The following is a 45,213-nucleotide window of genomic DNA, read 5'->3' on the forward strand; positions in this document are numbered from 1 at the left end:
GCGAGCGCCGACCCCTTGACTCGGTCACCCGTAGCGGCAGCTGGAGCGGGCGCAGGAGCCGGCGCGGGCGCAGGGATCGCGGGCTGGCCGGCGCCGGTCTCGCCGCCATCCTTGGCCGGCGGCGCGGGCGCGGGCGCCGGGGCCGGCGCGGAAGCCGCCTTGGACGCATCCTCGCCCTCTTCCGCGATGAGCGCGATGACCGTGCCGACCTTCACCTCGTCGGTGCCTTCCGGGACCAGGATCTTGGCGACGACGCCCTCGTCGACCGCCTCGAACTCCATCGTCGCCTTATCGGTCTCGATCTCCGCGATCACGTCGCCCGACGCGACACTGTCGCCCTCCTTGACCAGCCACTTGGCCAGCGTCCCTTCCTCCATGGTCGGCGACAGAGCGGGCATCTTGAGTTCGATCGGCATCGGGAGACGCGCCTTTCCTCGGGTGTAAAGTCGGACAGGTCCAAACAGCAGCCGCTCCCTAGGGTCAAGGGGGCCGGTCGGGTTGGCAGACCGGCGAGGGTTGCGGCCCCGGCGCTTCTGGCGCACCTTCGCGGCCGCAACAGGCGGGGCGAGCATGCGCGTACTCACGCGCCTCCCGCACCGTGGGAGACGCTTGGTGAGAACCTATCTGGTGGTGATGGACGAGACGGAGGAATCCGCCAAGGCGCTCCGCTACGCCGCCCAGCGCGCCGCCCGAACCGGCGGCACCGTCGAGATCCTCGCAATCGTCGAGCGCCAGGAGTTCGTCCAGTGGGGCGGAGTCCAGGCGGCGATGGAAGAGGAGGCGCGGCTTCGCACCGAGGCGCGAGTCCTTGCCGCATCCGGAGCGATCATGGAGGATGCCGGGCTCGTACCCTCGATCACCGTGCGCCAGGGACCGGCGGTGCGCGCCGTCGCCGACTATCTCAAGGAGCGGGACGACATCTCGGCATTGGTCCTCGCAGCGGCGGCGGACGGCGGGCCGGGCCCGCTCATCACCCATTTCAGCGGCGCGGCGCTGGCGAGCCTGCCCTGCCCGCTGATCATCGTGCCGGGCCATCTGCCCGACGAGATTCTGGCGAAGCTCAGCTAGCCCCGTTCGCCCGGCGGGTGACGCGGCACCGGCGCCGGGCGCCGCGGCGCGGGCGCGCAATTGCATGGCCGGGCGCGGCGCGGACGGGCGCGGTGGGTGCGCGTCTCGACGACCTCCTCGATGACCTCCTCGGTCACCACCGTGCTGACCATCGGCGTGACGGTGGTCTCGGTGATGATCGTGGTGCCCGGAATCCAGGTGTAGCCGTAGCCGCCATAGCCGTAGCCATAACCGCCATAGCCATAGGCCCCGCCGCAGGGTGACGCGCAGGGAACGGGCATCGGCGCCGGCGCGTGACCGTAGCCGCCCCGGCCGTAGGCGCTGTAATCCCAGCCGCCGCCACGATATTCGCGCCGCTCATAATGGCCGTCGCGGCCGTAGCGGTCCCGCGCATAGCGATCGTCATGGCCGTAAGTGTCGTAGCGGCCGTCGCGGCGCTCGCGCCGGTCGTAGCGGTCGTCGTCGTACCGGTCACGCTCCGCATAGCGCTCGTCATGGCGGCCGTAGCGGTCGTAATCATAGCGTTCGCGCGCGACATAAGCATGGTCGCGCTCGTCGGGATAATAGTCGCCGTCGCCGACATAATAAGGAATGCCGTCGCGGTCCTCGTACCGGCGCTCGCCATGGCGGTCCCGGTCGGCATCGTGGCGCGGGTCGTAGACCCGGCCGCGGCCGTCGATCCGATAGCCGTCGTCATAACGGACTTGGGCAGAAGCAGCGGCGGGGATCATGGCGGCGCCAGCGGCCAATGCGGCGAGGACGAGCTTCTTCATCGAACCACTCCCATCCGGCATGGCGGGGCGGCGCGAGGCGCGCGTCCCGTCGAACAGTCATGGTTAACGCCGCAAGCCTGCGGTTTCTACCGTGAGGCGAGGCGCGCGGTTACTTTCTGTATCAATAAGGTACAACCGGCGGCGTCCTCGCCGTCGAAGCGGGCGGGACGCGGGCTGTCGAGGTCGAGCACGCCGATCAGCTCGCCGTCATGGACGATCGGCACGACCAACTCCGATCGGCTGGCCGCATCGCAGGCGATGTGGCCGGGATAGGCATGGACATCCTCGACCAGCTGGACCTCGCGGCTCGCAGCGGCGCCGCCGCATACGCCCTTGCCGAACGGAATGCGGATGCAGGCGGCCTTGCCCTGGAACGGCCCGAGCACGAGTTCGCCGCCGACATTGCGGTAGAAGCCGGCCCAGTTGAGGTCGGGCAGCGCCTCGAAGATGAGGGCCGAGAGATTGGCCATGTTGGCGATCGCGTCCGGCTCGCCCTCGGTCACGCTGTCGGCAGCGTCGATCAGTTGGCGGTAGAGCTCGCTTTTGTCGCCGGCCTCGATCCGAAATTCGTACATTCACCTCTCCCGTCAGGCCCGGAAGCTGGGTGCCCGAGCGCGTTTTGGCAATGCTCTGGCGTCACCGCGCGGTTCCGCTAGGCTGGCGCCGATCGCAAAGAGGAGCCCGCGGGTGGACCAGCAAAGCGTTTTCGTCATGTTCGTGCTGGTCGCGGTGCCGGCCTTCTATTTCCTTGCCGAGCACCGCACGGGGTGGCGGATGTGGTCTTTCCTGCCGCCCTTGCTGTGGATCTACGCCTCGCCGCTGCTGTTGCGGGTTGGCGGCATCCTGCCGGAGCAATCGCCGGTCTATGGCGGCCTCCGCACCTATTTGCTGCCGGTCTTCATCACCCTGCTGGTGATGACGATCGACCTGCGCAGCGTCGTCGGGACCCTGGGACGCGGCCTGCCCGTGGTGTTGGTGTCGACCTTGTGCGTCATCGTCGGCGCGCCGATCGGCTATCTGATCGTGAGCCCCTGGCTGCCGGCGGAGGCCTGGACCGGTTACGGCGCGCTCGCCGGAAGCTGGATCGGCGGCACCGCCAATATGGCGGCGATGGAGCGCGCTCTCGGCACCCCGCCGGACCAGATGGGCCTCGCCATTCTCGCCGACCAGCTCGTCTTCCTGCTGTGGCTGCCGCTGCTGATCGTATCGGCGCGCTACGCCGGCCCGTTCAACCGTTGGGCCAAGGCGAAGCCTCTGCCGTTCGCCGCCGCCGAAGTGCCGGCCGAACCGGCTGTCGGCGAGGACTCGGACCAGGACGCGGAGGCGAAGGAAGAGACGACTCCGCCGCCGGCCAAGGACTATCTCAAGGTCTCGCCGATGCTGGACCTCCTGCTGATGGTCGCGGTCACCCTCGCCAACGTGGCGCTCTGCGCCTGGATCGCGGCCCGTCTGCCCGATCTGCCTCCGTTCATCACCGGCTCGACTTGGCTGGTGCTTCTGGTGACGACGGGCGCGGTCCTGCTGTCCTTCACGCCGATCCGCCGCTCGCATCAGGCGGAGGTGGCGGGCATCGCGATCCTCTACATCTTCGTCGCCAACATGGGCGCCTCCGCGTCGGTAGCGGGCTTCGCCCAGGCGCCGGCCTTCGTCGCCGGCGCGTTCGTCTGGCTGGCGACTTCGGCGAGCTTGATGGTGATCGCGGCCCGCCTCATGCGGACCGATCTTTCGCTGATGGCGGTGGCGGCGATCGCCAACATCGGCGGCGCCGCCTCAGCCCCTGTCGTCGCCGCCGCGCACCACCGCGCTCTGGTGCCCGTCGCGATCCTGATGGCGATGCTGTGCTACGTGCTCGGCAATTACGGCGCGATCTTGGCCGGGCATCTTGTCCGGATCGTGGCGGGGGCATGAGCGGGCTCAGTCCAGGCTCACCCGGCCCCTATTCGCCTTGACCGCGCTTCTGCTCTTCTTGGCATCGACCCGCTTGGCCTTGGCGGCTCGGCTCGGCTTGGTCGGCTTGCGCTTGGCCTGGCGGACATAGGCGCGCTCGATCAGCTCGGTCAGGCGCTGGCGCGCCTCGACTCGGTTGGCCTCCTGGGTGCGGTGGCTGCGCGCGGTGATGACGATCTCGCCCTCGTTGGTGAGCTTCGACCCCGCGAGCGCCTTCAGCCGCTGGTAGACGTCGAGCGGCAGCCCCAAGGCGAAGACGTCGCAGCGCAACTGGCAGGCGGTGGCGACCTTGTTGACGTTCTGGCCGCCGGGCCCGCTCGCCGCGAGGAAGGTCTCGGACAAGGCCTCCTCGGGGAGTTCAAAGGGCATGAGGGTCGGAGCCTGAGCAGCTGACCTCGGTCGCGATCACGATCTGCAGGCTTTCTGACAGAAGAAAAACGTAGAGGGGAAGGACCGCAGCCAAGGCAGCGAGGAGCAGCAAACGCTGCCCCACCGTCCCTTGCATGAGAGTGTAGCCGCCTGCGACCACGAACAAGGCAAAGGGTAGGAGGCCCAAGCGCCAATGGACCTGGTGCGGCGTGCTGCATTCGGACGCCGGAGCAAGCCCCCACAAAAACATGGCAGTCGCTAACGCCAAGGCGGCTCCGAGCGCAGCAAGCCATCCAATCCCCGTCCTCAACAGGAATTCTCCCGCTGCGGGATATCGGCGAAGCCCGCATTGGCGAAGCTCGCCGGCAGCGGCGCGGTCGCTTCGACAGGCGGCTTGGCGCCACGATCGAGGCGAAGCGACACCGCATGGAGCAACATCGTGAAACCGGCGCTCTCGCCGTAGATCGGGTCACCCAGAATCGGCACTCCGAGACCGGAAGCGGCGTGGACTCGGAGTTGGTGCGTTCGCCCGGTTTCCGGCTCGAAGCGCACGAGCGCCCGACCCCGCGCCTCGGCGATCACCGACCAGTTGGTGACGGCGCGCTGGCCCTGGGGATCGGGCACCATCCGCCATCCCGCCTCGCGGCTGCTGATCTTCTTGAGGGGCAAGTCGATCCGCCCTTCTTTCTCGGCGAGAAGCCCGTCGATCACGGCGAGATAGGCTTTCGCCACCCGCCCCGCCTCGAACGCGGCGGCGAAGCGCTTGTGCGCCTTGGGGTTGCGGGCGAGGAGCAGGCAGCCCGAGGTGTCGCGGTCGAGCCGGTGGACCGGCGTCGGGGCGCGGTGGAAGCCGAAGCGCAGCTGGGGCAGCTGGTCCTCGAGGCTGCGCGGCGTCGCCGGGCCGGGATGGACGGCAAGGCCCGCCGGCTTGTCGAGGATGATCGCCTCGCCGTCGATGAACAGGATGCGGTCGTCGAGCATGCAAAAGGCCGTGCCACCGCTGAGTCTTTCGTGCAACAGCCGGCAACTATTCGCGCAGACCCCGTAGAATCTCCGTATTTTCGAGCACTTAACTCGAAATTAACCTTTTGCCTTCACTTGTTCGATGGTTAATTTTCCTCGCCGCGGCCCCGGCCTTCATGGGTCGTGTCGCGCAACGGAGGGGCGAGAGAGATGCGGGTTCTGCTGATTGAAGACGAGCCGACCACGGCGAAAGCCATCGAGCTCATGCTCACGACGGAAGGCTTCAACGTCTATACGACGGACCTTGGCGAGGAGGGCTTGGACCTCGGCAAGCTGTACGACTATGACATCATCTGCCTCGACCTCAATCTGCCGGACATGCACGGCTATGACGTGCTGAAGAAGCTGCGCACCGCCAAGGTCGCCACTCCTGTGCTGATCCTGTCGGGCAACAGCGAGCTGGACTCCAAGGTCCGCGCGCTCGGCTTCGGCGCCGACGATTATGTCACCAAGCCATTCCACCGCGACGAGCTCGTGGCCCGCATCCACGCCATCGTCCGCCGCTCCAAGGGCCACAGCCAGTCGGTCATCAAGACCGGCAAGCTTAGCGTGAACCTCGACGCCAAGACGGTCGAGGTCGACGGTGCCCGAGTGCACCTCACCGGCAAGGAATATGCGATGCTGGAGCTGCTTTCGCTCCGCAAGGGCACCACTCTGACCAAGGAGATGTTCCTCAACCATCTCTATGGCGGCATGGACGAGCCCGAGCTCAAGATCATCGACGTCTTCATCTGCAAGCTGCGCAAGAAGCTCAGCCTCGCTTGCGCCGGCGAGAATTACATCGAGACCGTGTGGGGCCGCGGCTACGTGCTTCGCGATCCCGAGGAAGGCCAGGCCGCCCAGGTCGCCTGACCTCGCCATTCCAAATAGGGGGCAAGCCGGCATCCGTTCTCACGAACGGGCGCCGGCTTTATTTTAACCGAGCTCTGCTAAGGCCCGAGCCATGCTTCGGGTGCTGACTCTCTCGACCCTCTATCCGAACGCGCACCAGCCGACGCTGGGGCTGTTCGTCGAGCGCCAGACGCGCGGCCTTGCCGCACGCGAAGGGGTGGAGGTGCAGGTGGTCGCTCCGGTCGGGCTGCCGGTCTGGCCGCTTTCGCTTCATCCGCATTATGCGCCGCTTGCCAGGTTGCCGCAGCGAGAGAATGACGGCGACCTCGTCATTCATCGCCCGCGCTTCCGGGTGTGGCCCGTCCTGAACGTTCCGGCGGCCGGCGCCTCGCTGGCGCGTTCCCTCCTCCCCTTCCTGAGCGATGTCAGGAAGCGCTTCCGGTTCGACGTGATCGACGCCGAGTTCTTCTGGCCGGACGGGGTGGCGGCGGCACAGATCGCGAAAGCGCTCGGCGTACCCTTCTCGGTGAAGGCGCGCGGCAGCGACATCTACCATTGGGGCGACCAGCCGCGCATCGGCCATCAGGTCCGGCAAGCGGCGCTGGCCGCCGACGGGCTGCTGGCGGTGAGCGATTCGCTGAAGGCCGAGATGGTCGCGCGCGGCATGCCCGCCGACAAGATCAGGGTCCATCATACCGGCGTCGACCTCGACCTGTACCGGCCGGTCGACCGCGCCGCGGCCAAGGACGCGCTCGGCGCCGACGGCCCGCTGCTCGCCACGGTCGGCGCGCTGATCGAGCGCAAGGGGCAGAGTTTTGCACTGGACACGTTGGCGCGGCTCCCCGGCGCGACCCTGCTGCTGATCGGCGACGGGCCTGACCGGGCCGCGCTGAAGGCGCAGGCGGAGACGCTGGGCATCGCGAAGCGAGTCCGCTTCCTGGGGGCGCTGCCGCCCGAGGAGGTGGCGCAACTCGTCGCCGCCGCCGAGGTGATGCTTCTCCCCACCCGGGCCGAGGGGATCGCCAATGTGTGGGTCGAGGCGCTGGCCTGCGGCACGCCGGTCGTGACCTGCGACGCCGGCGGCGCGCGCGAGGTGATCGATCGACCGCAGGCCGGGCGGGTGGTGGCGCGGCATGCCGATGCGCTTGCCGAGGCGGTCAGGGAACTGCTGATCCACGCGCCGGAGCCCGAGGAGGTGCGACGTTCGGCCGAACGGTTCAGCTGGGAGCGGAATGCCGAGGAACTGGAAGCGCACCTGAAAAGCCTGGTGCAATCCGCCCAAATCCCCCGCTCGTCCTGAGCCCTTCGACGCCGCCTGCGGCGTTGCTCAGGATAAACTGCGTAGAAGGGCGTCGGAGCCGAACTCTGTGCAAGCGCCCTTCGACTTCGCTCAGGACGAGCGAGAAAATTTCGCGCTCTATCAATCCTGCTAGAGCGGCATCAGGGCGGCGGCGATCCAGCGTTCTTCGGCGCGGAGGACGGCCCAGGTGCGGGCGGCGGCTCGGCTGTCCATCGCCTCGAGGCCGATGCCGTGCTCCTGAAGCGCTCGCACCAGTCCGCGCGGCGGATGAGTCAGCGCCGGACCGGTGCCGAGCAGGATGAATTCGGGGGCGGGCTGCAGCGCCAGGACGGCCTCGAGATGCTCGATGGCGAGTTCGCCGATCCCCGGCGGCTCCCAGGCGACTGCCCGTTCCGGAGTCAGCAGCACGCTCGCATGGCGTGCGCCGTCGACCACGAACTGCCCATCCGAGAAGCCGCGGACCAGCGGCCCGCCGCGCGCCTCGCTGGGATCAAACCTGGGCACCGTCTCCGTCCTTGCCGGGCCGCGGGCCCACGCGCTCGGCCCCGGCCGGACCGGTCTTGGGCACGAAGCTGTCGCCGGACACGCCGAGCGGCACGAGCATGAAGCGCGCGACGTAGATCGACGAATAGGTGCCGATGATCACGCCGACGAAAATGCCGATGGTGAGATCGTAGATCACGTCCGGGCCGAAGATCAGCAGCGACAGGATCGCCAGCATCACCGCGGTGTTGGTGCCGATGGTGCGCGACAGCGTCTCGTTGACGGAGAGGTTGAGCAAGGGCTCGATCTCCATCTTGCGGTACTTCCTGAGATTCTCGCGGATCCGGTCATAGACGACGACGGTGTCGTTCAATGAGAAGCCGATCAGGGTGAGCAGGGCCGCGACCGCATTGAGGCTGAACTCGACCTGCGTCGCCGCATAGAAGCCGAGCACGATGGTGAGATCGTGCACCAGGCTGACCAGCGCGCCGACGCCGAACTGCCATTCGAAGCGGATCCAGATGTAGGCGGCGATTCCGAGCATCGCGATCAGTAGCGCGAGGCCGCCCGCCGTGAACAATTCCTCCGACACCTTGCCGGACACGGTCTCGACGGCGTCGATCCGCACCCCCGGGTAGGCTGCGGTGAGGGCGTTGCGGACCTGGGTCGCCACGGCATCGGCCTGCGCCTCGGTCTCCCCCTCGGCGAGCGGGAGGCGGATGGCGATCTCGCGCGGCGAGCCGAATTCCTGGATGGCCGGGTCGCCAACGTTGAGCGCGCTGACCCGCTCGCGCAGCTCGTCGAGCGCCGGCGGCTCCTGGAAGGTGGTGCGGATCATCTGGCCGCCGACGAAGTCGACGCCGAGATTGAGGCCGCGCGTCACCAGGAAGAAGACGGATGCGGCGATCAGGACGAGCGACACGACGATGGCGAAGTTGCGCCAACGCAGGAAGTCGATGTTGGTGTTGTCGGGAACGAGCTTCAGCAGGGGCATGGGGAGTTCCTTAGAGCACCAGCTGCTTCGGCCGGGCACGGCGCACCCACAGCGCCACCATCATCCGCGCCACGGTGATCGCGGTGAAGGCCGAGGTCACGATGCCGATCACCAGCACGACCGCGAAGCCGCGGATCGGGCCGGAGCCGAAATAGAACATGAGGGCGCCGGCGATGGCGTTGGTGATGTTGGCGTCGAGAATCGCGGTCGAGGCCTCCTTCCAGCCCGTGTCGATCGCGTCGAGCACAGTCCTTCCTCGCCGCAATTCCTCGCGGATTCGTTCGTTGATGATGATGTTGGCGTCGACCGCCGCACCGATGGTCAGCACGAAGCCGGCGATTCCGGGGAGGGTCAAAGTGGCGTTGAACAAGGCCATCCAGCCCAGGATCAGAAGCACGTTGAGGATCAGCGCCGCGTTCGCGAACAGGCCGAACTTGCCGTAGGTCGCGAAGATGAAAAGCATGACCAAGGCGGCACCGATCGCTGTGGCGATCATGCCCTGGCGGATCGAATCGGCGCCGAGATCGGGGCCGACGGTGCGCTCCTCGACCACGCTCAGCTCGACCGGAAGGCGGCCGGAGCGCAGCGAGATGGCGAGCTGATTGGCGCTCTCGACCGTGAAGCTGCCGCGGACCTGGGCGGTGCCGCCGAGGATCGGCTCCTGGATGACCGGCGCCGAGAGCACGACATTGTCGAGGATGATCGCGAACGGGCGGCCGACATTCTGCTGAGTGGCGCGGGCGAAGCGCTGGCCGCCGGCGCTGTCGAAGCGGATCGTGACGACCGGCTGGCCGTCCTGCTGGTCGAACGCCTGCTGCGCATCGGCAACCTGATCGCCGGTGACGATCGCGCGCCGCTCGACGGCGATATTGCCGCCGCCTTCCATCGGCAGGATCTGGCTTCCGACCGGAGGCCGCCCGGCGTCGAGCTGTTCCTGGGTGACGCCCTGAGTCACCATCTTGAACTCGAGCCGCGCGGTGCGCCCGATCAGCGACTTGAGCTGCTCGGGGTCCTGAAGGCCGGGAACCTGGACGACGATTCGGGTGCGGCCCTGACGGATAATCGTCGGCTCCAAGGTGCCGAGCGCGTTGATTCGCCGGTCGATGACCTCGCGCGCGACCTCCATCGCATTGTCGACGGCGGCGGCCTGGCCGGCCTCGGTCGGGCGCACGATGACTCGGTTGCCCTCGGTGGAGACCGTCCAGTCGGTGGTGCCGCCCATCAGGGTCGGCTGCGCCTGGCGGCGAATGAGGTCGGCAGCCTGGTTGGTCTGCGCCGGGTTGCGGACGAGGAAGGCGAGCTGATTGTTCGCGGTCGACAGCTCGGCGATCTCGATCTCGTTCCTGCGCATGTCGCCGCGCACGCTGTCCTCCAGCGCCTCGAGCCGCTGCTGGGTCAGCGAGGAGGTGTCGGCCTCAAGCAGCAAATGGCTGCCGCCGGCGAGGTCGAGGCCGAGATTGACCTTCGGCGCCCACGGGACCTGGCTGGCGAGGTTGGACGGCAGCAGGCTCGGGACCGCCAGCAGCACGCCGATCAGGCAGATCAGCGTGATGCCAAAGATTTGCCAGCGCGCGAAGTTCAGCATCGGATCAGTCGTTCGCGGGCTTGGCGCCGTGCGGGCGCACTTCGCTCAGCATGCCCTTGACCACGCGGACGCGGACGTTGGGCGCGAGCTCGACCTCGACCTCGGCATCGTCGACCTTGGTGACCTTGCCGATCAGGCCGCCGGTGGTGACGATCGTATCGCGCACCTTCACCGCCGCGATCATCGCCTGGTGCTGCTTCATCCGCCGCTGCTGCGGACGGATCAGCAGGAAATAGAAGATCACGAAGATCAGCAGAAGCGGGAGAATGTTCAGGAAGAAGCCGGCGCCACTATCGGGTGCGGCGGCGCTGCCTGCTTGCGCGAAAGCTGGAGATTCGAACATCTGGTCCTAACCTGGAATAGGAGCAGGGAAGCGCAAGACGCGCTCGCTCCCGAAGGCCGTGGCGGTTATCATGGGGTTGGCGACTTGCCAAGGCAAGGCGCGCGCAGGGGCATTCGAGGGCAAATGCAAATGATGATCGTGGCGGGAACGGCCCGTTTCGCGGCGGGAGAGATCGATCGCCTGCAATCGCAGCTGGCGGCCTGGGTGGCCGAGGTGCGCAGGCGGGACGGGTGCATTGCCTACAATTATGCGCGCGACATCGACGATCCAGATCTTCTCCACATCGTCGAGCAATGGCGCGACGATGCGGCGATCGACGCGCATATGAGCGACATGGGGGTGCTGATGAACGCCCTTGCCGGCGCCAAGATGGAGGCGCTGAACGTCAGGGCCTATGAGGCCGACTACAAGCGGACGCTGATGGGAGAGTAAGCGCGGTCAGCGCTTGCCGAGGATGATCAAAGTCGAGGTGCCGTGGGCGAGGAGCTTGCCGTCCGCGGACTTGAGATAGGCCTCGGCGGTGGCGATCTGGCGGCCGCGGCTCAGCACCCTGCCCTCGCAGCGCACGATGCCCTCGCCCGGCACCGGCCGCACCATGTTCGCCTTGGTCTCGACCGTGGTGTAGCCGACGCCCGCGTCGAGCTCGCTATGGACGGCGCAGCCGGTGGCGCTGTCGATCAGGGTGAGGGCGAAGCCGCCATGGATGCTGCCGAGCGGATTGTAGAGATGCGGCCCCGGACGGCCTTCGAACACGGCGCGGCCGGGCTCGACCTCGACCAGTAGCATGCCGAGCGTTTGGCTGATCGGCGGCGCGGGAAGCTCGCCGCGGATCATCGCGCGAAGCAGCTCGATTCCGCTCATCCCCTCGAACTGCTCCCGCGAAGCGAGGCCGTAGCTGCGCTCGACGTCGGCCATGCTGCATCTCCCGCTTCAGTTGCTGTTTGCAACTAAGCGGAGGCGTTTCGCCGAGTCAATGAACGGGGGAGAAGATGGTCGGAGCGACAGGATTCGAACCTGCGACCCCCACACCCCCAGTGTGATGCGCTACCAGGCTGCGCTACGCTCCGACCGAAGCGGCGCATTTAGGCAAGGCCGGGCGGGAAGGCAATGCCGCCCGCACGCTTCTCAACCTGCCCGTTCCGCCCTTAGCAAAGTGCCGTAGAAGCGGCCGAGCACGATCAGCGCTGCGCCGAGGCCGAAGAAGGAGAGGATTCGAAGCACGCCCTCGAGCGCGGCGGCGTCCAACAGGAACAGCTTGAGCACGGTCAGAGTCAGCAGCACCAGGCCGGCGACTCGGGTGGTGCGCTCCTTCAAGGCCATGCCGGCGGAAATGAAGGCGATCGACAGCACCAGCCAGGCGATCGACAGCGCCTCCCAAGCGACCAGGTCGGCCGCGGCGAAGGCGAGCAAGGCCGCGGCGGTGGTCGCCGGGATCAGCGCGGGCAGATCGACCTGGTGATGCGGGCGACCGTCGCGGCTGCGCGACCAGATCAGCAAGGCGGGGCCGGCGGCGAGCAAGGCGAGGAGCAGGCCCCATCCGGAGACGCTCAGCCGCTCGGGCTCGACGGCGCGCATGATCGTGACCGGACCGGCAAAGCCGGCGCAGGCGAGCGCGGCCCAGGAGCGGCTGTTGCGCTCGATCGCAAGCGCGAGCCCGCCGCCGCCGAACAGCAAGGTGAGACCAGCGGCGGCCGCCGCCAGCCAGAGATCGTCGTCCATAAGCGACTTGACCGGGATGAGCAGCAGGCCGAGCGCCATCACCCCGAACGGCAGAAGCGGCGGATGGCCGTGCAGCCGGGCGAACAGGATCGCCGCCGCGGCGACGGCGCCGAACAGCAGCCAGCCCATGCCGCCGACATCGTCGCGGGCGGTGAGGACCGCGAGCAGCACGGCGGCGATCGCGAGCGGCTGCAGCCAGGGCAATGACGCACCCGCGGCGCGGACCCAGCCGGCGATCAGCGCCAACAGCAGGATGAACCAGCCGGCCGCGACGGCGTCTCTCGCCTCGCCGAACAGCATCCATGCCGCCCAGCCGAAGCTCGCCAGCACCGCGACGCCCGCAAGCCAGCCCCAGCCGCGCCGCCAGGCGATGGCGAACACCGCCGCGTCGAGCAAAGCCAGATAGGCGAGCAGGAGCAGCTTGTCGGTGTCGGGGTCGCCGACCAGCCAAGGGGTGAGGAAGCCGCCGATCAGCCCGAGCGCGGCGGTTCCGGCGCCGTGGCGAAGCGACAGGCCGAGCGCGGCGACGGTGATCGCCAGCATCAGCACCGACGCGGTCTCGAGGCCGATGAAGCCGTAGAGGAAGTAGCTTCCGTAGACGGTGGCGTAGAGCACCGCGAGGCCGGCGCCGACCAGCGCCTGGGAGATGCGCGGGTCGTCGATCCAGCGGTTGGTGAGGCGGGCGCCCTCGCCCAGCGCAAGCAGCGCGACGCCGAACGCCGCCGCCGCGACCATGCGCAGCTCCGGGGTGATCAGCCCGACCTCGATCGCGAAGCGGATCAGGAAGATCGCAGCGGTGACGAGCGCGACGGCACCGACCCAGATCAGCAAACGTCCGCCGATCAGGCCCTCGAACAGATTGGCGAAGGAGAGAGGAAGCGGGCTGGCCGTTGCGGGCCGGAACGGTTCGGTTGGTTCCTGCGCCGGCTGGGCCGGAACGGGAATGGATTCGGAGCCGGCGCCGCGCTCGCCGATGCGCCGCTCCAGCTCCTCGACACGCGCCGCAAGCGCCTGGTTCCAGATGAAAAGTCCGACCAGGCCGAGCAGGTTGATGACGGACAGGCCGGCGAGGAGCTCGAACACCGGCGCTGCTTAGCCGCAGCGCGAGCCATTGGAAAGCGCGCGTGCCTTCACCTACCTAGGGCGGGAGCGAGGAGTAGGAATCACATGGAAAGCTGGCACGGGACGACGATTCTGGCCGTCCGCAAGAATGGCAAGGTGGTGATCGCAGGCGACGGCCAGGTGTCGCTGCAGTCGACGATCATCAAGCCCAACGCGAAGAAGGTCCGCCGATTGGGCGACGGCAAGGTCATCGGCGGATTCGCGGGAGCGACCGCCGACGCCTTCACCCTGTTCGAGCGGCTGGAGCGCAAGCTGGAGCAGCATCGCGGCCAATTGCTTCGCGCCGCGGTCGAGCTCGCCAAGGACTGGCGGACGGACAAGTATCTGCGCAACCTCGAGGCGATGATGATCGTCGCCGACCCGAGCGTCACCCTCATCCTCACCGGCAATGGCGACGTGCTGGAGCCGGCCGCGGGAGTCGCGGCGATCGGGTCGGGCGGCAATTTCGCCCTGTCCGCGGCGACCGCGCTGTTCGACTATGAGGACGACGCGGAAACCATCGCCCGCAAGGCGATGAAGATCGCCGCCGACATCTGCGTCTACACCAACGACAATCTCACCGTGGAGATGATGGACGAGTCCTAGAACGGTCCGCCCAGGAAAGCCTTCCAGCCGAACACGACGGCCCAGTGTGTCAGCACGTAGGGCCAGATCGAACGCGTCGCCGTGTAGATTCGAGCGAGGGCGGCGCCGAGCACGGCTACGCAAGCGAGGAACCATGGGTCGAGGAAAGCCGGCGCCCAAGGCGGGCCGATGGTGATCGCCTGCAGCGGATGCCAAGCGACGAACAGGAGGACGGAGAGCGCCACCCAGACGGTGCTCGGCCGCTCCCTCGGGATGAGCGTCGCGCGAAAGAGCAGCTCCTCCCCAAGGGCAGGCGCGACGAGCAGCGTCAAGGCAAGGAGCGCAAACTCTTCTGCTGGCGGCGGAGTGGCTGGCGCGATCAGCCCGGCGCACCAAGCGATCAACAGGAGCAGCGGCAGCGACCACAGTAGTTCCATCGCCGCGCGCCACCAGCCGGCGCGGTCAGGCCAGGTGCGCAGCGCCGCCAGTATGTCCTGAGTACGTTTCCGCACCGTCTCCCCCGTCATCCCCGCGGAAGCGGGGATCCAGCTGCCATTTTGTCGCAATTCACCCAAAGAAGAAGCTGGATTCCCGCTTTCGCGGGAATGACAATGGGTGAGTCATGGCAACCGCCCGCTTCGTGCCGCCGCATCCGCCGCGCGACATCGCGCCCGGGCCGATGTGGCGTGGCTTCTTCGGCGAGCGGGCGCGCAACTCGGTGTTCGGCTGGTCGCAGCGGGCGTTCAGCGAGCGGCACATCAAGCGGCACATCCTCGGCTATACCGTCCATTTCGTGCTCGATCCGGACTCGGTTCAGCACGTCCTTCAGGGCAATGCCGCCAATTATGTGAAGCCGGATATCGTCAAGCGGTTCGGCGCGGCGCTGCTCGGGCGGGGACTGCTGACGTCCGACGGCGCTTTGTGGCGCGAGCAAAGGCGGATCGTCGCGGCCAATTTCGCCCCGGCGGCGGTCGATGCCCTCGTCCCCCATTTCGCCGCGGCGGCCGACGCGGCTGCGAGCGAGTGGCGGAGCGGCGGCACGCACGACCTTGCCGAGGCGGCGACCGACACGACGATGCGGATCATCGCCGATACATTGTTCGGCGGCGACCCGCGCCTCAAGACCCGCAAGGCGATGGACCATATCGCCGCGGCGCTCCGCGCGGGCGGCGAGAGCCGGCTTCCGGCGATCCTCGGCCTGCCGTCGCTGCCCTACAACAAGGTGCTGTGGCGGGGGCAGCGCGGCCGCGACTTCCTTCGCCGCACGCTCGCCGACTTGGTGCGCGACAGGCTGCCGGACGGCGGCGCCGACGATTTCCTGGGCCGGCTGATCCGAGCGCTGAGGGCGCAGTTCGAGCCGGCAGAGGCGCTGGCCCTCGCGGTCGACAACGCCGCGACCTTCTATCTCGCCGGGCATGAGACGACGGCCAACGCGATCAGCTGGACGCTCTACCTGCTGTCGGAGCAGCCGGAGTGGCAGGAGCGGGTCGCGGCAGAGGCGCAGGCGGCGCTTTCGGAAGGCGCGGACGATGCCGGCCTGCCCGAGCGGCTGCCGACCTTGCGGCGGGTGTTCGAGGAGGCGATGCGCCTCTATCCGCCGGTGCCGCGCTTCGACCGGCAGGCGGTTGCGGCGGACGGGCTCTGCGGGTGGGATGTCGCGCCGGGCGACATCATCTCGATCTGGCCGTGGCTCCTCCATCGCCACCAGGCTTTGTGGGACGATCCCGACGCGTTCGATCCCGACCGCTTCCTGCCCGAGCGGCGGGCGGCGCAGCACAGGTTCCAATATTTCCCGTTCGGCGGCGGCCCGCGGGTCTGCGTCGGAATGCGCTTCGCTTATGCGGAGGGGCTGACGGTGCTGGCGCACTGGCTGGCGGCGTGGCGGGTGACGCCGGTGAGCGGACGCGAGGTGCGGCCGGTCGGCTATGTCACTCTGAAGCCCGAGGGCGGGCTGCCGCTGCGCGTGGAGCGGCGGTAAGAATTCCTCCCTGTCGCCGAAGGCGATGGGGAGGGGGACCATGCGAAGCATGGTGGAGGGGTAATCTAGCGAGCGTCTACCCCTCCACCATGAGCTTCGCTCATGGTTCCCCTCCCCGAGCAAGCTCGGGGAGGAAAGCCCGTTTACTCCGCCGCTGCCACCACCGCCCGGCGCTGGGCGCGGCGGCGCCATAAGCGGGCGCGCCACCACATCAGGATCCCGGTGATCGACAAGGCCGCCGGGATGAGGCCGCCGAGGAAGATGACCAGCTGCCACACGAAGCCCATTCCGGTGCCGTCGTGCCAGCGGCGCATCGTGCGGGCGGTGGTCTCCGGCTGAGCCGGCCGGGCGGGGATGACCTGGCCGTTGGTATCGTCGACCTTGACCTCGGCCGTGCCGCCGTCCCGTTCGAACGCCACGGCCCAGTCGTTGCTTCGCTCGGTCGGCCAGGTGATGGCGACCAACGGTCCGGTCGCGCTTCCTTGTGCAGCGGCAACCGCCCGGTCGGGCGTCAGCCAGGTCTCGACCAAGGGCTGGGCGGGACGCTGCGGCGCCGACGGCGCCTTGGGAGCGCTCGCCTCGAAGCGCCCGAAGACCTGGGGGAAGGAGATCCACACGCCGGTGAAGGACAGCATCGCCAGCGGGATCAGCACCCAGAAGCCCATCTGATGATGGAGGTTGGCGTTGAAGCTCGGCTGGCGCTTCCAGCGCAAGCCGCGGCGGACGCTGCCGGTCACCGGCCACCACAGCCAGATCCCGGTCAGGCAGGAAATGAACATGAACACGCCGACCCAGCCGACGATCTGGCGGCCGGTACCGGGAACCATCAGGCTGCCGTGGAGGACGTGAAGCACCCGCACCGCGCCGTCGTTGCTTCCGGCGACGTCGAGCACCGCGCCGGTCTCGGGATGAAGCCAGATGTTGGTGCGCACCGGCCGCCGCTCGCCCTCCACCGGCGGTCGCGCCGCGGCGACCATCACCGCGCCCTCCCCGCCTTCCGGCATGCGGATCGAATGGATGCGTTCGCCCGGCTGCATCGCGGAGCGCGCCTTCTCGGCATAAGCCGCCGGCGCCAGCGCGGGCGCGGCGCGAACCTCGCGCTCTGGGTTGAGCAGAAGGTCGAGCCCGTCATGCCAGACCAGCGCCGAGCCGGTCACCGAGATCGGGATGATCAGCACCGCGAGGACGAGCCCGATCCACTTGTGGACCTGCAGCCACAACCGCCGCAGCTTCAAAACCGTCGCACTGGCCATCGTCGGCCCCTCCCGCTTTTGATCATCAATCGCAACAGATTTGCTATTGCGAAACGTTCGCAAGAATCGTAGCCGGACAAACACGGCAAGCGCAACAGCGCATCTCGATAAGGGGCTCACATGTTTATCCGGTCAACCTCTGCCTTGGCTCTCGCATGGGCGATGGCCACTCCCGCGCTCGCCGCGGAGGACGAGTCCGCGCTCGCGGAATCGGCCGCCGCGAACGAGACTCAGTCCGGCGGCCTGATCGTAGTCACCGGGACCCGCGACGGTTATGGCGCCGACCGCACCCGCAGCGCCACGCGCACGGATACTCCGCTGCAGGACGTGCCGCAGGCAGTGAGCGTGGTCAGCGAGGAGCAGATCGAAGACCAGAACCTCCGTTCGATTGCCGACGTCCTGCGCTACGTCCCCGGCGCCACCGCCGCGCAGGGCGAGGGCCACCGCGACCAGATCGTGCTCCGCGGCAACAACTCGACCGCCGACTTCTTCGTCGACGGCATTCGCGACGACGTCCAATATTATCGCCCGCTCTACAATCTCGAGCGGGTCGAGGTGCTGCGCGGGCCCAATGCGATGATCTTCGGCCGCGGCGGCGGCGGCGGCGTCGTCAACCGCGTGACCAAGCAGCCGTTCGACCAGCTGCTCGTCGCCGGCAGCGGCTCGCTCAATACGTTCGGCGCCTGGGCGATCGACGCCGACGTCAACCTGCCGCTCAGCGAGGGGGTCGCGGTCCGCCTCAACGGCGTCCACGAGGAGTTCGCCAACCATCGCGACGTCTTCGAAGGCGAGATCACCGCGTTCAACCCAAGCGCGCGGGTGCTCCTCGGGCCGGACACCGGCTTCGTCCTCTCCTACGAATATGTCGATGACAGCCGCGTCGTCGACCGCGGCGTGCCCGCGGCCCGGCCCGGCACGATCCAGGACCCCGCCGCTCCTCTCGCTGGCTTCCGCGACACCTTCTTCGGCCAGCCGGGCACCAACCAGCTCGGCTTCGAAGGCCATATCCTGCGCGGCACCTTCGAGCACCGCTTCAGCGACAATCTGAGCCTCGTCAGCAGGCTCCATTATGCCGACCATGACAAATTCTACCGCAACGCCTTCCCCTCCGGCCCCGTGACCGCGGCCAATAGCGTCGCGGTCCAGGCCTATTTCGACGCCTTCCAGCGCGAGAATCTGTTCAGCCAGACCGACCTCGTGTGGACCGTCAGCACCGGGCCGCTGAGCCACACCATCCTCGCGGGGGTCGAGATCGGCAATCAACAGACGGCCAACCAGCGCCTCAACGGCTTCTTCGGCGCGAGCCAGACCGCCATTGTGCCGCTCGCCGACCCCTTCGTCATTCCGGCCATCAGCTTCCGCGGCGGCGCCGGGACCGGCGAGCGCTCGACCGCGACCGACGCGGACATCTTCGCGCTCTATGTGCAGGACCAGATCGAGGTCGGCCCGGTCGAGCTGATCGCGGGCCTTCGCTACGACCGCTTCGGGATCGACGCGACCAATGTCGTCAACGGCCAGACCTTCACCCGCACGGACGATTTGTTGTCGCCGCGGGTGGGCGTGGTGTTCCACCCCGTGGAGCCGGTTTCGCTCTACGCGAGCTTCAGCCGCTCCTACCTTCCGCAGTCGGGCGACCAGTTCAATTCGCTCGACCTCACCACCGCGGCGCTCGAGCCGGAGCGGTTCGACAATTACGAAGCGGGGGTGAAGTGGCAGGCGACGCCAGGGCTTCTGCTCTCCGCCGCCGTCTATCAGCTCGATCGCAGCAACACCCGGGCGAACGACCCGATCACCGGCGCACCGGTGCAGACCGGGTCGCAGCGCAGCCGCGGTCTCGAGCTCGAGGCGGTGGGCGAGATCCTGCCGCACTGGAACGTGACCCTCGCCTACACGCTGCAGGAAGCCGAGATCACCGCGACGACGACCGCGGCGCCGGCGGGCCGCGAGGTGCCGCTGGTGCCGCGCCACCAGCTGGCTGCCTGGACCCGCTACGACTTCTCCGACCGGATCGGCGCCGGGATTGGCGTGATCCACCAGTCGGAGAGCTTCTCGACGATCAGCAACGCGGTCGCGCTTCCGGGCTTCACCCGCGTCGACGCCGGCATGTTCGTCAAGCTCACCGATCAGGTGGAGGCGCAGGTCAACGTCGAGAACCTGTTCGACGAGGACTATTTCCCGACCGCGCATAGCGACAACAACATCACCACGGGCGCGCCGCTGAACGCGCGCTTTACCTTGCGCTTCCGCTACTGACGGGCAGCAGCGGGGCTCTCCTTCAGACGCCCTGCATGTAGCCGGCGCAGGAGTCCGGCGAGCCGCCCTGGAAGCCGCGGCGAAGCGCTTCCTGGCGCTGGGCCGAGGTGCCGTGGGTGAAGCTTTCGGGGACCGGCCGGCGACCGGCGGAGCGTTGCAGCGTGTCGTCGCCGATCGCCGCGGCGGCGCGCAGGCCCTCCTCGAGATCGCCCGCCTCCAGAGTCGCGCCGGCGCGGTTGGCCTGCGCCGCCCACACGCCGGCGAGACAGTCGGCCTGAAGCTCCATGCGCACCTGAAGCGCGTTCTGCTGCGCCTCGCCGACGCCGCGCTGAGCGCTTCGGACCTGGTCGTTGATTCCGGAAATGGTCTGGATGTGATGGCCCATTTCGTGAGCGATCACATAGGCCCCGGCGAAATCGCCCGGCGCGCCGAAGCGCGACGACAGTTCGCTGAAGAAGTCGGTGTCGATATAGATGCCCTGGTCGAGCGGGCAGTAGAACGGCCCCATCGCCGCTTGCGCCGCGCCGCAGCCGGATTGGCCGGCCTGGCTGTAGAAGACGAGCTTGGGCGGGTCGAACGCCTCGCCTTGCGCCTGATAGAGCTGCGCCCACACTTCCTCGGTGCGGGTGTAGACGTTGCAGGCGAAGCGGGTGGTGTCGTCGGACCGGCACACCTCGCTCGATGCCTGGCCGGCGTTGGAGCGGCCGCTCGGGCTCACCGCCTGCTGGCCGCCGCCGAAGAAGCTTCCCAGACCGCCGAACAGGAACATCACGATCAACAGCACGACGATGCCGCCGATGCCGAAGCGGCTGGCGACCAGGCCGAGCAGCATGCCGCCCGCGCCGCCGAGGCCGCCGCCGCCGCCGAAGCCCATGCCGCGCTGGCTCTCGATGTTGCCGCTGAACCGATCTTCGTCGAACCGCATGGCGCTTACTCCTGGCCTCGCCGCAACAATGTTCCGCACCCGTCGCGGTTGCATCGGTCGGCTTGCATATTGCGCCGCCCGGGGCGATGCGGCCCGGGTCACGACCAGGAGTCCCCATGTTCCTTCACGGCAAGACCGCCCTCGTCACCGGCTCCACCTCGGGCATCGGCCTCGCCATCGCGCGGGCGCTCGCCGCCGAGGGCGCCAGGGTGACCCTCAACGGCTTCGGCGACCGCGACGAGATCGCCCGGCTGCAGGAGGAACTGGGCGCGGGCTACAGCGACGCCGACCTCACCTCTCCGGCGGCGATCGAGACGATGTTCGCCGAGACCGGTCCCGTCGACATCCTGGTCAACAATGCCGGAACCCAGTTCGTGTCGCCGGCCGACCAGTTCCCGGTCGAGAAATGGGACCTGATCCTCGCCCTAAACCTGTCCGCGGTGTTCCACACCACGCGGCTCGCGCTGCCCGGCATGAAGGCGCGCGGCTGGGGCCGGATCATCAACACCGCCTCGGCCCACAGCCTCGTCGCCAGCCCCAACAAGTCGGCCTATGTCGCCGCCAAGCATGGCGTCGCCGGCTTCACCAAGACGGTCGCGCTCGAGACCGCGCAGTCCGGCGTGACCGTGAACTGCATCAGTCCGGGCTATGTCTGGACGCCTTTGGTCGAGAACCAGATCCCCGATACGATGCGCACCCGCGGCCTCACCCGCGAGCAGGTGATGAACGACGTGCTGCTCGCCGCCCAGCCGACCAAGCGCTTCGTCCAGGTCGACGAGGTCGCCGCGCTCGCGCTGTTCCTGTGCCGCGACGAGGCCGCCAGCATCACCGGCGCCAACCTCAGCATGGACGGCGGCTGGACCGCGCAATAGCGCACGAAAAAGGGCTCCCCCGCGGAGGAGCCCTTTAGTTTCCCCGCTCGAGGAAGCTTACTGGCTGGCGACTTCCGAGATGTGGAGCTCGGCGGGCTGGGTGGTGCCCGAGCTGTAGGTGCCGACCCAGATTTCGTAGCGGCCCGACATCGGGCGGTTGAAGCGGACCGCCGGGTTGAGGCCGTTCACGCCGCCGTCATCGTCGCAATAATAGCTGCCGTCCGGCGCGTTGACGATCAGAGTGGTGTCGGCGCCGGAGGCGACCGAGATGATCAGCGGATAATTGCCGCTGTCATAATGAAGCCGGACGTCCGGCTGGTTGGTGATGAAGCCGCGGCAGGAGGAGCTGAGATTCTGCGCATTGCGGTCGCCGCCGGCGCGCAGGTTGACGACTCGCGGATCGGGCGTGAAGCCCGATTCCAGAGTCAGCTCGCCATAATTGGGGCGGGCATTGTAATCTTGGGCGGCCGCCGGCAAGGCGGCGGCACAGGCCAGAACAGCGGCGAGCGCGATATTGCGTCCGGTCATTGCTACACTCCTCCTGATGATCGATCGTTATCGTTTCGTAACGAGGTTGCGGCGGAGCGGAGCGGCGGTCAAGCGCAGACCGACGGGCGAGCCGCGCCGTAAAAGTGCCGCCTTTGTAGGTGACTGAGAAGCCATGACTAATCGCCTCCTTGCAATGCTGGCCGCCATCGGCCTCGCTTGCGCCTCTATCTTGTCCGTGCCGGCGACGGCGCAACGCCGCGACCAGGGTGCCGACTGGCGCGACGTAGCGACGGAACGGGATCGGGTGCGGCTGAGGGAGTGGCGAAGCGCCTGGCTGGAGGCGCTGCGCGACGCCCGCTCGGGCGGGCACACCGCCGAGATCGAGCGCGAGGGCGTGCTTCTTCACCCGGACGCGGCTTTGCTTCGCCCCGCGCCGCCGGTCGGCGACTATCGCTGCCGGGTGATCAAGGTCGGCGCTCAGGACGACCTGCTCGATTACATCGCCTATCCCGCCTTCCGCTGCCGAATCCGGCCGGAGCGCGACGGGCGGCTAAGCTTCGTCAAGCTGACCGGGTCGCAGCGGCCGATCGGCTTCATCTATCCCGACGGCACGCGGCGGATGATCTTCCTCGGCACGCTCCAGCTCGGCGACGAGCGCCGCTCGCTGCGCTACGGCGTCGACGAGGAGCGCGACATGGCGGGAATCGTCGAGCGGATCGGCGAGCGCCGCTGGCGCGTGGTGTTCCCGCGCCCCGCCTTCGAATCGATCGTCGACGTGCTGGAGCTCGTTCCGGTCCGCTGACGCGGCCGCCTTGTTTGTGGGTCGATGTTCGCTAGGCTGCCCGCTTCCGTCGAGAAGGGGCTGCCGGTGAAGAAGACTTTCTGTGCACTGCTGTTATGCTGCGCCGCGATGAGCAGCGCCTATGCCCAGCCCGCCGCTTCGCCGGCCATGCCGTCGCGGCCCGAGATCGAGAATGCCGTCCGCGCCGACATGGGCGATCTGATGGCGCTCTACCGCGAGCTTCACGCCAATCCCGAGCTCAGCATGCAGGAGACGCGAAGCGCCGCGCGCATGGCCGAGGAGGCGCGGCGGCTCGGCTTCGAGGTGACCACCGGCGTCGGCGGCACCGGAGTCGTTGCGGTATTGCGCAACGGCGAGGGGCCCACGGTGCTGCTGCGCGCCGACATGGACGGCCTGCCGATGGAGGAGCGCACCGGCCTCCCCTTCGCCAGCCGCGCGCGCGGCCAGACCCGCGAGGGACAGGACAGCTTCATCGCCCACAGCTGCGGCCACGACACCCACATGACCGCCTGGGTCGGCACCGCCCGCCGCCTCGTCGCGCTTCGCAACCGCTGGAGCGGCACCCTGGTGATGGTCGCTCAGCCTGGCGAGGAGACCAGCCAGGGCGCCAAGGCGATGCTCGAGGACGGCCTGTTCACCCGCTTCCCCCGCCCGGACTTCGCCCTCGCCTTCCACGACAGCGCGACCCTGCCGGCCGGCACGATCGGCTACACGCCGGGGCCGACGCTGGCCAATGTCGACAGCGTCGACATGGTCGTGCGCGGGGTCGGCGGCCATGGCGCGGCGCCGCACACCACGCGCGACCCTATCGTGCTCGCCTCGCGCATCGTCACGTCGCTCCAGACCCTGGTGAGCCGCGAGCTCGACCCGCTCGACAGCGCGGTGGTCACGGTCGGCTCGTTCCAGGCCGGGTCCAAGCACAACATCATCTCCGACGAGGCGCGGCTGCTGCTGACCGTGCGCAGCTACACGCCCGAGGTGCGGCGGCAATTGCTCGACGGCATCGCCCGGATCGCCCGCGGCGAAGCGATCGCCGCCGGTATTCCCGAGGACCGAATGCCGGTGGTCACCGTGCGCGAGGCGGAATCGACGCCAGCGACGGTCAATTCCGATCCGTTCACCCAGCAGATGGCGGGGACGTTCCGGCAATGGTTCGGCGAGGAGCGGGTGCGCCAGATCCGCCCGGTCATGGCGGGCGAGGACTTTGGGCGTTTCCGCCTCGCCGAGCCCAATTTGCAGAGCATGATCTTCTGGGTCGGCGGCGTGCCCCAGGCGCAATATGACGCGGCCGTCGCCGCCAACGACATGAGCCGCCTGCCCTCGCTTCACAGCCCCTTCTGGGCACCCGAAGCGGACGCGGTGATCTCAACCGCGACCGAGGCGCTTACCGTGGCTGCGCTTCAGGTGCTGGGCCGGCCCTGACGACATTCCTCCCTGTCGCCCGCAGGCGATGGGGAGCCTCGCTTCACAGGGAGGATTTCCTTCAGAGCAATTCGTCGCGGCCCTGCGCCTTGAGCGCCTCGACCGCTTCCCTGACGCGCTGGCTGTCGCCGCGGCGCATGACGAGCACGGAGTCGCGGGTGGCGACGATGATCAGGTCATCGACTCCGACGGCGGTGACCGAAAGACCCTCGGAGCGGATCAGACAATTCCTGCTGTCGACGGCGAGGGCCTGGCCCTGAAGGGCGTTGCCGGCCTCGTCGCGGTCGGAGACCTGGTGGAGCGCGTCCCAGCTGCCGATGTCGGACCAGCCGGCGTCCATCGGCACCACCGCCACCCGTCCGGCTTTCTCCATCACCGCGTAGTCGATCGAGATTGCGGGCGCCGACGCGAAGGCGGTGCCGTCGGGGCGCAGCGCGCCGTCCTCCGCTTCGGCGCCCGCCAGCGCCGCCTCCGCCGCCGCCAGGACCTCCGGCGCATGCGCGCGCAACGCGGCGATCATGGCGCCGGCGCGGAACAGGAAGATGCCGCCGTTCCAGTCGAACGCGCCGCTCGCGACATACTGCTCGGCCATCGCGAGGTCGGGCTTCTCGACGAACCGCGCCGCCTCGAACACGCCGTCGCCGATCTGCGCGGCGCGCTCGATATAGCCGAAGCCCGTCTCCGGCCGGTCCGGGGTCATTCCGAACGTGACGATCCAGCCGTCCCGCGCCGCCGCCATGCCGCGCGCCACCGCCGCGCGAAAGGCGCCGACGTCGCGGATCAGGTGGTCGCTCGGCAGCACGAGCAGCAAATCGTCGGGCGCCGCCTTGAGCGCCGCCAGAGCGATCGCCGGCGCGGTGTTGCGGGCGACCGGCTCGAGGATCAGCAGGCCGAGCGTCGCGGCGCCGAGCTGGGCGTCGATCGCCGCCGCCTGAACCGTGCTGGCGATCAGCCAGGGCGCCGCGAACTGAGCCGGCTCGCGCACCCGTTCGGCGGCGAGCTGGAGCAGGGTCGCCTCGCCGGTCAGCGCCAGCAGCTGCTTGGGCCGCGCGAGGCGCGACAGCGGCCACAGCCGAGTGCCGGCGCCTCCACACAGGATGACCGGAATGATCCGGCTGTCGTCGCTCGCATCCATCCACCCCCGCCTAGCGGCGGCCGGCGCACTGCGAAAGGGGACGGTATCAAACCGGCGCTTTCAGGAAATATTTGTCAATTTCCGCGACAGTCGCTCCCGTGTCGGCACGATTGACAGGACGAAGCGTGGACCAGGGGCGCGCGGCGGCATGATCCGCCTGTTCAAACATTATGTCCCGCACGCCGTGCTGCTGCTCGGCGCGGTCGATTTCGTGCTGCTCCTGCTCGGCGCCGAGGCGGGCTGGGCGTTGCGGCTGTGGCAGATCGGCGACGAGGTCGAGATCGCCGGCGAGCGGGTGCCGACGATGTTCGCCTTCGCGGTCACCATGCAGCTCGCGATGGTGTCGGTCGGCGTCTACGGCCACGAAGCCCTGCTCTCGGTTCGCTTCGCCTCGGCCCGTCTGGTCGTCGCGCTGGCGATCGGCGTGCTGGCGCTGTCGACTTTGATCTTCCTGTTCCCCGGAATCATCTTCTGGCGGTCGAGCCTGCTTTACGCGACGCTCGTCTCGCTGCTCGCGCTCGTCGCGATGCGCACCCTGCTGCGCGGCCCGCTGCGCGGCGAAGGCCTCAAGCGTCGGGTCCTGGTGCTCGGCGCCGGTCCCCGCGCGGCGCGTCTCCAGCGCCTGTCGCAGCGCGACGGCGCGACCTTCCGCACCGTCGGCTTCGTCGACATGAACGACGGGCCCGAGGCGGTCGAAGGCGCGATCAACCGCGCCGACATCCCAAGCCTCGCCAAGCATATCGTCCAGCTCGGCGCCGGCGAAGTGGTGCTGGCGCTGGAGGAGCGGCGCAACGCGCTGCCGCTCGACGACCTGCTCCGCGCCAAGACGACCGGCGTCCAGATCCACGAATTTTCAAGCTTCATCGAGCGCCAGTCCGGGCGCGTCGACCTGCGCAGCCTCAACCCGTCCTGGCTGATCTTCTCCGACGGCTTCTCGTCGGGGCGGCGCGTGTCGAGCGTCGCCAAAAGGCTGTTCGACATCGTGGTCAGCCTCATCCTGCTGATCGTCACGGCTCCGATCGTCGCCCTCGCCGCGCTGGCGGTGAAGCTGGAGACGAAAGGCCCCGCCTTCTTCCGCCAGCGCCGCGTCGGCATCTACGGAGAGCCGTTCGAGCTGATCAAGATCCGCTCGATGCGGATCGACGCCGAGGTCGGCGGCAAGGCGGTGTGGGCGGTGAAGGACGACCCGCGAGTCACCCGGGTCGGCAACTTCATCCGCAAGGTCCGCATCGACGAGCTGCCCCAGGCGTGGAGCGTGCTGAAGGGCGAGATGAGCTTCGTCGGCCCGCGTCCCGAGCGGCCGCAGTTCGTCGCCGACCTCGAGGCGCGTCTGCCTTATTATGGCGAGCGCCACGTGGTGAAGCCGGGCATTACCGGCTGGGCGCAGATCAATTATCCCTATGGCGCGAGCGTCGAGGACGCGCGCGAGAAGCTCGAATACGACCTCTATTACGCCAAGAACTACACGCCGTTCCTCGACATCCTCATCCTCATGCAGACGCTCCGGGTCGTGCTGTGGCCCGACGCCTCGGGAGCGCGGTGAGATGATCGGCCTCGTCGCCCTGTGGAGCCATCTGCTCGCCGCCTGCCTGTTCGCCGGGCTGGTGCTGTGGCAGCTGCGCCAATGGCGCGGCGACGAGAAGACCCGGCCGCTGATCACCGCCTTCGCGGTGATGACGGTGTGGTCGATCTTCATGGCCCTTCTCGGCCCTTATCATTTCCTGTCGCTGATGGCGGACAGCGCCCGCGACCTCGCCTTCCTGGCCTTCATGTACGGGCTGATGAACGGCGAGGAGGACGGCTACCGCCAGGGCCCGGTCAAGATCGTCTACGGCACGGTCGCCGCGGTGATCGCCCTGCAGATCGTCCTCGCCGGGCTGATGCCGCGCTTCGAGCAGGTGCCGGCGCTGATCGAGGCGCTCGTCTCGACCCGCGACATGATCGGACTCACCATCGCCGCCGGCGCCCTGGTGCTGGTCCACAATGTTTATGGCCAGGCGACCCCGGAATCGCGCGGCGTGATCCGGCCGGCGATGGTCGCACTCGCGCTGATGTGGGTCTACGATCTCCATCTCTACACCGTTTCCTACCTGACCCGGGATTCGGCCGAGGCGCTGCTTGCCATGCGCGGCGTGATGATCGCCTTCCTGGTCCCGATCTTCGCCATGGGCCTCAAGCGCAGCACCCGCCTGAAGGTCCAGCTGTCGCGCGCCGCGACCTTCCAGTCGCTCTCGCTCATCGTCCTGGTCGGCTATCTGATCCTGATGATGTCGGTGAGCCGTGCGGTGGAGTTCACCGGCGGCGGCTGGCTGGAGATTGCCGAGCTCACCCTGCTCGCGGCGATGAGCATCGCGGCGCTGATCCTGCTTCCCTCGGCGCGCGCGCGCGGCTGGTTCAACGTGATGGTGCAGAAGCACCTGTTCCAGCACCGCTACGACTATCGCGAGGAGTGGCTGCGTTTCACCGCCACGGTCAGCGATGGCGAGGCGCCGCTCGAGCAGCGAGTGATCAAGGCGATGGCCGATATCGGCGGCGCGCCGGCCGGCATGCTGCTGCTGCGCGAAGCGGACGACCGCCTCAGCCCGGCCGGCACCTGGAACTGGACGCCGCCGGCTGACGCATCGGAGGACAGCTGGAGCGGGCTCATCGGCCTGCTGGAGCGCACCGGCCACATCATCGAGTTCGCCGGCATCAGCGGCGGCGAGCTGCGGGCGGGCGTCGACCGCGCCCGAATGCCGGACCTGTTCGACGACATGCCCGAGGCCTGGGCCGGCATTCCGCTGATTCACAACGGCCGCCTCGTCGGCCTCGTCGTCATCGCCCATCCGCCGGCGCGGCGCGCGCTCGACTGGGAGGATTTCGACCTGTTCCGCGCCGCCGGCCGCCAGGCGGCGAGCTACATCGCCGAGGCGCAGACCATGGACGCGCTCGCCCAGGCGCAGCGCTTCGACGAGTTCAACCGCCGCTTCGCCTTCATCATGCACGACATCAAGAACCTGGTGAGCCAGCTCAGTCTGGTCGCCCGCAACGCCGAGCGCCACGCCGACAATCCGGCGTTCCGCGCCGACATGGCGCTGACCCTGCAAAGCTCGGTCAAGAAGATGAACGACCTGCTCGCGCGTATCGCGCCAGGCGCGAAGAGCGACCGCGGCGCGCTCGCCCCGCGCCCCATTAACCTGCAGCAGGTGCTGGCGCCGGTCGCCGAGGCCAAGAAGCGCCTCCACCCGGTCACGCTGTCCGGCGACGCGCGCATCTTCGCGCTGGCTGACCCCGCCGCTCTCGACGCCGCCGTCACCCATCTGGTCCAGAACGCCATCGACGCCAGCCCGCGCGAGGCGCCGGTCGAGATCGCGTTCATGCCACGTGACGGCCAGGCGGTGATCGAGGTCCGCGACCAGGGCTGCGGCATGAGCGCCGAGTTCGTCCGCGCCCGCCTGTTCCAGCCGTTCGTCTCGACCAAGGACGGCGGCTTCGGAATCGGCGCCCACGAGGCGCGCGCGCTCATCGAGCAGATGGGCGGCCGAATCGAGGTCGACAGCCGCCCCGGCGCCGGGACCCGCTTCATCATCCGGCTTCGCCTCGCCGACAGCGAGGCCAACCCCATCACGCAACGGATCAGCGCATGAATGCTCAATTCAAACCCAAGCTCCTGATCGTCGAGGACGACGAGGGCCTGCAGGCGCAGCTCAGGTGGGCCTATGACGATTACGAGGTGCTGATCGCGTCGGACCGCAACGCCGCGATCGACCTGATCCGCGCCGCCGAGCCCGCCGTGGTGACGCTCGACCTCGGCCTTCCGCCCGATCCCGACGGGGTCACCGAGGGCTTCGCCACGCTCGACACCATCCTGTCCTTAAAGCCGCAGACCAAGGTCATCGTCGCGACCGGCCACGGCGCCCACGAAAGCGCTCTGCGCGCCGTCGCGTCGGGCGCCTACGATTATTACCGCAAGCCCGTCGACATCGATCAATTGGGCCTGATCGTTCGCCGCGCCTTCCAGTTGCACGAGCTGGAGGAGGAGAATCGTCGCCTCGAGGAGAAGGTCGGCGAGGGCCGGACCATCCTCGGCAACATGGTCACCGCCGCTCCGGAGATGACCAAGGTCGCGCGCACGATCGAGCGGGTCGCCAATACGGACGTGTCGGTGATGCTTCTCGGCGCGTCGGGCACCGGCAAGGAGCTGATCGCCCGCGGCCTCCACCAGGCGAGCAACCGCCGCTCCGGCGCCTTCGTCGCGATCAACTGCGCCGCGATTCCCGAGAACCTGCTCGAGGCCGAGCTGTTCGGCTATGAGAAGGGCGCATTCACCGGCGCGATCAAGACCACCGAGGGCAAGATCGAGCTGGCCGCGGGCGGCACCCTGTTCCTCGACGAGATCGGCGACGTGCCGCTGCCGCTCCAGGTCAAGCTCCTGCGCTTCATCCAGGAACGCGTCATCGAGCGGATCGGCGGCCGCAAGGCGATCCCGGTCGACACAAGGATCGTGTGCGCAACCCACCAGAATCTGGAGGAGATGATCCAGGCCGGCACGTTCCGCGAGGACCTGTTCTACCGCCTCGCCGAAGTGGTGGTGAAGATCCCGAGCCTCGCCGAGCGCCACGGCGACGCGACGCTGCTCGCCAAGCATTTCCTCGCCCGCTTCGCCCGCGAGATGAACCCGAGCGTGAAGGGCTTCTCGCCCGGCGCGCTCGCCGCGATCAACAGCTGGACCTGGCCGGGCAACGTCCGCGAGCTCGAGAACCGAATCAAGCGGGCGGTGATCATGGCCGAGGGCAAGCTGGTCACCACCGAGGACCTCGACCTCCCCGACCGCGACGGCGACTCGCTTCCGGTCAACCTCAAGAGCGCCCGCGAGGCCGCCGACCGCCGCGCCATCCGCCGGGCCTTGGCGGAAACGGAGAACAACATCTCCGGCGCCTCCAAGCTGCTCGGCATCAGCCGCCCCACCCTCTACGACCTGATGAAGCAGTACCAGCTGCAGCCGTGATGTGGTGGCGCCACCATAGATCCTCCCCGTGCGGCTCAGCCGCATGGGGAGGGGGACCGCTCGCGAAGCGAGTGGTGGAGGGACTGGCCGGGACCCGCGCCATGCCCCTCCACCATGCTTCGCATGGTCCCCCTCCCCATCGCCTTCGGCGACAGGGAGGGTTTTTGGTGGCCCTCCTCACCCTCGCTCTCGCCCTCGCCGCCTGCTCCTCGCCGACGCCGCAACAATCCTACGAGACCGGCGTCACCGCCTATCGCGACGGGCGCATGCGCGAGGCGCGGATCGCGTTCATGAACGTGCTCCAGGCGGAGCCGAACCACGTCCCCGCGCGGCTGATGCAGGCGCGCCTGTTCCTCGACCGCGGCGACGGAGTCGCCGCCGAGGCCGAACTGACCCGCGCCCGCCAGAACGGTGCGCCGGCGGCCGACATCCGCCACCTCATGGCCCACGCCCGGCTGCTCCAGGGCGACCCGCGCGGCGCTCTCGAGCTCGCCGCACAGGCGACGCCAGAGCATCAGGCTTATGCCGCGCGGGTCACCGGCCTCGCCTTGCTCGCCGCCGGCGACCAGCTCGCCGCAATGCAGGCTTTCGACCGCGCCGTCGCCGCAGACCCGAACGACAGCGCGGTGTGGCTCGACATCGCCCGCTTCCGCCGCTCGATCGGCGACCTCGGCCCGGCGCTGGTCGCCACCGACCGCGCGGTCGCCGCCAATCCGCGCGATTCCAACGCGCTTCTCATGCGTGGCGAATTGACCCGAAGCCAATATGGCCTCGCTGCCGCCATCCCCTGGTTCGACCGCGCGCTGGAGGTCGATCCCGGCAACCTCGCCGCCTTGTTGGAGCGCGCCAGCACCAACGGCGATCTCGGCCGAATGACCGCGATGGTCGCCGACAGCCGCGCCGCGCTCGCGCTCGCGCCAGACCATCCCCTGCCCTATTTCCTTCAGGCGACGCTCGCTGCCCGGGCGCGCATGTACCCGCTCGCCCGCACCCTCTACGCGCGCACTCGCGGCGCCTATGACCGCATGCCGGCCGGCATGATGCTGTCTGCCGTGCTCGCCTACGAGGCGGAGGATTACGAAGGCGCGGCCCAGCGTCTCACCCGCCTAGCCGAGCTTCAGCCAGGCAATCTCAAGGCCCGCCGCCTGCTCGCTGCCGCGCGCCTCAACATGGACGACCCGGCCGGGGCGATCGCGGCGGCTCGGATCATCGCGGACCGCCCGGACGCCGACAGTTATACGCTGAGCCTCGTCGCAGCCGCTTTCGACCGTCAGGGCAATGGCGCGCTCGCCGCCCAGTACCGCGCCCGGGCGCAGCGGCCGCAGCAAGCCTCGGCGCCGGGCTGGCTGTGGTCGGACTCCTCCCATCCGGAAGTCCGGGCGGTTGGACAATTGCTCGTCGCCGGCAATCTCGACGAGGCCCTCCAGCGCGCCCGGGCGCTCCAAGCCGAGATGCCCGGCGCGGCCGACGCTCACCTCCTCGCCGGTGACGTCATGGCGGCGCGCGGCGACCACGGCGCCGCCGCCGAGGCCTATCGCCGGGCCGCCAATATCGCCTTCACCGAGCCGACCGCGATGCGCCTGATCAATGCGCTGGAGCGGTCCGGCCAAGGGCAGGCGGCCGACGGCGTGCTGCGCCTGTTCGAGTCGCAGAATCCGCGCAACCTCAGTGCCCAGACGATGCTCGCCCGCCGCGCCCTGCTGTCCGGCCAGTGGGAGGAGGCCACCGCGCGCTACGAGCGCCTGCGCGAGCGGATCGGCAATGGCGACGCCGCCCTGCTCAACAATCTCGCCTGGGCCCATGGCGGCGCCGGCGACGACGACCTCGCCTATCTCTACGCCCGCCGCGCCTGGACCCTTGCGCCGGCCAACCCGGCGACCGCCGAGACTTTGGGCTGGACCCTGTTCCGCCGCGGTCAGGTGGCCGAAGCCCTCGCCCTCCTCAGCGCTGCGCGCCGGGGGCGGCCTGAAACCGTGCTACTGAGGCCGACTGAGGTCGCCGGCCGCTAGGCGCTCAGCGCCTCGACCTGCTCGGCCAGCTCCAGCCAGCGCTCCTCGGCCGCGTCGCGTTCGGCGCGGGCCTTCTCGATCGCGGCCATGAGCTGGGCGAAGCGCTTCGGGTCGCGGGTGTAGAGGTCGGGATCGGCGAGAATGTCCTCGTCGCGGGCGATCTCGGCTTCCAGGTCGTCGATCCGCTGCGGCAGCAGATCGAAGTCGCGCTGGTCCTTGTAGGTGAGCTTGGTTTGCCGGCTCGCCGGCTTCGCCTCGGCTTTGGCCGGCGCCGCGACCTTGGGATTGTGCGCGTGGGGGCGCCGCTTGCGCTCCCAATCCTCATAGCCGCCGGCGACGACGTCGACCTTGCCCGACCCGTCGAGGCCGAGAGTCACCGTCACCGTCTTGTCGAGGAAGTCGCGGTCGTGGCTGACGATGAGGACGGTGCCGTCATAGTCGGCGATCACTTCCTGAAGCAGGTCCAGCGTCTCGAGGTCGAGGTCGTTGGTCGGCTCGTCGAGCACCAGCAGGTTGGAGCGCCGGGCGAACTCGCGCGCGAGCAGGAGCCGCGACCGCTCGCCGCCCGACAGGGTGCCGACCTTGGCGTCGATCAGGCTGGGCTCGAACAGGAAGTCCTTCAAATAGCCCTGGACGTGCTTCCTGACGCCGCGGACGTCGATCCAGTCGCCGCCGTCGGCGAGGATGTCGCGGACTTGCTTGTCCGGATCGAGCAGCTTCCTCTGCTGGTCGATCATCACGCCGGTCAGCGTCTTGGCGCGGGTGACACGGCCCTCGTCCGGCTCGATCTCGCCGGTGAGCAGCTTGAGCAGGGTCGTCTTGCCCGCGCCGTTGGCGCCGACCAGGCCGATGCGGTCGCCGCGCTGGATGCGCAGGGTGAAATCCTTGATGATCGTGCGGTCGCCGAACCGCTTCGCGACCCGGTCGGCGTCGATGACGGTCTTGGTCTTGGAGTCATCGTTCTGGAGGCCGATCTTGGCGACTCCGGCCGGCCCCAGCATCGCCGCCCGCTGGGCGCGCATCTCCATCAGCTTGGCCTTGCGGCCCTCGTTGCGCGCGCGGCGCGCGGTGACCCCGCGAAGCAGCCAATGCTCCTCGATGCGGAGCTTGGCGTCGAGCCGCTCGGCGTTGCGCGCCTCCTCGGCATGAACCCTCTCGGTCCACGCATCGAAGCCGCCGAAGCCGATCTCCGCCCGCCGGATCCCGCCGCGGTCGAGCCACAGGGTCGAGCGGGTGAGGCGCGTGAGGAAGGTGCGGTCGTGGCTGATCACGATGAACGCGCCGGAATAGCGGCCGAGCCAGTCCTCGAGCCATTCGATCGCGGCGAGATCGAGATGGTTGGTCGGCTCGTCGAGCAGAAGCACGTCCGGCTCCTGCGCCAGAGCGCGGGCGATCGCCGCCCGGCGCCGCTCGCCGCCCGACGCGGTGGCGGCGGGCCGGTCGAGATCGATGCCGATCTGAGACGCGATCGCGTCCACTTCATGGGTGGGTATGCCGCCGGCCGTGGCGAAGTCGCGCAGGGTTGCGAAGCGACTGACGTCCGGGTCCTGCTCCAGCAGCACCACCTTCACGCCCGGCTGGATCGTCCGCCGCCCCTCGTCGGTCTCGATCATGCCCGCGAGGCATTTGAGCAAAGTCGTCTTGCCGGCGCCGTTGCGGCCGATCAGCGCGAGCCGGTCGCGCGCGCCGATGAACAGGTCGAGGCCGCGGAACAGCCAGCCGGAGCCCTGGACGAGACCGAGATTTTCGTAAGCGAGAACGGGTGCGGACATGGGATTCGCTCAGGATAATGTGTGGAAAGGCTCATAGGGTTCGGACACGACAGAAGAAAAGCATCCGTCGGTCCCGTTGGACCAGGGGCGCCGGTCAGTGTAGCTGTTCCTATGCGCGATTTGCCGCCCGGCAATGACGGCCCGCCCGTCGCACAGAAGGAAATCCTCGTCGCGGTCGGCGGCGGTCCGGACGCCGCGGCCGTCGTCCGCTTCGGCAAGCATCTCGCCGATGGGCTCGGCGCGCACTGGCACGCCGTCCACATCGAGAAGCCTTCGGTCGGCCGCGACGGCCATGATCCGGCCGCCGTTGCCGAAGCGCTTGGAGTCGCGGCTCAGTTGGGTGCCAGTGTCGCAAAGATTCCAGCCGCGACGGTCGCCGATGGACTTGCTCAGCATCTCGAAATCTCGCCGGCGGGCCACCTCGTCGTCGGCCATCACCGACGCGCGCGGCCGCCGTGGCGGCGATCGATTGCCGAGAATCTCATGCGCCGACAGACGGATCTCGTCCTCCATGTGGTGCCGAGCCAGCGCAGCCGGCCCGCCGGACGCTTGATGAGCCTGGAAGCGGCGTCCTTGCGCAGCTACGCCTATGCGGCCGGCGCGGTGGCGGTCACTCTCTTCGCGGCCTACCTCCTGAATCGCCTGGCAGGGATCAGGTCTCTTGGCCTTCTCTTCCTTGTTCCCGTGATCGCGGCGGCGGCGCGCCTCGGGATCAAGCCCGCGCTCGTCGCGGCACTGCTTTCCGCACTCGGATACAATTTCTTCTTTCTCTCGCCGGCTTTCGTTTTGAAGCCATGGTTGGTCCAGAGCTGGTTCATGGGTGCCGTGCTGCTGCTGGTGGCGCTCTATACCGGCATGCTCACGTCGGCGCTGCGCGGCAGGGTCGCGCTGAGCGACCGCAGCGCCCAGGAAAATGCCGGGATCGCCTCCTTCGCGCTGGAACTGACCCGCGTTTCCGACTGGACCGCCACCGCCGAAACGGTCTGCGAGCAGGTGGGGGCGCTTCTCGGGGTCCACACCATAGTGGTTCGGGAAGTATCGGGATCCCTCGAAATTGCCGCCGCCATTCCCCCTGGCGCCGTTCTCGCGCCGCTCGACCAGGCGGCGCTGGACTGGGCCTGGTCCCGAGGCGAGGCGGCCGGGAGCGGAACATCGGTGCTTGCCGAGGCAAGCTGGCAATTCCATCCGCTGAAGACCTCGCTCGGCACGCTGGCGGTTGTCGCCCTCGCGCGGGACGACGGGCGCAACCCGGTGCCGGCTGATCGGGCGGTGCTTCTCGCGACGCTGATTGCCCAAGCGGCGCTCGCCCATGAACGGCTCCGCCTTGAGGACATCATGCGGGGCGGTGGGCAGACCCGGCAACAGGATCGATGATCGATGCGCGGCAGCGGCCTATCCGGCCGGTTCCCGCGCCCGCGCCTCCTCGACCATTCGCGCGACGCTCTCCAGCAGCGCCGGCGCGTCGTAGACGATGCCGTCCTTGATCGTCCACCGGACGCCGCCGACCCGCTCGACCCGGTTGGTCTCGGGGTTCAGCCGCTCGTGGCCGGTGCCGTAGAGCAGCTTGAGATTGGCGAGCGGATTGCCCGGAACGATCACCAGGTCGGCCAGCATGCCCGGCCGAATCAGGCCGAATTCGGGCTCCGCGCCGCGCGCCGCATGGAGCTCGCGGGCGCCGTTGATCGTCGCCGCCTGGATCACCTCGAGCGGCGAGAAGCCCGCTTCCTGGAGCATCTCCAGCTCGGCGATGTAGGGGAAGCCCCAGCTCTGGTAGATGAAGCCCGGATCGGAGCCGACCGTCACAGCCCCGCCCATATTCTTGTAGTCGTTCACCAGCCGCATCCACAGCTGGAAGAAGCGCCGCCACGCGACTTCGTCATGCGTGGTCCAGTCCCAGAAATAGGAGCCGTGATGCTCGCGGCTCGGCTGGAAGAAGCGGTTCAGGGACGGCAGCGTGTAGCGCTGGTGCCACTCGGCGGTGCGCGCCCGCATCACGTCGCGGCCGGCCGAATAGATGTTGAAGGTCGGCGACATGTAGACGCCGCGCTCGCGCAGCCGCTCGAGATAGGAGCGCCACTCCTCCGAGCCCGGCTCGACCGACTGGTCGGCGAGCCGCGCCACCTGGCTGAACCGCCACTGCTCGTCGGCCATATTGTAGTCGACCGGGTAGGAGGGCAGCCGCCGATCCCTCAGCAGGCTCTCGAAATGGCCGTAGAAATGGGTGACGCCCTGGAGGCCGAACTCGGCCGCTCGGTCCGCATTGACCTCGGCGACGCCGCCTTGCCCCAAGTGAGCGACGGTGCCGAGCCGAAGCCGCCGTGCTTCCTCGATGACGATCCGGGTCAGTTCGGCCGGCTCGCCGTTGAACAGCTTGACCCCGTCATAGCCCTGGGTGGCGAGCCACTGCACCCAGGCGCGCGCCTGCTCGGCGTTGCGCACCGGCCCGTTCGGCCAGCAGTCACCGACCGCGCAATAGGCATAGAGGCGCGGCGCGACGATGCTGTTGGCCTGGCTGCGCGCGCGGTCGCTCAATGAGGCGTTGTTCGGCCCCGAATAGAGGCCGACGCCGCGCACCGTGGTGACTCCGTGGGCGAGCCACAGCCGGTAGCCGTAGGTCGCGTTGGGCGCCTTGTCGGGATCGCCATTGTGACCATGGACGTCGACGAAGCCGGGCAGGACGGTCATCCCGCGCCCGTCGATCTCGCGGTCGAAGTCGCGCGGCTCGCGGCCTTCGCGGATCGGCAGGCCGGGCGTGCCCGCGCTCCGGATGCTCTCGATGCGGTTGCCGGCGATGACGATGTCGACCGGGCCGCGCGGCGGCGCGCCGCTGCCCTCGATCATCGTCGCGCCGCGGATGACGAGCCGGCGATAGGGCCCTTCGCCCTCGCCCGGCTGGCGGTCCGGCACCCGCTCCATGCCGGCGGGCCCCTGCGCCCGCGATCCCGGCGCCACCACGAGCGCCGCTGCGACCGCCGCCGCCATGCCGATCCAGCCAGATTTCATCCGTGCCCCCTTGGTTGCCGGCCGACATTAGCGATGCGCGCCGCCCTTGCCATGCCAAAGCTTGGCCGGGGTGACGCGGGCCGGCGAATCTGCAAACCTGCCGCCGTGGCCCGGACGATCATCCTCTACGCCGTCGCCCTCGCGCTCGCCGTCGCATTGCTCAACTGGCTCGAATATCGCTATCTCGCCCGCGCCTTCACGCTCGAAATCTATGTCGCGCTGGTCGCCGCCGCCTTCGTCGGGCTCGGCATCTGGGCCGGCATCAAGCTGACTCCGCGCCGAGTTCCCGACGGGCCGTTCCTGCGCAACGAGGCGGCGATCCGCTCGCTCGGCCTCAGCCCGCGCGAGGTCGAGATCCTCGGTGCGCTTGCGCTGGGCGAATCGAACAAGGAGATGGCCCGCCGCCTCGGCATCTCGCCCAACACGGTGAAGACGCACATCGCCCGGGTCTACGAGAAGCTCGAGGTGCAGCGCCGGGTCCAGGCGATCGAGAAGGCGCGGATGCTCGCCCTCATTCCCTGACCCGAACGACCGATTTTGGCCCAATCACCCTTTCGGGCGATAGGCCGCGGCTCCGGAAGTCTGTATCCCGGACCCGACAAATCAGAAGGGGGAGCAGATGCCGGTCATCGGAATGGGGGGCTATTTCTTCCGGGCGAAGGACCCGGCGGCGCTGAAAGCCTGGTACAAGGAGCATCTCGGCGTCGGCGGCGGCTGCGGCACCGACGCGAACGGCCAGTCCAACGAATGGGTGTGGTTCCACCAGGGCGGGCCGATGGTGTTCGAGCCGTTCAAGGAATCGAGCGACTATTTCCCGGCCGAGAAGACCTCGATGGTCAATCTGCGGGTCGACGACATGGATTCCATGCTCGCGGGCCTTCGCGCCGCAGGAATCGACATCATCACCAAGGAAGAATGGGATTCGATGGGCATCGGCCGCTTCGCCCGGATCCACGATCCCGAAGGCAATCCGATCGAATTGTGGGAGCCGGCGCAGCAGGGCTGAGCCACTGGGGAGAGAGATCATGCGCTACTCACTGATCTATGGCGGCCTCGCCGGCGCGATCATCATCGCGGTCACTCTCGTCGTGTTCTTCTCCGGCGTGACCGGCCTCGGCCACGGCTCGATGCTGTTCGGCTATCTCGTCATGCTGGTGGCGCTGTCGATGATCTTCGTCGGGGTGAAGCGCTATCGCGACGTCGAATGCGGCGGCGTGATCCGCTTCGGCCGCGCCTTCGGCCTCGGCCTCGGCATGGCTCTGGTGGCGGCGCTCATCTACATCCTTGGCTGGGAAATCTATCTCTCCGCGACCGGCTGGGACTTCATGGCCGACTATCAGGCCCAGATGCTCGCCGACATGGAGGCGAACGGCGCCAGCGCCCAGGAGATCGCCGACACGCGCGAGACGATGGCGATATGGGGCGAGCGCTACCGGAGCCTGCTGTGGCGAGTCCCGATCACCTTCAGCGAGATCTTCCCGGTCGGGCTGATCGTCGCGCTCGTCTCGGCCGCGCTGCTGCGCAACCCGCGCATCCTCCCGCCCCAGCGTCCCGGCGCGACCGCCTAGCGCCTCACCGGGACCCGCCTCCCGCCGGCTGATCGGCGCATGATCAGGATGCCGAATCCGGGCTCGGCGGCGGCCCGCGACTGTGGCCGCCCGGCAACATGAACAGGAGCGAATTCCCACATTCAGGGCATATTCAATGCCTTGAGCCTAGAACGGTGGACGAACCCCCGTATTACCCGCAGGCGTGAGTATCATGCGTTTCCTTTTGCCCTTCATTGCCCTCGCGGCAGGTCTCGCCGCACCCACCGCGGCGGAGGCCCAGGACTGGCCGCGCTTCCGCGAGTCGCAGCAGCAGGCGCAGCGCGGCGTGCGTGAGGGCGATATCCTGCCCCTGAACGTCATCCGCGAGCGAATCCGAATTCCCGGCGCCCAGTTTATCGGTGCCGATCTCATCGCCGACGGCACCCGTTATCGCCTGCGCTTCATGCGCGGGGTCGACGTGATCTGGGTCGACGTGGATGCCCGCACCGGCCGCATCCTCGGCTACGCCGGCAACTGACTTTCGCGGCTTGAGACGTTGGGGCTTTGACGGCGGCCCTGCTCTCGCCATATTCCTGAACATGAACGAAGTCGTGGCTGGCGCGTAATGACCGCCAAGCGATTTTGAAGGGATGGAAGCATGCGGGTCCTGATCGTCGAGGATGAACCCAATCTCGGCCGACAGCTGCGGGCGACGCTCGAAGGCGCCGGCTATGCCGTCGATCTCGCCACCGACGGCGAGGACGGCCATTATCTCGGCGCCACCGAAACCTATGACGCGATCATCCTCGATCTCGGCCTGCCCGAGGTCGACGGGCTGACCGTGCTCGACCGCTGGCGCAAGGAAGGGATTAAAGTCCCGGTCCTCGTCCTCACGGCGCGCGACAGCTGGTCGGACAAGGTCGCCGGCCTCGACGCCGGCGCCGACGACTATCTCGCCAAGCCGTTCCAGACCGAGGAGCTGATCGCCCGGCTGCGCGCGCTCATCCGCCGCGCCTCGGGCAACGCATCGTCCGAGCTCACCGCCGGCGACGTCCGCCTCGACACCCGCTCGGGCCGCGTCACCCTGGGCGGCGAGCCGGTCAAGCTCACCGCGCAGGAGTACAAGCTTCTGTCCTACCTGATGCACCACAAGGGCAAGGTGGTCAGCCGCACCGAGCTCATCGAGCATATCTACGACCAGGATTTCGACCGCGACTCCAATACGATCGAGGTGTTCGTGACGCGCATCCGCAAGAAGCTTGGCCCCGACGTCATCACCACCATCCGGGGGCTCGGCTACTCGCTGGAGGAGCCGCGCGCCTGAGCGCAACCGCCTTCATCGCAGGGTCACGTGACCGCTTCCACCATGGCGCCATGACCGGCAGCCTCGCGCCATGAAGATGATCCGGCTGCCGCGCCTGCGCCGCACCTTCGGGGCAGACGGGACCCAGTCCCCGGTCGGCGGGTCGCTGACCCGGCGCATGATCGGCATCGCCGCCTTGTGGATCCTGGTGCTCCTCGGCGTCGGCGGCTTCACCTTGGACCGGGTGCTGACCTCCGCCGTCACCCGCAATTTCGACGCCAGCCTCGATTATGTTCTCACCGCGCTGATCGCCTCGTCGGAGATCGGTCCCGACGGCGAAATCCTGCTCAGCCGCGCGCCGGCCGACCAGGCGTTCCTCGAGCCTTATTCCGGAGTCTATTTCCAGGTCTCGGCGCCCGGGCAGGACCCGTTGCCGTCGCGTTCGCTGTGGGACCGCCAGCTGCGCGTCGACCGAACGGTCGTCCATTCCGACACCGTCTACCGCGACAGCGAGGAGTTCGAGCCGGAGGTCCTGCGCATCGCCGAGCGCGACATCCGGCTGCCCGGCGCAACCACCATGTGGCGCTTCCAGGTCGCGCAGAATCGCGAGGGGCTCAACGAGCAGATCCTCGTGCTTCGCCGCACCCTCGTCCGCTCGTTCGGGATCCTCGGCCTCGGCCTCATCGTTCTCGCCGCTCTTCAGGCGATCTACGGCCTGTGGCCGCTGCGCCGGGTGCGGCGCGCGCTCGCCCAGATCCGGTCGGGCGAGAAGGCGCGAATCGAGGAGCGGCTGCCGCGCGAGATCGCACCGCTGACCGAGGAAGTGAACGCACTCCTCGCCCATAACGAACAGCAGGCCGAGGAAGCGCGCCGCCACGCCGGCAACCTCGCCCACGCGCTCAAGACGCCGCTCACCGTCATCACCAACGCCGCGTCGGCGAAGAGCTCCGATTTGCCTTCGGCGGTGATCCGCGAGGCGCGGACGATGCGCCGCCAGGTCGACCACCATCTCGCCCGCGCCCGCGCCGTCGGCCGGCGCTCGTCGACCCAGGCCCGCACCGAAGTGTGGCCGGCATTGAAGGCAGTCGAGCGCGCGGTCGAGCGCCTCTACGAGGACGTCACCATCGATCTGGCCGGCAACAAGGAGGCGGTCGTCCGAATCGAGCGCCAGGACCTCGACGAGATGCTCGGCAACCTCATCGAGAATGCCGCGAAATATGGCAACGGCCGCGTCTTCGTGACGGTCGGCGGGGACGCGGAGTGCGTCGAGATCGAGGTCGAGGACGACGGCCCCGGCATCCCCGAGGCGCAACGCCAGGAGCTGTTCAGCCGCGGCGCGCGCCTCGACACCGACAAGCCCGGCACCGGCCTCGGCCTCGCCATCGTCCGCGACGTCGCCGAAATCTATGGCGGGTCGATCCATCTCGAGGAGAGCGAGGACCTCGGCGGCTTGCTCGCACGCCTTCGCCTCCCCAATTGCCGGATGTCGCCGGAGCGCGTAACGCCCGCGGCGTAACCGCAAGGGGGAGATTCAGATGGCGCTCAAGTCGTTCCTTCGCGCATTGGGAGTCGGCGGGCCGACGATCGACGCCGTGCTCGACACCGACCGGGTCCAGGCCGGCGGCATGCTGACCGGCACGCTTCACATCCGCGGCGGCGATTCCGCCCAGACCGCGAGCAAGGCGGTGATCGAGCTGGTCGCCCGCGTCGTCAAGAAGATGGGCGACGACGAATATAGCGCCGACGAGGTGATCGCGGGATCCTCCCTGCCGGGCCCGATCCAGCTTGGCCGCGACCATTCCATTCCGTTCCAGCTCGCCTTGCCGGCGCACACGCCGGTGACCAGCCTCGGCGGCCGCAACTTCGTGTGGCTGCGCTCGGGCCTCGACGTGCCGTGGGCGGTCGACCCGTCGGACCGCGACGCGCTCGAGGTCCATCCCACCACCGCCCAGTCGAACGTCCTCCATGCAATGGAGCAATTGGGCTTCCGCCTCTACAAGGTCGACATCGACGCCCGCTCGTCCTGGTTCGGCCGCAAATGGGTCCAGGAGTTCGAGTTCCGCCCCGCCGGCTACGGCCGCGCCCGCTATGACGAGATCGAGCTGGTGTTCGAGAACCAGAATGGCAGCCAGGTGGAGCTTATGGTCCAGCTCGACCGTTCCGCCCGTGGCCTGGGCGGCCTGCTCATGGAGATGACCGGCACCGACGAAAGCTGGCGCCGGGTCACCGTCGATGCGAGCAGCCCGCAATCGGCCGCCCATATGCTGCAGCAAGTGATCGCCTGAGGACTTCTATGACCGCCACCGTCCACCATTTGGGCAATCGCCCCGAGCCGTCGCTCGACCCGATGATCCGGCTGGTGGCGGCCGACCTCAACCAGGTCAACGCGGTCATCCTCGAGCGCATGCAGAGCGAGGTCGCGCTGATCCCGGAGCTTGCCGGCCACCTCATCGCGGGCGGCGGCAAGCGCATGCGGCCGATGCTCACCTTGGCCTCGTCGCGCCTGCTCGACTATCAGGGCACGCGCCAGTTCAAGCTCGCCGCGGCGGTCGAGTTCATCCACACCGCGACCCTGCTTCACGACGACGTCGTCGACGGATCGGGACTTCGCCGCGGCAAGCGCACCGCCAACATCATCTGGGGCAATCCGGCGAGCGTCCTGGTGGGCGACTTCCTGTTCTCGCGAAGCTTCGAGCTGATGGTCGAGGACGGGAGCTTGAAAGTGCTCAAGATCCTCTCCCACGCCTCGAACATCATCGCCGAGGGCGAGGTCAACCAGCTCTCCGCCCAGCGCCAGGTCGAGACCGGCGAGGACCGCTATCTCGACATCATCAGCGCCAAGACCGCCGCGCTGTTCGCTGCCGCCTGCAAAATCTCCGCGGTCGTCGCCGAGCGCGACGAGGAGACCGAGTGGGCGCTGGAGAGCTACGGCCGCAACCTCGGCATCGCCTTCCAGTTGGTCGACGACGCGATCGACTATGCCGAGACCAGCGAGACCATGGGCAAGGACCAGGGCGACGATTTCCGCGACGGCAAGGTCACGCTGCCGGTCATCCTCGCCTACGCGCGGGGCTCCGAGACGGACCGCGCCTTCTGGCGCGCCGCCATGTCGGGCGAGCGCCAGTCGGACGAGGATTTGGCGCATGCCCGCCGCCTCCTCACCTCGACCGAGGCGCTTCACGACACGATCGAGCGCGCCCGCCATTACGGCCAGAAGGCGATCGACGCGCTCGGCCCCTTCCCGGCCAGCCGAGCCAAGGCGGCAATGGCCGAAGCGGTCGAGTTCGCGGTGGCGCGGGCTTACTGATCTGCCAAGCGCGCGCCGCTGCTTCCCGTCCTTTCAGGGCGGGAAACTATTCCTCGCTGACCACCTCCAGCGCATTCTCCTCGTCGGCCATGAGAAGGTCGTCGATCGCCTCGGCGATGAGGTCGAGCTGGTCGAAGGTGGCATTCACTTCCAGCGTCTCGCCGTCGTCGATGGCGAAGCGAAGCAGATAGGTGTCGGCGCCGGTGCCGTTGATCGTGAATTCGGACAGGGTCTTGGCCATGATGCGATCTCCGCGATGAGTTTGAGCGGCCAACGTAGGGGCACTCTTTTGGGTGCGAGCATCGCCGCAAACCGCGATGAAATCGTCGATCGAAGGGTTAGCGCGAGGGAATTCCGGCGCGCAGCTGGTCCATCGAGACCGGCTCGGATGGAAGAGCCAGGCGCGCTTCGTCGACACGATCATGAGTTACCCGCTCAAGGAAATAGCCGACGAAGATGAGTGGAGCACCTGCGTCCAACTCCCGCCGCATCTGAAGCATGACTGAAGGAATCTCTCCATTCGTCATGCGGATAGAGTCGAAGGAAAAGTCCATCTGCTCCGCCATGGGCAACCGGAGCGGCGCAAGTGCGGGATCGGTTGAGAGCACGAACACCGGCCGCGTTTGCGGCTCGGGGATATTCAGCCAGAAGGCTCGTCCCGTGCGGCCAGCGACAGCGAACGTTCCCCGTTCGACTAACGCCTGATGAGTCATCGGATAATTGAGCGGACCAGCGCGCTCTGAGATCAGTGTCTGAAGATCATTCGTCCGCGCAACGAAGGGCGTAGCGGGGGGGCGGTACGCTATGTAGGACACCCCCTCCCGTATAATCAGAAAGAAAGGCTGACCGCTGAAGTCGATGCGCGAGTTTCCATTGTCGGCAACGTCCACCGTGATGGTGGCGCCTTCGGCATTGCGATATGTTGCTCGGATGTCCGCGTGAGCCGGCCCAACCGACCCTACTAGGCTGACGAGGATGATCATCAGGATCGCAAATCGTCGCGGCATTACTCAGTCCCTCTGTCCGCCGTCCAAACTGGCGTCGGCGAATCCCCATACTGGTATGTTTGATTTGTGACACTGCCAATCCATGCCGTCCTACCCGACCTGCTTGCCGCCTTGCGCGACGGCAGCAATGCGGTGCTGGTCGCGCCTCCAGGCGCGGGCAAGACCACCGCCGTTGCCCCCGCTTTGCTCGGCGAGCCCTGGCTGGCGGGCGGCGAGATCCTGATTCTATCGCCGCGGCGGCTGGCGGCCCGGGCGGCGGCCGAGCGCATGGCGGAGCTCGCCGGCGAGCCGGTGGGCCGCACGACCGGCTACGCCACGCGCCTCGACAGCAAGCGCTCGGCGGCGACCCGGATCACCGTTCTCACCGAAGGCATTTTCCTCAAGCGTATCCAGTCCGACCCCGAATTGGCGGGAGTCGGCGCGGTGCTGTTCGATGAGGTCCACGAGCGAAGCCTCGACAGCGACTTCGGCCTCGCCCTCGCGCTCGACGCCCAGGCCTCGCTTCGCCCCGACCTGCGCCTCCTCGCCATGTCGGCGACTCTCGACGGCGCGCGCTTCTCGGCACTGATGGGAAACGCGCCGGTCATCGCCAGCGAAGGCCGCAGCCATCCCATCGACCTGATCCATCTCGGCCGCGCGTCCGAGCGCCGGATCGAGGACGAGATGGCCCCTGCCATCCGCCGCGCGATCGCCGAGGCCGAGGGCAGCCTGCTCGCCTTCCTGCCCGGAGTCGCCGAGATCGAGCGCACCGCTGAGCGGCTCGAAGGCGCCCTTCCGGCGAACGCCGACCTCCATCGGCTCCATGGCAGCCTCGACCCGGCCGATCAGCGCGCCGCGATCACCGCCGCTCCGGCGGGCCGCCGCAAGGTCGTGCTCGCCACCTCGATCGCCGAGACCAGCCTCACCCTCGACGGCGTCCGCATCGTCGTCGATTCCGGCCTCGCCCGCCGCCCGCGCTACGACCGCGCCGCCGGCCTCACCCGCCTGGTCACCGAGCGCGCCAGCCAGGCCGCGGTCACCCAGCGCGCCGGCCGCGCCGGCCGTCA

At 68.4% G+C, this 45,213-nt stretch carries 45 protein-coding genes and 1 tRNA gene; 25 read left to right on the forward strand and 21 right to left on the reverse strand.

Going from position 1 to position 45,213, the window contains the following annotated elements; translation table 11 throughout:
* A partial coding sequence (locus G7B71_RS10390) for a biotin/lipoyl-containing protein (RefSeq protein ID WP_166040572.1) occupies positions 1–416 on the reverse strand: 416 nt, incomplete at its 3' end.
* 196 nt (positions 417–612) lie between these two features.
* Here G7B71_RS10390 and G7B71_RS10395 point away from each other — a divergent pair.
* Positions 613–1,068, forward strand: a complete 456-nt coding sequence (locus tag G7B71_RS10395) for a universal stress protein (protein WP_166040574.1) — start codon at positions 613–615, stop codon at positions 1,066–1,068.
* Here G7B71_RS10395 and G7B71_RS10400 read toward each other — a convergent pair.
* Both G7B71_RS10400 and G7B71_RS10405 read right to left on the reverse strand, forming a co-directional pair.
* Positions 1,065–1,841 (reverse strand): hypothetical protein, encoded by a 777-nt coding sequence (locus tag G7B71_RS10400; protein WP_166040576.1) that lies wholly within the window; start codon positions 1,839–1,841, stop codon positions 1,065–1,067. The two genes, G7B71_RS10395 and G7B71_RS10400, sit on opposite strands and share 4 nt — an antisense overlap.
* An 86-nt stretch (positions 1,842–1,927) precedes the next feature.
* A complete protein-coding gene (locus G7B71_RS10405) occupies positions 1,928–2,416 on the reverse strand; it encodes a GAF domain-containing protein (protein WP_166040578.1) in 489 nt (162 codons plus the stop codon).
* 112 nt (positions 2,417–2,528) lie between these two features.
* Here G7B71_RS10405 and G7B71_RS10410 point away from each other — a divergent pair, with 112 nt between their 5' ends.
* Positions 2,529–3,749: a DUF819 family protein gene (locus tag G7B71_RS10410; protein WP_166040580.1), complete on the forward strand. Its 1,221-nt coding sequence runs from the start codon at positions 2,529–2,531 to the stop codon at positions 3,747–3,749.
* 6 nt (positions 3,750–3,755) lie between these two features.
* Here the strand turns inward: G7B71_RS10410 and arfB are convergent, their stop codons facing one another.
* Positions 3,756–4,157 carry an alternative ribosome rescue aminoacyl-tRNA hydrolase ArfB gene (gene arfB, locus G7B71_RS10415; protein ID WP_166040582.1) on the reverse strand — a complete coding sequence of 134 codons (402 nt, stop codon included), beginning with the start codon at positions 4,155–4,157 and terminating at the stop codon, positions 3,756–3,758.
* Positions 4,158–4,463: 306 nt separating this feature from the next.
* Positions 4,464–5,138, reverse strand: coding sequence for an RNA pseudouridine synthase (locus G7B71_RS10420; RefSeq protein ID WP_166040585.1), 675 nt, complete (start codon positions 5,136–5,138; stop codon positions 4,464–4,466).
* Between the two features lie 192 nt (positions 5,139–5,330).
* Here G7B71_RS10420 and G7B71_RS10425 point away from each other — a divergent pair, with 192 nt between their 5' ends.
* Positions 5,331–6,032, forward strand: coding sequence for a response regulator transcription factor CtrA (locus tag G7B71_RS10425; RefSeq protein WP_166040587.1), 702 nt, complete (start codon positions 5,331–5,333; stop codon positions 6,030–6,032).
* Positions 6,033–6,123: 91 nt separating this feature from the next.
* On the forward strand, positions 6,124–7,311 hold the full coding sequence (locus G7B71_RS10430) for a glycosyltransferase (protein ID WP_166040588.1): 1,188 nt from the start codon (positions 6,124–6,126) through the stop codon (positions 7,309–7,311).
* Between the two features lie 129 nt (positions 7,312–7,440).
* On the opposite strand, the gene G7B71_RS10435 is transcribed toward G7B71_RS10430, so the two are convergent.
* Genes G7B71_RS10435 through yajC form a run of 4 tightly spaced genes read right to left on the reverse strand, consistent with a single transcriptional unit; the run spans position 7,441 to position 10,716 of the window.
* Entirely contained in the window at positions 7,441–7,815 is a 375-nt protein-coding gene (locus G7B71_RS10435; protein ID WP_166040590.1) for an MTH938/NDUFAF3 family protein, read from the reverse strand.
* A complete protein-coding gene (gene secF, locus G7B71_RS10440) occupies positions 7,802–8,788 on the reverse strand; it encodes a protein translocase subunit SecF (protein WP_166040593.1) in 987 nt (328 codons plus the stop codon). The genes G7B71_RS10435 and secF overlap by 14 nt, the downstream gene beginning before the upstream one ends.
* A gap of 10 nt (positions 8,789–8,798) precedes the next feature.
* On the reverse strand, positions 8,799–10,373 hold the full coding sequence (gene secD / locus G7B71_RS10445; RefSeq protein WP_166040595.1) for a protein translocase subunit SecD: 1,575 nt from the start codon (positions 10,371–10,373) through the stop codon (positions 8,799–8,801).
* A 4-nt stretch (positions 10,374–10,377) separates the two neighbouring features.
* Complete coding sequence (gene yajC, locus G7B71_RS10450) at positions 10,378–10,716, reverse strand: preprotein translocase subunit YajC (protein WP_166040597.1); 339 nt, start codon at positions 10,714–10,716, stop codon at positions 10,378–10,380.
* Positions 10,717–10,839: 123 nt separating this feature from the next.
* Here yajC and G7B71_RS10455 point away from each other — a divergent pair, with 123 nt between their 5' ends.
* Positions 10,840–11,148 carry a putative quinol monooxygenase gene (locus tag G7B71_RS10455; RefSeq protein WP_243406202.1) on the forward strand — a complete coding sequence of 103 codons (309 nt, stop codon included), beginning with the start codon at positions 10,840–10,842 and terminating at the stop codon, positions 11,146–11,148.
* Positions 11,149–11,154: 6 nt separating this feature from the next.
* Here the strand turns inward: G7B71_RS10455 and G7B71_RS10460 are convergent, their stop codons facing one another.
* From G7B71_RS10460 to G7B71_RS10470, 3 genes are all read right to left on the reverse strand, one after another.
* A complete protein-coding gene (locus G7B71_RS10460) occupies positions 11,155–11,631 on the reverse strand; it encodes a PaaI family thioesterase (RefSeq protein ID WP_166040599.1) in 477 nt (158 codons plus the stop codon).
* Between the two features lie 75 nt (positions 11,632–11,706).
* Positions 11,707–11,783: transfer RNA gene (locus G7B71_RS10465), tRNA-Pro, on the reverse strand.
* 58 nt (positions 11,784–11,841) lie between these two features.
* Positions 11,842–13,518, reverse strand: a complete 1,677-nt coding sequence (locus G7B71_RS10470) for a DUF2339 domain-containing protein (RefSeq protein ID WP_166040601.1) — start codon at positions 13,516–13,518, stop codon at positions 11,842–11,844.
* An 84-nt stretch (positions 13,519–13,602) separates the two neighbouring features.
* Here G7B71_RS10470 and hslV point away from each other — a divergent pair, with 84 nt between their 5' ends.
* Positions 13,603–14,142, forward strand: a complete 540-nt coding sequence (hslV, locus tag G7B71_RS10475) for an ATP-dependent protease subunit HslV (protein WP_166040602.1) — start codon at positions 13,603–13,605, stop codon at positions 14,140–14,142.
* On the opposite strand, the gene G7B71_RS10480 is transcribed toward hslV, so the two are convergent.
* Complete coding sequence (locus tag G7B71_RS10480) at positions 14,139–14,633, reverse strand: CPBP family glutamic-type intramembrane protease (RefSeq protein WP_166040604.1); 495 nt, start codon at positions 14,631–14,633, stop codon at positions 14,139–14,141. The genes hslV and G7B71_RS10480 overlap by 4 nt on opposite strands.
* Before the next feature lie 110 nt (positions 14,634–14,743).
* Between G7B71_RS10480 and G7B71_RS10485 the strand changes: the two genes are divergently transcribed.
* Entirely contained in the window at positions 14,744–16,099 is a 1,356-nt protein-coding gene (locus tag G7B71_RS10485) for a cytochrome P450 (RefSeq protein WP_166040606.1), read from the forward strand.
* 143 nt (positions 16,100–16,242) lie between these two features.
* On the opposite strand, the gene G7B71_RS10490 is transcribed toward G7B71_RS10485, so the two are convergent.
* Positions 16,243–17,352 carry a PepSY-associated TM helix domain-containing protein gene (locus G7B71_RS10490; protein ID WP_166040608.1) on the reverse strand — a complete coding sequence of 370 codons (1,110 nt, stop codon included), beginning with the start codon at positions 17,350–17,352 and terminating at the stop codon, positions 16,243–16,245.
* Positions 17,353–17,514: 162 nt separating this feature from the next.
* Here G7B71_RS10490 and G7B71_RS10495 point away from each other — a divergent pair, with 162 nt between their 5' ends.
* Positions 17,515–19,605: a TonB-dependent siderophore receptor gene (locus G7B71_RS10495; RefSeq protein ID WP_166040609.1), complete on the forward strand. Its 2,091-nt coding sequence runs from the start codon at positions 17,515–17,517 to the stop codon at positions 19,603–19,605.
* Between the two features lie 22 nt (positions 19,606–19,627).
* Here the strand turns inward: G7B71_RS10495 and G7B71_RS10500 are convergent, their stop codons facing one another.
* A complete protein-coding gene (locus G7B71_RS10500; protein WP_166040611.1) occupies positions 19,628–20,530 on the reverse strand; it encodes a neutral zinc metallopeptidase in 903 nt (300 codons plus the stop codon).
* 116 nt (positions 20,531–20,646) lie between these two features.
* On the opposite strand from G7B71_RS10500, the gene G7B71_RS10505 reads away from it, so the two are divergent.
* Complete coding sequence (locus G7B71_RS10505) at positions 20,647–21,402, forward strand: 3-hydroxybutyrate dehydrogenase (protein WP_166040613.1); 756 nt, start codon at positions 20,647–20,649, stop codon at positions 21,400–21,402.
* 57 nt (positions 21,403–21,459) lie between these two features.
* Here the strand turns inward: G7B71_RS10505 and G7B71_RS10510 are convergent, their stop codons facing one another.
* Positions 21,460–21,930: a peptidase S1 gene (locus G7B71_RS10510; RefSeq protein ID WP_166040615.1), complete on the reverse strand. Its 471-nt coding sequence runs from the start codon at positions 21,928–21,930 to the stop codon at positions 21,460–21,462.
* 133 nt (positions 21,931–22,063) lie between these two features.
* Between G7B71_RS10510 and G7B71_RS10515 the strand changes: the two genes are divergently transcribed.
* On the forward strand, positions 22,064–22,693 hold the full coding sequence (locus G7B71_RS10515) for a DUF4893 domain-containing protein (RefSeq protein WP_166040617.1): 630 nt from the start codon (positions 22,064–22,066) through the stop codon (positions 22,691–22,693).
* Between the two features lie 147 nt (positions 22,694–22,840).
* Positions 22,841–24,115, forward strand: a complete 1,275-nt coding sequence (locus tag G7B71_RS10520; protein ID WP_243406203.1) for an amidohydrolase — start codon at positions 22,841–22,843, stop codon at positions 24,113–24,115.
* 61 nt (positions 24,116–24,176) lie between these two features.
* On the opposite strand, the gene G7B71_RS10525 is transcribed toward G7B71_RS10520, so the two are convergent.
* The gene (locus G7B71_RS10525) at positions 24,177–25,250 is read right to left on the reverse strand and encodes a mannose-1-phosphate guanylyltransferase/mannose-6-phosphate isomerase (protein WP_166040619.1); all 1,074 of its coding nucleotides are present in this window, start codon (positions 25,248–25,250) and stop codon (positions 24,177–24,179) included.
* A gap of 148 nt (positions 25,251–25,398) precedes the next feature.
* Between G7B71_RS10525 and G7B71_RS10530 the strand changes: the two genes are divergently transcribed.
* The 4 genes from G7B71_RS10530 (at position 25,399) to G7B71_RS10545 (ending at position 32,246) form a co-directional block, all read left to right on the forward strand.
* Positions 25,399–26,793, forward strand: coding sequence for a TIGR03013 family XrtA/PEP-CTERM system glycosyltransferase (locus tag G7B71_RS10530; protein ID WP_166040621.1), 1,395 nt, complete (start codon positions 25,399–25,401; stop codon positions 26,791–26,793).
* Position 26,794: 1 nt separating this feature from the next.
* Positions 26,795–28,876, forward strand: a complete 2,082-nt coding sequence (gene prsK, locus G7B71_RS10535) for an XrtA/PEP-CTERM system histidine kinase PrsK (protein ID WP_166040623.1) — start codon at positions 26,795–26,797, stop codon at positions 28,874–28,876.
* The gene (prsR, locus tag G7B71_RS10540) at positions 28,873–30,237 is read left to right on the forward strand and encodes a PEP-CTERM-box response regulator transcription factor (RefSeq protein ID WP_166040625.1); all 1,365 of its coding nucleotides are present in this window, start codon (positions 28,873–28,875) and stop codon (positions 30,235–30,237) included. The genes prsK and prsR overlap by 4 nt, the downstream gene beginning before the upstream one ends.
* Before the next feature lie 167 nt (positions 30,238–30,404).
* A complete protein-coding gene (locus G7B71_RS10545; protein ID WP_166040627.1) occupies positions 30,405–32,246 on the forward strand; it encodes a tetratricopeptide repeat protein in 1,842 nt (613 codons plus the stop codon).
* On the opposite strand, the gene G7B71_RS10550 is transcribed toward G7B71_RS10545, so the two are convergent.
* A complete protein-coding gene (locus G7B71_RS10550) occupies positions 32,243–34,018 on the reverse strand; it encodes an ATP-binding cassette domain-containing protein (RefSeq protein ID WP_166040629.1) in 1,776 nt (591 codons plus the stop codon). The genes G7B71_RS10545 and G7B71_RS10550 overlap by 4 nt on opposite strands.
* Before the next feature lie 111 nt (positions 34,019–34,129).
* Between G7B71_RS10550 and G7B71_RS10555 the strand changes: the two genes are divergently transcribed.
* Positions 34,130–35,392 (forward strand): DUF4118 domain-containing protein, encoded by a 1,263-nt coding sequence (locus G7B71_RS10555; RefSeq protein WP_166040631.1) that lies wholly within the window; start codon positions 34,130–34,132, stop codon positions 35,390–35,392.
* 18 nt (positions 35,393–35,410) lie between these two features.
* On the opposite strand, the gene G7B71_RS10560 is transcribed toward G7B71_RS10555, so the two are convergent.
* The gene (locus tag G7B71_RS10560; protein WP_166040634.1) at positions 35,411–37,021 is read right to left on the reverse strand and encodes an amidohydrolase family protein; all 1,611 of its coding nucleotides are present in this window, start codon (positions 37,019–37,021) and stop codon (positions 35,411–35,413) included.
* A 105-nt stretch (positions 37,022–37,126) separates the two neighbouring features.
* Between G7B71_RS10560 and G7B71_RS10565 the strand changes: the two genes are divergently transcribed.
* The 8 genes from G7B71_RS10565 (at position 37,127) to G7B71_RS10600 (ending at position 43,160) form a co-directional block, all read left to right on the forward strand.
* On the forward strand, positions 37,127–37,543 hold the full coding sequence (locus tag G7B71_RS10565; protein ID WP_166040637.1) for a LuxR C-terminal-related transcriptional regulator: 417 nt from the start codon (positions 37,127–37,129) through the stop codon (positions 37,541–37,543).
* Positions 37,544–37,640: 97 nt separating this feature from the next.
* The gene (locus G7B71_RS10570) at positions 37,641–38,027 is read left to right on the forward strand and encodes a VOC family protein (RefSeq protein WP_166040639.1); all 387 of its coding nucleotides are present in this window, start codon (positions 37,641–37,643) and stop codon (positions 38,025–38,027) included.
* 19 nt (positions 38,028–38,046) lie between these two features.
* Entirely contained in the window at positions 38,047–38,589 is a 543-nt protein-coding gene (locus G7B71_RS10575; RefSeq protein WP_207774774.1) for a DUF4199 domain-containing protein, read from the forward strand.
* Between the two features lie 193 nt (positions 38,590–38,782).
* Positions 38,783–39,088, forward strand: a complete 306-nt coding sequence (locus G7B71_RS10580; protein ID WP_166040642.1) for a hypothetical protein — start codon at positions 38,783–38,785, stop codon at positions 39,086–39,088.
* A gap of 120 nt (positions 39,089–39,208) precedes the next feature.
* Positions 39,209–39,874: a response regulator transcription factor gene (locus G7B71_RS10585; RefSeq protein ID WP_166040644.1), complete on the forward strand. Its 666-nt coding sequence runs from the start codon at positions 39,209–39,211 to the stop codon at positions 39,872–39,874.
* Positions 39,875–39,950: 76 nt separating this feature from the next.
* Positions 39,951–41,369 carry a sensor histidine kinase gene (locus G7B71_RS10590; RefSeq protein WP_243406204.1) on the forward strand — a complete coding sequence of 473 codons (1,419 nt, stop codon included), beginning with the start codon at positions 39,951–39,953 and terminating at the stop codon, positions 41,367–41,369.
* A gap of 19 nt (positions 41,370–41,388) precedes the next feature.
* Positions 41,389–42,138, forward strand: coding sequence for a sporulation protein (locus G7B71_RS10595; protein ID WP_166040647.1), 750 nt, complete (start codon positions 41,389–41,391; stop codon positions 42,136–42,138).
* Between the two features lie 8 nt (positions 42,139–42,146).
* Entirely contained in the window at positions 42,147–43,160 is a 1,014-nt protein-coding gene (locus G7B71_RS10600; RefSeq protein WP_166040649.1) for a polyprenyl synthetase family protein, read from the forward strand.
* A 46-nt stretch (positions 43,161–43,206) separates the two neighbouring features.
* On the opposite strand, the gene G7B71_RS10605 is transcribed toward G7B71_RS10600, so the two are convergent.
* Positions 43,207–43,401, reverse strand: a complete 195-nt coding sequence (locus tag G7B71_RS10605) for a hypothetical protein (protein ID WP_166040651.1) — start codon at positions 43,399–43,401, stop codon at positions 43,207–43,209.
* Positions 43,402–43,498: 97 nt separating this feature from the next.
* The gene (locus tag G7B71_RS10610) at positions 43,499–44,143 is read right to left on the reverse strand and encodes a hypothetical protein (protein ID WP_166040654.1); all 645 of its coding nucleotides are present in this window, start codon (positions 44,141–44,143) and stop codon (positions 43,499–43,501) included.
* 90 nt (positions 44,144–44,233) lie between these two features.
* Between G7B71_RS10610 and G7B71_RS10615 the strand changes: the two genes are divergently transcribed.
* Positions 44,234–45,213: DEAD/DEAH box helicase (locus G7B71_RS10615; protein ID WP_166040656.1), on the forward strand; the 980-nt coding region annotated here is incomplete at its 3' end.

It is taken from the genome of Sphingosinicella sp. YJ22 (assembly GCF_011320075.1).
In the GTDB taxonomy this organism is placed as follows: Bacteria; Pseudomonadota; Alphaproteobacteria; order Sphingomonadales; family Sphingomonadaceae; genus Allosphingosinicella.

Coding starts and splice junctions, on each gene's coding strand:
- prsK (WP_166040623.1), top strand. CDS start 26,795: ATGATCGGCCTCGTCGCCCTGTGGAGCCATCTGCTCGCCGCCTGCCTG.
- yajC (WP_166040597.1), bottom strand. CDS start 10,716: ATGTTCGAATCTCCAGCTTTCGCGCAAGCAGGCAGCGCCGCCGCACCC.
- G7B71_RS10600 (WP_166040649.1), top strand. CDS start 42,147: ATGACCGCCACCGTCCACCATTTGGGCAATCGCCCCGAGCCGTCGCTC.
- secF (WP_166040593.1), bottom strand. CDS start 8,788: ATGCCCCTGCTGAAGCTCGTTCCCGACAACACCAACATCGACTTCCTG.
- G7B71_RS10485 (WP_166040606.1), top strand. CDS start 14,744: ATGGCAACCGCCCGCTTCGTGCCGCCGCATCCGCCGCGCGACATCGCG.
- arfB (WP_166040582.1), bottom strand. CDS start 4,157: ATGCCCTTTGAACTCCCCGAGGAGGCCTTGTCCGAGACCTTCCTCGCG.
- G7B71_RS10580 (WP_166040642.1), top strand. CDS start 38,783: ATGCGTTTCCTTTTGCCCTTCATTGCCCTCGCGGCAGGTCTCGCCGCA.
- G7B71_RS10550 (WP_166040629.1), bottom strand. CDS start 34,018: ATGTCCGCACCCGTTCTCGCTTACGAAAATCTCGGTCTCGTCCAGGGC.
- G7B71_RS10455 (WP_243406202.1), top strand. CDS start 10,840: ATGCAAATGATGATCGTGGCGGGAACGGCCCGTTTCGCGGCGGGAGAG.
- G7B71_RS10585 (WP_166040644.1), top strand. CDS start 39,209: ATGCGGGTCCTGATCGTCGAGGATGAACCCAATCTCGGCCGACAGCTG.
- G7B71_RS10570 (WP_166040639.1), top strand. CDS start 37,641: ATGCCGGTCATCGGAATGGGGGGCTATTTCTTCCGGGCGAAGGACCCG.
- prsR (WP_166040625.1), top strand. CDS start 28,873: ATGAATGCTCAATTCAAACCCAAGCTCCTGATCGTCGAGGACGACGAG.
- G7B71_RS10525 (WP_166040619.1), bottom strand. CDS start 25,250: ATGGATGCGAGCGACGACAGCCGGATCATTCCGGTCATCCTGTGTGGA.
- G7B71_RS10590 (WP_243406204.1), top strand. CDS start 39,951: ATGATCCGGCTGCCGCGCCTGCGCCGCACCTTCGGGGCAGACGGGACC.
- hslV (WP_166040602.1), top strand. CDS start 13,603: ATGGAAAGCTGGCACGGGACGACGATTCTGGCCGTCCGCAAGAATGGC.
- G7B71_RS10460 (WP_166040599.1), bottom strand. CDS start 11,631: ATGGCCGACGTCGAGCGCAGCTACGGCCTCGCTTCGCGGGAGCAGTTC.
- G7B71_RS10495 (WP_166040609.1), top strand. CDS start 17,515: ATGGCCACTCCCGCGCTCGCCGCGGAGGACGAGTCCGCGCTCGCGGAA.
- G7B71_RS10595 (WP_166040647.1), top strand. CDS start 41,389: ATGGCGCTCAAGTCGTTCCTTCGCGCATTGGGAGTCGGCGGGCCGACG.
- G7B71_RS10520 (WP_243406203.1), top strand. CDS start 22,841: ATGCCGTCGCGGCCCGAGATCGAGAATGCCGTCCGCGCCGACATGGGC.
- G7B71_RS10510 (WP_166040615.1), bottom strand. CDS start 21,930: ATGACCGGACGCAATATCGCGCTCGCCGCTGTTCTGGCCTGTGCCGCC.
- G7B71_RS10610 (WP_166040654.1), bottom strand. CDS start 44,143: ATGATCATCCTCGTCAGCCTAGTAGGGTCGGTTGGGCCGGCTCACGCG.
- G7B71_RS10515 (WP_166040617.1), top strand. CDS start 22,064: ATGACTAATCGCCTCCTTGCAATGCTGGCCGCCATCGGCCTCGCTTGC.
- G7B71_RS10575 (WP_207774774.1), top strand. CDS start 38,047: ATGCGCTACTCACTGATCTATGGCGGCCTCGCCGGCGCGATCATCATC.
- G7B71_RS10400 (WP_166040576.1), bottom strand. CDS start 1,841: ATGAAGAAGCTCGTCCTCGCCGCATTGGCCGCTGGCGCCGCCATGATC.
- G7B71_RS10560 (WP_166040634.1), bottom strand. CDS start 37,021: ATGAAATCTGGCTGGATCGGCATGGCGGCGGCGGTCGCAGCGGCGCTC.
- G7B71_RS10530 (WP_166040621.1), top strand. CDS start 25,399: ATGATCCGCCTGTTCAAACATTATGTCCCGCACGCCGTGCTGCTGCTC.
- G7B71_RS10500 (WP_166040611.1), bottom strand. CDS start 20,530: ATGCGGTTCGACGAAGATCGGTTCAGCGGCAACATCGAGAGCCAGCGC.
- G7B71_RS10605 (WP_166040651.1), bottom strand. CDS start 43,401: ATGGCCAAGACCCTGTCCGAATTCACGATCAACGGCACCGGCGCCGAC.
- G7B71_RS10430 (WP_166040588.1), top strand. CDS start 6,124: ATGCTTCGGGTGCTGACTCTCTCGACCCTCTATCCGAACGCGCACCAG.
- G7B71_RS10490 (WP_166040608.1), bottom strand. CDS start 17,352: ATGGCCAGTGCGACGGTTTTGAAGCTGCGGCGGTTGTGGCTGCAGGTC.
- G7B71_RS10555 (WP_166040631.1), top strand. CDS start 34,130: ATGCGCGATTTGCCGCCCGGCAATGACGGCCCGCCCGTCGCACAGAAG.
- G7B71_RS10405 (WP_166040578.1), bottom strand. CDS start 2,416: ATGTACGAATTTCGGATCGAGGCCGGCGACAAAAGCGAGCTCTACCGC.
- secD (WP_166040595.1), bottom strand. CDS start 10,373: ATGCTGAACTTCGCGCGCTGGCAAATCTTTGGCATCACGCTGATCTGC.
- G7B71_RS10420 (WP_166040585.1), bottom strand. CDS start 5,138: ATGCTCGACGACCGCATCCTGTTCATCGACGGCGAGGCGATCATCCTC.
- G7B71_RS10505 (WP_166040613.1), top strand. CDS start 20,647: ATGTTCCTTCACGGCAAGACCGCCCTCGTCACCGGCTCCACCTCGGGC.
- G7B71_RS10425 (WP_166040587.1), top strand. CDS start 5,331: ATGCGGGTTCTGCTGATTGAAGACGAGCCGACCACGGCGAAAGCCATC.